Raw genomic sequence first — 57,671 nt, 5'->3', positions numbered from 1 at the left:
CATGTATCCACCCCTATTTCCTATGCCCAGGCATTGGTTGAGTTGGAAGAGTTGCGCATGAGCATGAATCCAAGTTTAACCTTGGCAGCTACCGGGAACAAAAATCATTTATTGATCCGAATTAAAAGAATCACCAAAATGGAAACTAATTATAAAAACGTAAGGCCGCAATTATTGGCTGTATTGCTTAGCGGTTTAGCTATACTAACCTTAGCGTTGGTTATCCCAACGAATGAGGCAAAGGCAGAGGAAATAAAGGATGATTGGAGTTGGACCGATCAATCGACTGATGTGATCATCGATACGGTAAAACCGCTAAGCCCGCAACCGGCACAGAAACCAGTTGTACCAGCCAAGGTAAAATCGGAGTTGGTCTATCAAGGGAACGTGATCCGGGACACCAATGAACTGCCTTTAGATGTCCGCAATACCATCAGGTCTGTACAGGAACAGGGCAAAAAGATCCAAGAATATTACAGTTCACCGGAATGGAAAGCCCAGGTAAAAAATATTGAAGAGCAAAGTAAAAAGGTAAGTGCCTATTTTGAAAGCCCAGAGTGGAAACAGCAGATGGCTAAAATTGAAAAGGAATCTGCCAAGGTAAAGGAACATTTCAATTCCCCAGAATGGAAGAGACAGATGGCCAATATCGAAAAGGAATCCAGCAAAGTGAATGAATATTTCAATTCTCCGGAGTGGAAAAAACAGATGGAAAGCATTCAAAAAGAGTCTGCCAATGTTTCGAAATACTTTGAAAGTGAGGATTGGAAGAGACAGATGGCCAACATAGAAAAGGAATCTGCCAAGTTGAAAGACCATTTCAATTCAGCTGAATGGAAAGGACAGATTCAAAAATTACAGGAGGACGGCAAAAAGATCCAAGAGTATTTCAACAGCCATGAATGGAAAGAAAAAACCAAACAGTGGAAAGAGCTGCAGGATTCAGAAGAATTCAAAGAGATCAACAAAAAATACCAGAAAGAACTCGAGGAGTTGAAAGCTAAAAAAGGACTTTCCAAAATTTAATATAGAAATCATTGTTTCGTTGTTTAGTTTAATAGGCCTCGCTCGAGGCCTTTTTTTATTTAATTTAGAGAATTTCATATTTTATGTATTATTGCAGACGGATGTAAACGGAATGGAATGGAATTGATTTATTACATTGATTTATTGGGGACCATGGTATTTGCCATTTCAGGTGCAATGGCCGCAAACCGATATGGGATCGATATTTTTGGTGCCACCTTTATGGGCTTTGTTACAGCAATTGGGGGCGGTTCGTTGCGCGATGTCTTCCTGAATATCCGGCCAGTCTGGGTAGAAGATGGAAATTATCTCATTGCCATCTTTGTAGGGGTCTTTATTTCCATTCTGTTCAACAAACATCTGGACAGTTTTGCCCGCACTTTGTTCCTATTTGACGCTTTAGGGATCGGTTTCTTTACGGTGGTAGGGGTTGAAAAATCTTTGGCCTATGAGAGCAGTGCGATGGCAGCGGTGATGCTGGGGATGTTTTCAGCCTGTATGGGCGGAGTGATCCGTGACGTGCTGATGAATGTCACCCCGCTGATATTGAGGAAGGAGATATATGCTTCGGCCTGCTTGGCGGGCGCCATAACCTATGTGCTGCTCACCTTTGTCCCGCTACACCAAAATTTGAACGCCTTTATCAGCGCAACGGTCGTGTTCGGCATCCGTTTCCTTTCGGTTCGTTACAATCTATCCTTACCAACGGTTCGGCCCATAAATTAATTTGTTAAGAAAAGCTATATTTTTAGTCCATTTATATTAAATCATTATTTATTCCGTTTAATTCAAATACCGAATAAATAATCATTCATGAACATAAAGAAACCATTGCTAGTTATCTTTTTGGGTTTAGGTCTATTGACTTCTTGCACAAAAGACGAAGGCTTTACGCCGGAACCTGATCAAGATTTTAGACAGGAGATGCGAAATTTTGTGATGGGGCTGAGTAAATATGCGAAACAATCGAGGCCTGAATTTTTGATCATACCGCAGAATGGAATTGAATTGGTCTCCCAAAGCGGAGAGCCTACTGGACCTGCGGCCAATGATTACCTTGCGGCGATTGACGGCAATGGACAAGAAGATCTATTCTTTGGTTATGACCAAGATGACCGGGCAACTGATCCGGCGGAAACCAATAGGCTGATCAAATATTTAAATATCTCAAAACAAGCTGGCAACAGCATTTTGGTCAGCGATTATTGCTCTACAGCTAAAAACATCAGCAATTCCTATTCTTGGAACCGGGAAAATGGCTTTATTTCCTTTGCGGCAACAGAACGGGAATTAAATATTATCCCAAAAATCGCTGTACAGGAGGAGAACAAACTGAACATCAAAAATCTTTCAGAAGCCAAAAACTTCCTCTATCTCATCAATCCGAATGGTTTTACTTCCAAGCAAGCGTTTATTCAGGCCGTAACGGCAACCAACTATGATGTACTGATCATGGATCTGTACTTTACGGATGGACAGAAATTCAATAATCAGGAAATTGCAGAGCTCAGGGAAAAGGCAAACGGCGGGAGTCGCTTATTGATCTCCTATATGTCCATTGGGGAAGCAGAAGATTACCGACCTTATTGGAATGCCTCTTGGCAAAAGAACCGGCCAAGTTGGATCGTTGCAGAAAACCCGGACTGGAAGGGGAATTTTAAGGTGAAATATTGGGATAAGGAATGGCAGTCCATCATCTATGGAAATGATAAGAGCTATCTGAGAAATATATTGGATGCTGGATTTGATGGGGCATACCTGGATATCATCGATGCCTTTCACTATTTTGAGGACCTGCAATAACCTATTAAAAGAAAAGCCAGATCTGGATCTGGCTTTTCTTTTATCTTTTCTTTTTCATTTGCGGAAAGGACATTTTGTAAGAAACTCTTATCTGTCCTTTTGAAATAGAATCTAATTTACCCTTTAACATGGCTTTTTTCAAAGGCCCCAGTTTGTCGATAAATAGTTTTCCTTCGATATGATCATATTCATGCTGAACAACACGGGCAGCCAAACCAGTCAACTCCTCTTCCTGTTCTTCAAAGTTTTCATCTAAATAATTGATGACAACGTCTTTCTTTCTCAATACTTCCTCATTGATATGCGGAATACTTAAACATCCTTCAGAGAATGGCCATTTCTCACCACTTTCTTCCACCAGGATGGGGTTGATGAAAACACGTTTAAAATCCTTTGCCGTTGGGTCACCCGGTCCGTCTTCATCATCTTCGCCAAAAGGAGTGGCATCAATGACAAACAATCGGATGGGCAAACCAATTTGCGGAGCTGCAAGGCCTACACCATTTGCTGCATACATGGTTTCAAACATATTATCTATCAATTGTTTTAATTCTGGATAATCCTCATCGATCTCTTCCGTTCTCTGACGCAAAACCGGATCTCCATATGCTACTATTGGTAATTTCATCTGTTATTGTTTACGGTACAAAGGTATTAATAATTTAGCACAGCTAGCATATTGAATGATTTGCCTTATTTTTGCAAGATGGAAAATCCAGCTACCAACAAGCTACTAGGCTATATTCAACAGGAGTTAGATCCTGATGCACATCAGGAAGAGCTGGAACATTATTCGAAACTCATCTGCCCTTCCCTATCCTTTGACATTTATGTCTACAAAAAGTTTATGGAAATACCGAGCACTTCGATGAAGAAATATATCCTGATTTCATTGGGACAGTTGGAGCAGGAGGATTCCAAAATACAGCACAGACTGAAAGTACTGGCCGGAAAGGCCAAAAAGCTACACGCACGGTCGACCGTGGTTGCGCGATTGGACAAAAACCAAAGTATGTCCTTTCTGGAGGAGCATCATTTGCAGGTGCCCTTGCCGGGCAAATATAGATACGGTCTTTTCTACGAAGGTGAGTTGGTTTCCATAGCGGTCTTTAGCGGCGGACGCCGGATGAAGGACAAACCAGAAGATTATCGTTCGTTTGAACTGTTACGTTTTTGCCATAAATCTGACCAGCTCATTATCGGGGGGCTCTCCAAATTGATCCAAGCCTTTATCAAGGATTTCCATCCAGGCGATATTATGACCTATGTGGACAAGGATTGGTCCCAGGACTCATCGCTCAAGACCATTGGATTCCAGGAAATGGGATCCCGAGAAGGTGCGAGATTTTGGATTGCCGAGCAGCAGCAGCATCTGATAGAAAGTGAGGAGCAGTTGTTGGAAATGGCTGAGAACCATCCCAATGGTTATCTATCCCAGAATTCAGGAAGCATTAAATTAGTATTGGCTGTTTAAAAACAGCTTTATTTTATTATATTTATTGCTTAATCAATCGAAATTTATTCCTTATGAAACGAAAACTTCGCATGGGCATGGTCGGTGGTGGAAACGATGCCTTTATAGGAGCTGTACACCGAATTGCTGCCTTTATGGATGGCAAAATAGAATTAGTATGTGGTACATTCAGTATAAATAGAGAGATTTCTTTACAATCGGGCGAGGACTTATTTGTTCCTGAAGAAAGAGTCTATTTGACGTACCAAGAAATGATCGAGAAGGAATCACAGCTTCCAGAAGGAGAGCGCATGGACTTCGTGACGATCGTAACACCGAACTTTTTGCACTTTGAACCAGCAAAGCTTGCTTTGGAAAATGGTTTTGATGTTGTAGTTGAAAAACCTATGACCTTAAACCTAGAAGAAGCATTGGAATTGCAGGCGATTGTGGAACGTACAGGCCGTACACTATGTTTGACGCATACTTATTCTGGCTACCCAATGGTAAAACAGGCTAAGGCTATGGTTAAAGATGGTCACTTTGGCAAGATCCGCAAAGTATTGGTTGAATACCCTCAAGGCTGGTTAAGCCGTTTGACGGAGCGCGAAGGAAATGCTGGCGCAGCATGGCGTACAGACCCGAAACGTTCTGGAAAATCTTTGGCCATGGGTGATATCGGTACACACGTAGCCCACTTGGCTGAATATGTGACTGGACTTAGGATCACGGAGGTTTGTGCTGATTTGACTTCATTTGTCGAAGGCCGCCAATTGGATGATGACGGTTCAGTATTGTTGCACTTCACCGAAGGTGCTAAAGGGGTGTTGACGGCTTCGCAGATCTGCGCTGGAGAGGAAAATGCAGTAAGAATGCGAATTTATGGCGAAAAAGGTGGTTTTGAATGGGCAAATGAAGACCCTAACAACCTGATCGTGAAAATGTTGGATCAGCCGAGACAGTATTACCGTACTGGAAATGCCTATGCAGCACCATTTACCTTGAGTTCATTTGCAACTCATAACACTAGAATTCCAGCGGGTCACCCTGAGGGATTATTGGAATCGTTTGCCAATATCTACCGTAATTTTGCCGCAACTGTAGCGGCTAAAAAGGACGGTAAAACCCCTACTCCGGAGCAATTGGATTTCCCGAATGTAAACGATGGAGTTCGCGGTATGGCATTTATTGATACCGTTGTAGCTAGCAACGCAAGTAATGAAAAATGGACCAAGTTCGTGATATAACCCATATTCAAGAACTTATTGAATCTATACATCAGGCGGAAGAGTTTCTTTCGCCTGATTTTCTTTTGATCATTTTAGGGCCTACGGCCTCCGGAAAGACCAAATTGGCAGTCAAACTAGCCCAAGCCATGAACGGAGAGATCATTTCTGCCGATTCCAGGCAAGTTTACAGGCAGTTGGACATCGGTACGGGAAAGGACCTGATCGAATACCAAGATATCCCCTACCATCTTATCGATATTGTTGATCCACATGAGCATTATAATGTGGATTTGTTCAGGGAGGCCTTTCAACAAGCATTTGTAGAAATCCGAAGTCGAAAAAAACTTCCCATCCTTTGTGGAGGTACCGGTTCATATATACAGAGTTTATTGCAAGAGCAGCCCTATAGTCAGATCCCTAAGGATAAGGACCTGCAAAATGAGCTTTCCTTATTGCCAAAAGAGACCCTCATAGCGAGGATAAAGGAATATAGCATTCCTGAAGATTTCAATATAGACTGGAACAGCCATAAGCGATTGGTCAGGGCCCTGGAAATATTGATCTACCTGAAAGACCATCCTAAGCCGGAAGTGGAAGTTAATACCGTTAAGGATTTTTTGATCCTAGGGCTATCGCCCGATCGAGAAACAAGGAGAGCAAGGATAGACCAACGCCTGGAAACCAGGATGGAGGAAGGTTTGTTGGCTGAAGTTGAAGGACTATTGGCCCAAGGGATCAGCCATGAACAATTGCAATGGTTTGGACTGGAGTATAAATATGCTTCTTTGCATTTGCAGGGCGAATTGACCATGGAGGAATTCAAGGAAAAGCTAAGGACAGAGATCCATCGGTTTGCGAAGCGGCAGATGACCTACTTTAGGAAAATGGAGAAAGATGGACTGAAGATCCATTGGATAGACCTGTTATAAAGTAAAAAAGCTGGTTGCGGAATGCAACCAGCTTTTTTTACAATTTTATTTCTTCGTCTTTGGAGTTAAAGAAGTGGAATTCGGTCAAATGATATGAGCTCATTTCCTTCACTTTAATCCATTTCCAATATTTTAGAAACCATTTCATTCTTCTGGAGATAAAACCAGATTTGATGTAGGCAGCGATATAAGGGTGTACACAAAGGGTAACCCCGACTTCGTTCTGTTCCTGAAGAATAAAACTCAAATTGTTTTCAATATCATCCAATAAAACGATACTGGATCTAATTTCGCCGGTTCCGTCACAAGCAGGACACTTTTCATTGGTCACAATGCTCATTTCAGGTCTGACTCTTTGCCTAGTGATCTGGACTAATCCGAATTTACTAGGAGGGAGAATGGTATGACGTGCTCTGTCGCTGGCCATACATTCCTTCAAGAAACCATACAGTTCTTTCCGGTTGGAGGCTTTGTGCATATCGATAAAATCGATGACGACGATGCCACCCATATCCCTCAGCCTAAGCTGACGGGCAATTTCTTTTGCTGCTTCCTTGTTTACAAGGAGCGCGTTATCTTCTTGATTTTCTTTGTTGGCAATCCTGTTTCCGCTATTGACGTCGATGACGTGGAGTGCTTCGGTGTGTTCAATCACCAGGTAGGCACCACCTTGCAGGTTTACAGTTTTGCCAAACGACGCCTTAATTTGCTTTTCTACTCCGAAATGGTCGAAGATAGGTTCTTTTCCTTTATAGAATTTGACTATCTTTTCCAGATCCGGAGAGATCTCTTGAATATATGATTTTACTTCCTCGTAGATTTCATTATCATTAACATAGATATGAGTAAATTCATCGGTGAGGATATCACGCAGGATGGTGGACGCTCTGTCCAACTCACCCAGTACTTTCTGAGGGGGTTCAGCTGTTTTAAGGCGTTTGGTAAACAATTCCCATTTGGAGATCAGGTCAAGAAGGTCTTTTTGGAGTTCATCAACTCCCTTACCTTCGGATACCGTACGGATAATGACGCCGAAATTTGCAGGTTTAATGCTCTCTACAATTTTCTTGAGTCTATTTCTCTCGGCACTGCCTTTGATCTTTTTGGAAATGGAAACCGAACTTGAAAATGGTACCAGGACGACGAATCGACCAGCGATGGATAAGTCGGAACTTAACCTTGGTCCTTTAGTCGAGATAGGTTCTTTCGCTATCTGTACTGGCAATAACATGTTACGGCTTAAAACATCAGATATTTTTCCAGCCTTGTCAATGTCCTTTTCAAGCTTCAAACTATTGAGCAGTTTCTCTTGATAACTGCCATTCTTTACTACCCTTGTTAATTTGATCAAGGATTGTACTTGAGGCCCTAAGTCGAGGTAATGCAGGAAAGCGTCTTTTTCGTAGCCTACATCTACGAATGCGGCATTCAGTCCGGGCATGATTTTCTTTACTCTCCCTAAGTAAATATCACCCACGGCATAATGATTGCCAGCTTGTTCCCTGTTTAGTTCAACTAGTTGTTTGTCCTGTAGTAAAGCAATAGTCACCCCCTTATCGGGGACTGAATCGATAATTAATTCCTTTACCAACAGCTACTTAATTAAGGACAGTTGTGGACTCGCTCCACAACGAATGTTGTCCGGTTAAACATAAAACCGTTTAATGAAAAAAAACAATCTATGATGATGGATAATCGATCATAGATTGTATCACATGATTTATAAGGCTAATGCCCTATAACTATTTTTTCTTGTGTCTATTTTTTCTTAAACGTTTTTTACGTTTGTGAGTAGCCATTTTGTGTCTTTTTCTTTTTTTTCCGCTTGGCATAGCTTTAATGTTTTTAAATGATTTTAAAAAAAATTGTTAATTACTTACTTAGTTCTTCAATCCTGCGATCGATGAACTGGGAGAGACTAGGATCGGCAGCCAGTTCTTTGCTCTTTTGGAAAGCAGCAATAGCTTCGTTCTTCATCCCTATATTTTCATAGCCTGTTGCCAAATAAAAATATGCTTCGGCATCAGGTTTTTGTTCAATTACAATTTTGAAACGATCGATTGCTCGGTCGAATTGACGAGACTGTAATGAGAACAAACCTAAGGTTTTGTTAGCCTCCAGGTTTTTTGGATCAGCTTGAACAACTTCTCTCAAGATAGCAATACCAGCCATCGGGTTGTTGGTTCCAGTAACCATTGCTGCCCCTAATCCTGTTTTTGCATCTAAGCTCGAGCCGTTTAAATTTACAGCTTTTTGATAAACTTCAATAGCTTTCTGGTTTAAGGCACTTGCTAGGACGGTATCTTGAAGATTAGTATATCCTTTACGGAAATTGTCTCCAGATTTCAAGTAGAACTCAAATTTAGGGTCAATCTTAGCCATTTCCTCATAGATATAAGCTTGAGGAGCAGGTTTTTCCACGTCGTTCCATTTATCAGCAAGTTGCTGGTAGATTTTCACGCGTTCGGAACCTTCTGCTTTATTGGCTTTTGCCTCTAGATCTGTGATTTCATTGACAATAGCTGGGTTCAATCCACGCTTAGCCGCTTCAGATACAGAACTCAGATTAAACTGAGATGCAGCAGCTTCAGCTTGAGAAGTTGTAGCTGCTGCATTTTTTTCTTCTTCATCTACCAAGCCCTTCACAGGTTTAAACAATAGGAATCCAATAACAAGGACTACTGCTGCTACAACGATGATCTGGATTTGCTTGGTGTTTTTCATGAAAATGAATTATTTCTTATTTCCGTTCTTAACTTTCTCTACAAATACTTTTGCAGGTTTGAAGCTAGGCACGTAGTGCTCAGGAATGATAATAGCTGTGTTTTTAGAAATGTTACGTGCTGTCTTTTCAGCTCTCTTTTTTACTACAAAACTTCCAAAACCTCTTACGTACACATTCTCACCGCCAATCATAGCGCTTTTAACTACTTTGAAGAATGCTTCAACGGTTTCTTGTACATCAACCTTCTCTAAACCAGTCTTGTTAGAGATCTCTGCAATAATTTCTGCTTTAGTCATATCTATTTTTACTCTAATTAATCTATACCCTAAGCCTATCAGCCCGTTTGGGGATGCAAAAGTATCTTTTTAAAATGAGTAATGGAAATATTTTTGTGATTTTTTAAAATCCAAACCACTATCATTCAATGATTTAGTACAACACTCCCCAATTTTACATTTCAAAAGGCTTGCAAAGCTACAATTATTTTATTGACTATCAAAGTATTAATGAACTTTCTGAACACAATATTTCTCCTATATGACGAATGTCAGCTTCTGAGTGTAAAGCAGATACAACAACCCGATTTAACAGGGGACTTGTCGCTAATGGATATGGAAAACTTGATATCACAATGTTTTTCTGCAACAGATGCTTGTAAAGTAACGGCTGGGTCGAGCTGAAAACCGGAAATTTCTCTATATGGTTCAATGAAGTTTCTCGGGTAATCGATGCCAACAAACTCGTATTGGATTGCATCCTTTCAAAAGCTTTTTCATAAAGATCTTGCCCATGAACCAGCGCATAGAGTGCTGCCGGTGCTGTCGGCGAAGCTCCATTGAAAATAGGATGTTTCTTGATTTTTTCTACAGTGCCCTTGTTTCCAAAAACAACTCCGGCATCAGTTCCAAGACCTTTTGCCAATGATGCTAAAACAACGATTTCGATATTGTCGAATTTCAAAGCTGATAGATCAGCTGAAACTTGGTTCTTCTTTAAAATGCCGATCCCATGGGAGTCATCCAAGATCAAGAGAACCTTTTTGTCTGGCTTTATTTCCCTGAAGATAGAAAAATCAAAATGTAAAGGGGTTAGGTTATCAATACAATTGGAAATTACCAGGACATCATCATGCTCGGCATCATTAATAAATTCAACCGTGGCCTTAGCCCACTCGTCAAAACTCCCATCCACTAGAGGAGTTTCATCTAGCCATAGTGCGGGGTGGCTTCCTGGCGCGTAAAGAACGGTCTTGCCTTTAGAGAGGGCACGAACCGCCACCTGCCCAGCAAGATAACCACTCGAAAGCAAGGCTGCCGCTTCAAAGCCAAAACGATCTGCCAAATGGCACTCAGCTTCCTGATAGATTCCTAGTTGGACATTGTTGGTCCTGGAGGTTCCATTATTGAGCCCAAGCAGGTCGATCCCTTTTTTGTAAAGTTCGATGTATTCTGGATTATCCAGTAATCCAAGATAAGCCGTACCACCAAAAAAGTGGTAATCCGTACCGTCTAGGCTAATAATTCTTCCTGTAGTTTGTTGAAGATTTCTAAAGGAGGTCATGGCAAATGTTATCAGAAAGCAAATGTACAAAAACCTTTCAAACTCCCATTTTTACGATTCATCCTTTATTTCCAACCGTTCAGCTATTTATTGTTTTCCTTTTGTTTGAATAGGCTTAAAATTGAAATAAAAACTGCTCATGAAACCATTAATAGCCCTAGTCCTGTTCATCCTTATTTCCACGAGTTCAAAGGCACAAATCATTAGCGGAAAAGTAATTAACACGAAAAGAAAGCCTATTTCTAATGTAAATGTTTTTATAGTCGGCAGTTATGACGGAGCATCAACAGACTCCCTTGGTGGATTTTCTTTCAAGACTGAAACAACAGGAAAACAAGTTTTGCAATTCAGTTCGGTTGATTACATAGGCAAATCTCTTGAAATTGAGATTGTAGACAATCTTTTTATCGAAGTCAGCATGGCTGCAGAGGACAATCAGATCGAGGCAGTGACGGTCAGGGCAGGGCAGTTGAGCGTTGGGAACCAGAACGGCGCAGTTCTTTCACCGTTGGATATCGTAACGACAGCGGGGAGCATGGGAAATATTGTGGCGGCCTTAGGAAAATTACCTGGAGCTCAGATTGCAGGGGAAAACGGCAGGCTAATGGTTCGGGGTGGCGATCCTAGCGAGACCCAGACTTACATCAATGGCATACTGGTCGGCCAGCCCTACACCGCATCAGCCAATGGCGTTCCGGTTCGTGGCCGCTTCTCCCCTTTCCTTTTCAAAGGGACCAACTTCTCCACAGGAGGTTATGGTGCGGAGTTTGGAAATGCTCTTTCAGGAATACTGAATCTGACAAGCTCCCAGGTTATTGAAGAGCCTAAAACTGAACTTTCCTTTTCTACAGTGGGTCTAGGGCTGAGCAATTCGCAGAAATGGGGAAACAGTTCCCTGAGCCTAAATGCCAGTTATACCAATCTCAAGCCATATAACAGCTTAATCAACCAGAACATTACTTGGCATAAACCTTATGAGCAAGCTTCTGGAGAGGCCATCTTCAGAAACAAGGGCAAACATCATTTTTTTAATCTCTATGCATCGTTTGCTGCTGAAGACTTCAGTTTTACGGATTATAGCGTTCAATATTCCCAGGATATCAAAACTGCGATCAAGTCCAACAACTATTATCTGAACAGCAATTTAGTGTATTATCTGCCTTCAAACTGGAAATTGGAAACAGGTTTAGGGATAAGCTATCTAGACCGCAGCTTGCATTTCCATGAATTCACCATACCAACAAAGGAAAAAGGGAGCCATGCTAAGGCCTTGTTCAAGAAGAATGCGAATCGATGGAATTTCATGTTTGGAGCAGAACATTTTTACAATGCGGTCGATGAAAAGTTCCAGCAAAACAAAGACAATCCCTTTTCTTACGGATTCAATCGGTCTAATGCAGCTGTATTCACGGAAGGACAATATAGGCTGTTTTCAAAAATGACCTTAGACCTTGGCTTGAGATATGTAGACAACTTCAAAAACCAGCGTTTTCTGGAGCCAAGGGCAGCATTGGCTTATATTCCATCAACAAACCACATGCTTTCTCTCTCCTATGGCAAATATCATCAGGATCCTAATCCGGACATTTTCAAGTTCGACACAGACCTGAAATGGCAATCAGCAGAACATTATATTTTCAACTACACCTTCAATCAAAAAGGGCAGATGCTGCGCTTAGAAGGCTTCCTAAAAAACTATCACGACCTAATTACCTATAACAGCTTAATTCCGCAATACAACTCAACCTTTGCCAACAATGGCTACGGAAAAGTAAAGGGAATCGACTTTTTCTGGAAGGATAGCAATACCATCCCGAACCTTCAATATTGGATATCTTACTCCTATACCGACCCCAAGAAACTCGAAAGGAACTACGAATATGCCGTGCAGCCAAGTTATTTGGCCAAGCATTACTTCTCCATCGTTGGTAAATATTGGGTATCCAGCTGGCGATCCCAGGTTGGCCTGACAAATACCTACATTTCAGGAAGACCATATAACAATCCCAACCTAAGCGGATTTATGCAATCGATGACCAAAGCTCAAAATGACCTATCTTTCAGTTGGTCATTTCTATTGACCCAGCAAAAAATCCTTTTTTTCTCTATCACCAATATCTTGGGAAACAAACCCATCTATGGTTATGAGTATAGCCCATCTCGCAACGCTACAGGACAGTTCGAAGGGCGTGCCATGATTCCAACCGCCAAAAGATTTGCATTTGTAGGCTTCTTTTGGACCATCAGCAAGAACAAAAAAGACAACCAATTGGATCAATTATAACCGTTCATCCAGTGAATTCAACAGTTCATCCCATTGGATTTTATGAGAAACCTCAAAAAACTGATTTTTATATAAACTAAAATATACACGACATGAAAACTTTAATCTGCACTTTATTGACATTAATTAGTTTTTCCGTATTTGCACAAGGCAATTATGAAAAAGCAATGGGTGAAGCCCTTCAGGCATGGAAAGATGGCAAGGTAAAGGAAGCAAGTGCTCAATTTGAGAGAATAGCACAAGTAGAAAAAGACAACTGGATTCCAAAATACTACCAGGCACTGACCTTGGTGACAAGCTCTTTTCATCTGCAAGATGAGACGGAAAAGGCTAACGCATTAAAGAAAATCGGTGAATTAATTCCGAAAGACGAGAAAGACCTCAATTCAGAATGGTTGGTTGTAAGGGCATTGGCTACCACCTCCGATATGATTACCGACCCTATGAGCAAAGCCGCTATCTTGAGCCCTTCTATCATGGCTGATTATGAAACTGCAATCAAGATGGATCCTAATAATCCACGTGCTATCATTGGATTAGCTGAATTCAGCATGCAATCAAAGAAATTTATGGGCGGCGACACCAAGGAGGAATGTGAAAGTATTCAAAAAGCATTACCTTTATTTGACACTAAAAAAACTGAGCCTGCCTTCTATCCTTCATGGGGAAAAGAAAGAGCAGAGGCACTCCTAAAAGAATGTAAATAAACACTAAATGAAGCAATTTCTAAGATCCATCATCTTGGCAGTAATCATCAGTTTGGCGATCTACAGCAGCATTGCCATCTATGTACTGTTCCATACAGGGAGCTTAGAAATGTCTTTTATCAAAGCTCCAGAATCCATTGCAGGCATTTCTTACGGCATCTTTCTGTTCTTATCCGGAAGCTCCTCAAGCCGCATATTAAACCATTTTATTCCCGATAAAACCAAAGTTTTCAATCGGGTTTTCGGTTTCATCATCCTTACCAGCATCCAAGCGCCAATCGTTATTTTCATCATCAACATGCTGATATCAAAACTGATGCTGAATAAAACTTTCAGTGAGTTTGTATCCGATGAAAATTGGTTTGCCTACATCCCTTTGACCATAATATCCATCCTGATTGGATTAGGATTCTATGCCTTCTACTATTTCAAACAATTCAAGAACAAACAGATTGCACAACAGAAAAAGATTGCTGGGGAGGCAACGGCTCAACTCGAATCGTTAAAAAACCAGATTGACCCCCACTTTCTTTTCAACAGCCTGAACGTGCTGATCGGCTTGATCGAGGAAGATCAAAAGAACGCTATTGCATACACCAAATCGCTCTCCAAGATCTATCGCTATATCCTTGAGCATAAGGACAATGAATATGTTAGCATCAAGCAGGAACTGGAATTTGCAAACAACTATATTTCCCTACTTCAAATCCGTTTTGAAGATGCCATAGAATACAAAATGGAAGTGCAAAACCTTCAGGAAAACGAGTTTACAATCCCCCTTGCCTTACAGCTCCTATTAGAAAACTGTATACAGCACAATAAGGCCACTGAACAAAATCCATTGAAGATTAAAATCTTTCAAGAAGGCGATTTACTGGTTGTAGAGAACAATCTTCAAGAAAAAGAAAACAAAAGCTCCTCTACCAAGGTTGGACTCAAAAACATCAGGGAGCGATATCTCCTGACAAGCAAGAAGGATATCCAAATCATCAAATCCGAAGAGAAATTCACCGTTAAATTGCCAATCCTAGTTTCATGAAAGATTACCGAACCCTAATTATTGAAGATGAAAAACCTGCAGCCAGGCTATTATCCAGGAAATTGAACAGCATAGGGATACAGGCCATCGAGATGCTGCACTCGGTTGAACAGGCAAGAAAATGGTTTATGGAAAATCAGGCTCCAGACCTCATCTTTCTGGATATCCAACTATCTGATGGCTTGTCTTTTGAGATTTTTGATGGATTGGAAATCAATAGCGCCATTATCTTTACTACTGCCTATGATGAATTTGCTATCCGTGCGTTTAAGTTGAACAGCGTCGATTATCTCTTGAAACCGATTGCCGAAGAAGAACTTGAAATTGCAATTGGTAAGTTTGAACGATTAAGGAATCAGCAGCCCAGCATCGATTTACAGCAAATAAAAAAGCTGATCAGTCCCGATAAAAATCAATATAAGACCAGATTTAGCATCAAGGTAGGCAATAACATCAAATTGATCCCCATTGAAGAAATCGAATGTTTCTTTTCAGAAAACAAGGGCACATACGCCTATTGCGACAATAACAGCCAATATCTATTGGACCAAACATTGGAACAGATCGAAACAGTTTTGGACCCTGATAAATTCTTCCGGATAAGCAGAGGAAACATCGTGAACATCAATTCCATTCAGAGCATATCGGTCCATTCGAGTTCCCGACTGCGGGTACAACTGAACAACTGCCCTTCACAGGAACTTATCGTAAGCCGAGAAAGAGTCAGCGACTTTAAAGAATGGTTGGAATAACCTTAGTACAGGTGGAATTTCAAGGGAATATTAAGGCCAACGCCAAAGGTAAACCCATCGATTGGCTTAAAATTTTCTTTGGTATTGATATCAAATCCATAGCCAGCTGAAAGTTCTAGAATAGAAAAAACGCTGATCCCTGCCTTAGCCGTAGCGGTATACGGGGTAATTTCCCCCTTGATGAATGGCCAAACCGCAACGTTATTGAGGTAATATGTAACGCCAAATTCAGGGATTACATTAGACTGATCCATCATCCAAGTAAAGTTGGCACCAGCATCAAACTTGATGTACTGAGATTGGTTCGGCGCAAATAACCCCCAAGCTGACGCTTTCAAGAAGTTACCGCTCTGATATTGGTAACCGATGGAAGGACCAAAAATCCAACCATCTGCTTTCCTGCTCTTTTCTTGCGAAAAGCCAGCTTGCTCCCCTAAAAACAACATGACAAGGACTATTAGGATTTTTCTCATATATCTTTAATCTATTTTAATTGTTAACAGAACAAATTTCATTGTTTTTTGTTATTTTTAAAAAGTATTATCAAAATCACACAAAACTATTTGCAATTGCTAGGAATAGTTGGCTAAACATTTGTTTTTCAATACTATTCCGCCACACACTTTCTGTAACCAAACTTATTTTAACAAATAACAATTAATTTAACATTACAGATTTCTTAACAGGGTATTAATATCAAAGAAGTAACTTTCGACAGGTTAAACCACTAGCATTCAAAGAGTTTAACCCAACATGTCGATACATCTTATTTTTATCTCCCTATAGAAGACAAAATAAAAACAAGGTTTGGCCGTTTATTTGAGTACTAGACCCTAAACCATTCTTTTCTGGGATGATGTTTAATTAATTAATTCACAAAACTATTTGAAACTATTGTATGAAAATTATTAGTTTAAAAACGACTGCTATGAGTCAATCTCACCCCTTATGTCCTCATTGTGGAGAAGCATATCTCTACTCTCGAGTTCGTAGACCGTGGTGGGTCAAGTCATTTTTGTTTTTCTTGCCGGTCAAGAGGTATTCGTGCAATCAATGCCATAAATCCTCTTATGTATTACGCGAAAGAGATTAATGAGTTATCACACTAGCGCTCGTTAAATCCTTACAATCAAACTTTCTATTATCTATTTATTGTCAGACCGATTCTCAGATTAATCCATCGCCTGGTGCTTGATCTTCAGATTAGTCTTCGATCAATACTCTAGAGTCCAATTTGCTGAATTCACTATCTCAGCTTTCAGCATAAAATCACCCAAAATGATGGGATTGGGGATAGTTTTGCCAAAGCTTATTTTGGTTGTTCCAACATCAATTCATCGATAGCTTCCTCCAACTTCTTATACGGATGTTTATGGATTATGAATTTGTGCTTCCCTTCTACCGATGGTTCCCAATAATTTGCCCCATCCTTTTCAGTCTTCATCGTCCCAGGTCCACTTACATAAAAGTACTTTTCAGGATTTTCAGCAGCAATAAGCACAGCTGTCTGATCCCATGAACTCCTTGCCTTTACCGCTTCCTTGGCATAGCTCGCTAAATTGATCTGATAACCAACAGAAACAGGACTGCTTTCCAGCTTTTTTCCTGCTATTAGGCCTCCCGTTTTGATCTTGTCCCCTATTTCAAACCCTGAGAACAAGATTGGTTTTGGAAAATGCTCGAAGGCATAAACCCCAGATTCAGCATCCTTGTGGACATTAAACTCCTTGCCTTGCGGAAAGCCCCCTGCCATCGCCACCCAATTCTTCACTTTTTTCTTCACCAACTCCATCCCATTTAGATTGGAATATTTATCTGCTTTTGACTGCAAAAGATCACTGATATTCGTTATAAACCCAACGGTGACTATCGTGACGCTATTATCCGGCTGTTCTGCCAATACCTTTCTATAAATCGAAACTGAAGGTTCATACTTCTTAGTCAAGAGCTCTGGAGCGAACTTTTTGATGATCTGTTCATTCCAATTGTTTGCCGCCGTAAAATTGGGAGCCAAGGGGCTATAAGTCTGTCCAACGGGAATATCCCCACGTTTAAAATATCTGTTGTAAACCTCGATGGTCCCGGGAATGTCCTTATGGGCATCGGAAGAAACCGTAGCCAAAATTTCTACCTTGCCTTGATTGGCAAAAGCATGTAACAGTGCAATGGCTCCGATATCATCATAATCCGGCCCCATATCCGTATCAAATATGATCTTAACTTTAGCAGAATCTGTTGGAAATGGTTTGGAAAGCACAGTATATTGTGCAATAAAAATGAACAAGAAGGAAATAAGGAATGTTTTTAAATTAAAGATAGTTGTAATTCTCATGGTATAGGTTTTAGAAGGACAATTCAGATTTTCATAAGCATTTGCTCATTTAAGTTAATGAAATTATCACAAAATCCAGATTCAAAACATTTTAACAAATAACGTAGCGGAATGAAAATAATAGTCGTTTCTTAAAAACGAGATTATCCTCGGACCAATAAACACGTAATTATGAAAAACCTACTCACCTTAATTTCTATGATGTTGCTGTTATTTTCCTGCAGCAAAGATGATTCCTTGTCCATTGACCACGAATCAGCCTATAAAAAGAGTCTAAAAAAATGGGAAAACTTCAAGTCTGAAAGCAATAACAGCTATACTTATGTCATTGAAACTTATCGATTTTTTTCCTCACCACCCTCTAGGATCACTCTAACAGTAGAAAATGGAATATTAACGAATAGGAGCGGATATAAAATGGATCTATTTGCGGTCCAACGGCCAGAGTCAGGCTGGACCAAAGAAAATATACGAGAAGCGTTGATTTCTACCAACATGGACAATGCACGAATCGAGGAGATGCTTACAGCCGATTTTATTGCCAATATGGATTGGGAAGAGGATCAAAATAATTTAGGAAAATATGACCCCAAGGATCTTGCGATGACCATCGACCAAATCTATCAAAAAGCAAAAGACACCTGGTTGGTTCCAACCAAAGATAGCGAAGCCATCTTTGAAACGGACAATAAGGGAATAATCTCCTTGGTAGGGATAAAATTAAAACCTTATGAAGACGTTCCTTTCAATGGAGTCAGGATCGTATCGGTTACAGCATTAAAATAAAAAAGCCATCAAACGGCCTTCTGGCTTCCCTTTCTATTCAATTTATATAATTTAAACAGCAATTCAACGCTATTGCTCCTCATTATATATAATTCCACAAACCCTTTATTTGATAGGCGTGGATCTTTCCTTCATCTTTGGTTTAGCGAGTACAATGGAGGAGAAATACAATGAGAAAAATAAATCACAGAAAAGGATTGAATGTTTTTATTTTGATGGGTTCATTTCTTTTGACGGCATCGCAGGCACAATCCTTTAACTTTCAGAGCAGCCTAGAACGCATGGGTTCCAAAACCTTGATCTATTTTCAGGCTATAGGTGAACGGACCAACCAATCACAGCATGAAAATGCAATGGAACAAAACCCAACGGAAAGGACTAGAAAAGTAAATTCATCTTTCGGATGGGAAATCACGAACTGTTTATAAGTTAATTCATAAAAACAAAGGCCCCCAACTTTGGAGGCCTTTGTCTATTACCGTTTATGCTTATTTCTTTCCGCCACCTCTCAACAAGGCAACCAATAGCAAAATAAAGACAGCCCCTCCAACTACCCATACCCAAGGCTTTGAAAACATACCTTCATCTCCTTTGTCGATATCCACATTGATATCTAACCCTTTGTCCTGTGCCCAAGTTTGAAGAGACACAAACAACAGCATTAAAACTGCCATTGGACGAAACTTAATGATCCAATTTCCTTTCATATTTGATGTTTTAAAAGTTTATAATTTGTGTAATAACAGTTTGTGACAACAAATGTTTTTATTTAAAATAAACTACCTAAACGATAGACAACTATAGCCAAAAGTCAGCTATTTCACGATTTCCGACAAAATTTAAACTTCGGTTAATTTTATCCTGCGCCCGATGTAGTAAAAAATCGACATTTCTAAGTTTAGTATAGCTATATCACAATCGGAAGAAATAATATTATCGAACTTTACATTATCAAATCATTATTAACTTAATTGGCTAACCGCCTTTATTACAATTACTACGATGAATCCTTATCTTAATTCCCACAATCAAGATCTTATGGATTATGCTAGGAAGCATAAGGCCAAGTACAAGAATGCTAACCCATTCCCTTCTATTTCATTTGACAATTTCTTCAATCCAGATTTTTTAACTGAGGTATTAGAAGAATTCCCAGACCTTTCCAAAGGCAACAATATTGTCTATAATGATCCATTACAGAAAAAATTAGCAGGAAACGGAGAAGAACTTTTTGGTCCCAAAACCAAACTGTTGATGCATTTCTTGAATTCAGAACCTTTTTTGAATTTTGTTAAGGAAGTAACCAGTATTGATGAAACCCTATTTGGAGACCCTTATTTCTCTGGAGCGGGTCTTCATGAAACCAAGCGTGGTGGTTTGTTAAAGGTACATGCCGATTTCAACAAGCACCCTATCAATGGTCTTGACCGTCGTGTAAACTTAATTGTTTACTTAAATAAAGATTGGAAAGATGAATATGGGGGTCATTTTGAACTTTGGGATGAAGAGATGAACGGTTGTGTGGATAAGTTTGCTCCGAATTTCAATTCCATTGCCATGTTTTCTACCACTTCGGTATCTTACCATGGCCTACCAAATCCTTTGAATTGCCCTGAGCACATGAGCCGGAAATCATTGGCTTTATATTTTTATTCTTATGGAAGACCTGAGGCTGAAGCTGTCGCTTTCAAAGATGGCCACAATTCAATCTTCGTCAAAAGAAAAAATTCAAGCGAAGACTCTATGGCTTGGGATAATTATGATGAATCTAAAAGGAAAAAACCGATTCTAAAAAGAATCTATAATAAGATAGTAGCGCGATTATTGTAATTAAACAATGGAGCTGATCAAGTCCTATCCTGATCAGCTCCGTTGTTTTGAACCTCCCCTCTTTATTTTCCCTATTGCATTTTCTAAAAGACACATCCCTTAGCGAGAACCAATCATTCTTGTCCAACAATTGCTGTCTTTGATAGTCCCATCAAAAACAGCATGTATATCTCCTTTCGCTTAACAGGCGATAAACAGTAAAATAGCCTTCATTTTATTGTCCGTTATTGCTCCCGGCATTCAAATAAACAGCAATTCCCTTTAACATTTATTTTATATCAGCGTAAAACTACTTCCCCAATACCCCTAAAAATTAAATGAATTGGAATAAAAAACATTTTTCACAGTTATTGATTTATTAATTGTTAACCATGGCGTAACATTACGTTAACATAGCCTAATTAATTTTGACCATCCGAGGAAGAACCCATGATTCCTCGACATCTAACATCGAAAAAAATATGAAAAAAGTATTTACTCCTTTTCATCGAAGTTCTAAACGAACCTCATGTACTTTCTTACTCCTACTCGGACTTGGTTTTTCACCAGCAATGTCCTATTCCTTCCATTCAACAGCAACAACAGCTGAATGGAACAAACAACAGAAAATTTCAGTTTCAGGTATCATCTATGATCAGAGCAGCAATACAGCGATCAGTGGTGTAACCATTATTGCTGATGGGAAAGCAATAGGAACCAGTAATCAAAATGGAGAATTTTCCATTCAGGTGGATGCAGGAAAACCGGTCAGCTTCCAAAGCTTAGGTTTCCAGACGCATAGCCAACAATGGAACAGCGATTCAAAATCAGTTCGAATCAACATGACTCCTTCTGATGAATCCATCCAAGAAGTGGTAGTAACTGCTTTAGGGATAAAGAGAGAGGAAAAATCCTTGGGTTATGCAGTCAGTAAGGTAACTGCTGAGCAAATGACCGAAGCTACCCCAAGCAACTGGGTAGACGCAATGAAAGGAAAGGTTGCCGGATTGAACATCACACAAGCGAGTTCAGGCCCTTTAAATACTGCAAGAATTAATTTAAGAGGAGACCGTTCCTTAGATCCGGGCAAAAACGAAGCCTTGATCGTGGTGGATGGTATACCGATGGTGACTGGCCGCTTCAGTTCGGGTGTAACAGATGCTTACGGCGCAGGCTCCAGTGGCGCAGATAAAGATATTCCTATCGACTTTGGAAATGGCCTGGGCGATATCAACCCCGATGACATCGAATCCATCTCGGTATTGAAGGGTGCTGCCGCTACCGCATTGTACGGTAGCCGTGCCGGTAACGGGGCATTGATCATAACCACCAAATCAGGAAGAAATAGCAAAAAAGGAATCGGTATTTCCATTAACTCCAATACCAGCTTCCAATCAGTCCTGAAATGGCCTGCATTCCAATATGAATATGGACAAGGAAACTTGGAGCGTAATGCTGCAGGTGAACAATACTATTCATACGGATTGACAGAAGACGGAAAGAACACGGGATCAACCTCCAGTGCCTTCGGACCAAAATTCGACGGTCAGGAATATTTTCAATATGACCCAAGCACCGAAATGGGCGGCACCAGCAGAACGCCATGGGTTCCATATAAAGGCGGTGTAAAAGATTTCTTCAACGTCGGAGAAACCTACATGAACAGTGTTTCATTCGATGGCGGAAATGAAAACTTCACCACAAGAGCTTCATTGACCCATACCAAAAACTCATGGATCATGCCTAATACCGGTTTTGAGAGATTGGTGGCCTCTATCAATTCAGCTGCAAAACTAAGTGATAAGCTGAAGATCAACATGAAAGCCAATTATACAAACAAAGGCAGTGATAACCTTCCAGGAACAGGTTATAACAACCAATCCATTGGCTATTTCATGATTTTCCAAAATCCTAGCATCAGCCTAGATTGGTACAGACCTATGTGGAAAAAGGACAGAGAGGATATCGAACAGATCCATCCATTCAGCTCCTATATAGAAAATCCATTTGTCATTGCCTATGAAATGACAAATAGCTTAAAGAGCCATGGAATCGATGGTATGTTACAGGGGGTTTATACCTTCAACCCAAAATGGGAAATCATGCTCCGTTCGGGTCTTTCCATGCGTTCGGATATCAGGGAACAGCGTCGTCCATGGGATACCGCCAATTTTCCGAAAGGATTTTATAAACAACAGGATCTGTTCTACATGGAATCCAATACCGACGCATTGCTTTCATATAATGATCAGATCAATGAAGATTTCAATATCCGTGCATCCCTTGGTGGTAACATCATGAAACGTGACATCAAGGAAGATATAGGTGTGGCCAGAGGATTGACTTCCCCCGGGGTGTACAAATTAGCGAATGCCTTGACGACTCCTGTTGCTGAAAATACAGCGACGCAGAAAGAGATCCAGAGTGTGTTCGGAATGGTAAACCTAGGCTGGCGAGACATGATCTTTGTCGATGTGACAGCTAGAAATGACTGGTCTTCTACCCTGCCAAACAGCAGCCGTTCTTACTTCTACCCATCAGTGAGCAGTAGTTTTGTACTGAGTGAGATGATGGAAATGCCAAGCCAGATCTCCTTTGCCAAACTTCGCCTATCTTGGGCCCAGGTTGGTAATGACGCCGATCCATACCAGACGATAAAGTATTTCAACAATTCCATTTTCCCTGGTTCTGCAGAAGCTCCTTCCCTTTTGCATAATGCAGACCTTAAACCAGAGATTTCAACCTCTACAGAAGCGGGGGTGAATGTTGCCTTCTTTAACAATCGCTTGACTGCCGATGTTAACTATTATTTCAACCGCTCCAGAAACCAAATCCTCATTGTTCCGCGTGACGTCACTACAGGCTTCAGCTCTGAAGTTATCAATGGTGGTCTGATCCAGAACAAAGGCTGGGAAGTCAGCTTGACCGGAACGCCAGTGAGAAACGAAAACTTCCAATGGAACGTTACGGCAAACTGGGCAAAGAACAACAATGAGATCCTAGAGTTAAGTGAAGGTGTGGAAACACCGCAACAAGTCATTGCATCGAGCGGATCGGGTGCAGCGGAAATCATCGCGACAGTCGGTGGTTCTACAGGTGACCTTTGGGGTTACGGATTGGTACGCAACGATCAAGGTCAGGTAATCTATGACGCAAAAACAGGCTTGCCGGTTCGCCCTGCTGATAAAGTGAAAATTGGAAATGCCTATGCCGATTGGAGAGGTGGATTCCACAATGAAATCAGATACAAGAACTTTACCTTAAGTGCATTGATCGATGGGCAGTATGGTGGTATCGTTTATTCACAGACACACCACAAAATGTCTGAACAAGGTAAGTTGGAGCACACCCTTCGAGGCCGTGAAACCGGAAAGATCGTAGGTGATGGGGTAATCCAAAATGCAGATGGTTCTTTCAGTCCCAATACCAAAGAAGTAGCAATCAACACTTATTATGGTGATTACTACAGAAGAGCAAACGTAGAAACCAATAGCTTCGATGCTTCTTACCTAAAGCTTCGTGAAGTGAGGTTTGAATATGCCTTGCCGAAATCTTTGGTTTCAAAATGGAAAATGAACAATGCTTCTATCGCATTCTTTGGACGTGATCTTTTCATGATCACCGACTTCCCAATGTACGATCCAGAAACCGCAGCATTAAATGGTGCCACCATTATGCCAGGTGTAGAGATGGGCCAAATGCCAAGTACTAGAACCTTTGGAATGAATTTGAAAGTAAACTTCTAAGCTGAAAAACAATGAAAATCAACTATAAAAATATCCTTATCGCTCTTGTTCTTTCTGCAGGATTGACAGGATGTACGAAAGACTTTGACGAGACCAACAATAATCCCAATAAATTGGAATTTGTTGCTCCCGGCACCTTGGTAACTCCAACAGTATATGGAATGGCCACTTATTTTACCGTTCGAAGCAATGACTTCACTTGGGAAATCATGCAGGATGGCCTTGCAAATCCCAGCGCTGCCAATGGTATCCACCGCTATTATTTTACGGAACAATCTGGTGATGGAACTTGGAACAATTGCTACAGGTACCTAAGGAATATCCGTGAAATGGAAAGTGCAGCCATCAATGGAAACACCAAGCTTCCGGTATACGAGGCAGTTGCAACTACATTGAAAGCCTATATCGCAGGCATCTTGACCGATAGTTTTGGTGATGTCCCTCTTTCTGAGGCCATGAAAGCGGAAGATGGTGTGGATCAACCTGTTTTTGACACACAGGAAAAGATCTACACGGACATGATTGCTGCCCTAGAAAAAGCCAATCTACAGTATACCGACCCTTCAGAAATGAATGGGAACGACCTGTTGTACAATAACAAAAAAGATAAGTGGCGTAAATTCAACAACTCCATGTTATTGCGCTATATCTTAAGAACCTCAAAACGTTCGAATGTATATGCTAAGATCAAGACCATTTTAGATGATCCCGAAAAATACCCTATCTTCACTTCCAATGATGATGCAGCGATTTTGAGTATCACCGGTCTTTCACCTTACGACTATGCATGGGGTAGACGCCAAGATTATGTAAACTTTACTGCGATGGCTTCTTTCTTTGTTGATAACTTGAACAGCTTAGAAGATCCTAGAAGACCGTTTATCATGACCCAAGCAACGGAATTGGTTGACGGTAAAATTGTCCCTATCGGATATAAAGGTATCCCTGCCGGTCACTCTGGCGATCTTTCAGGCATCAGCTATAGCCCAAGTACACCAAATGGCGATTTGATGTATCCGGAAGTGGTTGGCACCCCGATCAAGGAATTGATCATGACCTATGCCGAAGTAGAATTCATCAAAGCAGAAACCTATAATGCCTTGGGGTTGACCGCAGAGGCGAAAGCAGCTTATGAAAAAGGGGTGAAAGCTTCTATCGAGCAGTATGGCGGTGTGATGCCGGCAAATTATTTCGACAATCCAGCGGCAGCATTCAATGGTACGCTCGAAAGGATTATGCTCCAAAAATACCTTTCCCTGTTTATGGTCGATTATCAACAATGGTTTGAATACCGCAGAACTGGATTCCCAAAACTGCCAAAAACAGAATTTATGTTGCATGATGCTGTCATGCCAACCCGCTTTATGTATAAAAATGAAGTCCGCCGATTTAATCCGGACAACTATGCAAAAGCTGTTCAGCAAATGGGCGGTGATACCTTCCATACCAAAGTATGGTGGGAAAAATAACATGAAGCACATAAGCTAAAAAAGAGAGGCTGTCCCTGAAAGGCAGCCTCTCTTTGCTAAAAGGAAAAAGCAATAGGCTAAATCTCCAAAAAGGGCCCCTATCGCTCAAAAACAGCATTTTTGACCTGCCAACCGTCCGATTGTATTCAAAATGATACAATTTGAATATTAATAAGGACAGCCTTTTAGGAGTGGTGTAACATTAATTTAACACTACAATAATAGTGGATTAAATTATTTGTTAAACGCATAACCGCTATAATTCAATGTTTTAACAACTTTCTAAAAAATAGTTTAATGATTAAATATCGATAAGTGGTAAGGTCTTGAGCACTGGCATTGATATCGATAGCCTAGGTTGATTCTGTATGACAATAACACATGCGGGATCAATCATTAAAAACAATTATTGATAACAAAAAAAAGATCTATGAAAAAGTTATTATTGGGATTATCGTTCCTATTGGCCATTGCAGTATTTGCAGTTTCTTGTAGCAAAGATGACAATGTAAATGAAGTAGTATTACCGAGCAAAGCAAACACTTTTTTGTCAGCCAGGTTCAAAGGTGCTAGCATCGTAAAACTATCCAAGGTGAATGATAACCAAACCAAGAAAGAATTCGAAGTTATTCTGGACAATGGAATCAAAGTAGAATTTGACAAAGATGGCAATTGGGTAGAAATTGAAGCCGTAAAAGACGATGGAACCATCCCAAATGAATTTGTTCCTGCAAAGATCCTTGCTTATGTGACCCTAAATTACCCCAACTTAGGTGTAAACAGCATCGAAATTGAAGATGATGGCTATGAAATCGAATTGACAGATGGTACGGACCTTGATTTCGATCTGGATGGAAACTTCATTAAGATTGATAAATAAGAGATCAGAACAAAATCAATACATCTCTCAAAATAGTTGGACTGCCTCATGAGGCAGTCCTTTTTTGTTCCTATATGGTTAAAATCTTCTCTATTGAGAGCCATATTCCGGCTGTCTACAACCATAATTTTCAGAAGATCTCTTGAATATTAGTTTACCCATATTCGAGACACGTTCGGAAAATTCGGAATATGTCTCGAATGAGGTCAATATAATATCTAATCTACGTCCAGAAGTGTTTTCCAAATTCGAATAAATATTACCAATAGATTATCCAGCTTTTTGAAATTTTCCGTAGCTTAATTTGCTGAAATGATCAAAATTCACTTGAAATAACAATGATATATAAAATATTACCATTTTTGCTATTGCTTTCTACCTTTATTTCCTGCCAGAACCAAACAGGACAGAACACAGATAATAAAGAAGAACAATCAGAATCCAGTTCAGCAGAGCTCTATGCAAAAAAGACCTATACCCTACCCACAGAATTAAATGAAATATCAGGCTTGACATTTCTTCCAAACAGCCAAGACATTGCTTATGTGCTGCAAGATGAAGAAGGAATTGTCTTCACCTACGACCTCAAAAACGGCAACATCAGTTCCCAATTTGAATTCGGTCCCGCAGGCGATTACGAGGAAATCACGACGGATGGAAATTATTTCTATGTGCTGGAAAGCAATGGCGATATCCATAGTTTCCCAGTCAGCATGGATGTTGACCAAGGAAAGGTCAGTACTTTCAGAGGTCAGTTAGAAAAAGGGGAATATGAGTCCATGGCTTATGACCAGAAGAACAACAGTCTTATTGTTTTCTGCAAATCCTGCAAAGCCGATAAAGGAAACGCAAGGCTAACAGGATATGTGCTAAACGTTCTGGACCAAGGTGACCTAAGCCTTAATAAACAGTTTAACATCGACCTGAACAGCATTGCGAACATTGACCCTAAAATAAAAGACTCCCTGAAACCTTCAGGTTTAAGCAAGCGAAACTCTTCGGATGAGTGGTTTCTCCTCTCCTCGGTTGACCGACTTATACTGATCTTCGATGAGAGCTTCCAAGCCAAGGAAGTTCATCACTTTAAAAAGAAACAGTTTGAACAACCTGAAGGCATCAGCTTCAACAATCAAGATCAAATGTTTATCAGCAGCGAAAAAGGAAAAGCAGACAATGCATTTATTTATCAGATCAACATGAAATAATCATGAGAAAAATACTTTTTATTGTCTTTCTGTTCTTTATCCAATTTGCTATCGCCCAGCAAGTTGAGCAACGATTGATCATTTTTGGGGATGCCGGAGAAATCAACAACAAACAGAGTTTTCTGATCAAGAATGCCAATGGACTTCAAATCCCAACCAAGACCAAGGCCTTTTTTATTGGGGACAATATCTACCCTACAGGGATGGCCCTCAGCGGCAAGAAAAAAGAAGAAACACAGGAAATCCTAAAATCACAATTTGAAGGCTTTAGGGAACTTCAGGTTCCCGTTTATTTCTTAGCTGGAAACCATGATTGGGATAGATCTGGAAAAGAAGGTCTGGAAAAAATTAAGGCCCAAGCTGATTTTCTGAATAATTATGGCGACCCTGGTCTAAAATACTTACCGGAAGCTGGAAAAATCGGTCCAACGGTACTTACGCTAAATCCCAAAACCATAGCCGTTTTATATGACAGTGAATTCTGGCTCTTTCCTCATCATAACCGTGATGTAACAGCGGAAAAAGATCAGTTCATTGCCGATATCAAGAAGATATTAAAGGAGAACAGGAACAAAACGGTCCTCATGATTTCGCATCACCCCATGGTATCCTTTGGTGACCATAGCTTAATATATAATTGGAAAGACCATATCTTCCCGTTAACTGATGTGAAGTCCTCTCTCTATATCCCTTTACCCGGTATTGGCTCTCTGTACCCCTTATTACGGACGCATGTAGTCAAATTTGCAGAAGACCTCAAACACCCTATCTATCAAGATTTGATCAAAAGGGTGACAGATGCCACTGCGGAACATCCAAAAGTGCTGTTTGTCGCAGGTCATGACCATGGTCTACAATATATCGAACAGGACAAAATTCGACAGGTGGTCAGTGGTTCTGGGTCGAAACAATCGGATATCCATCAAAGGGAACCCTTGAAATATGGCTATAATAAACAAGGTTTTTCGGTGATTGATTTGCTGGATAACGATAAGGTCAGGCTGACTTTTTATATCGATAGTCCTAAGGACTCCTTGATGAAGTCGTATGAGGTATTGGTTGAGTTTTAGATTAAAGAATGTTAACCATTAAAAACTCTCATCTAAGCCTTTAGACACACAGCCAAAGAACAACTCTTAAATTAAATTTTAATTCTTCAGAAGATACTCAGAACAAAGGTATTGCTTTTTACTAAATTTTATTTACTTTAGAATACAAATCTAGTTGCAATATGCCAGTATCCCCATTTCATCAGGACAGCTATAACAAACATGCGGACTGGTACAAAAACACCTTTCCATCTCCGGAAAAGAAACACGAAGTATTGAACAGGTTTATCAAATACAGTGGTAGTATTAATCATTGGTTACAGTCTATATTTTTTGACAGCCTAACACCCCTTCTTATTGATAAGGAAAAAATTTGGATGACTTTAGGCGACGCATATGGACATGACGCCGCTTTCTTGCTGAATAGCGGAGTGAAGCAAGTGATTGCGACAGACCTTTCGACTGACTTATTGGAAATATCTAAAAAGCTTGGTTTGATTACAGAATATAAATCAGAGAATGCAGAAAGTATATTGATGGAAGATAATAGCGTGGATTATATCCTTTGCAAGGAAAGTTATCATCATTTCCCAAGACCATATGCTGCCTTGTACGAAATGATCAGGGTAGCCAACCATGGTTTTATTGTAATTGAGCCCCAAGATCCTATTTCTAGAATGTCACCATTATTATTCATCACGAATATATTGGAAAAATTAAGCCCAGGCATGATCAATAAAATATGGAAAAACCGATTTTCATACGAACCTGTTGGCAATTATGTCTATAAAGTTTCTGAGCGAGAATTTGAAAAATATGCAGCAGCACTCAACCTCCCATGTATTGCTGTAAAACAGTTAAATCCTAATTTTTGGTTTCTTGGCTGCGAAAAAATACAAGCTAAGAATACAAATCATAAATTTATGGCTATCCAAATAAAAAAGATTTTCCGGGATATGTTGACCAAGTTTGGCTTGGCTCCTAGCCAAACCCTTTGTATCGCAGTTTTTAAAACCGCTCCTTCCCCCGAGTTGAGAAGAGCATTAAAGAAAGATGGGTATAAATTAACAGATATTCCTCATAACCCTTATTTGTGATGGAAAACTAGTGCCCCAACATTATTTCATTCCCATCAACATTCCCATTCCAAAAATGATTATTTTTAATCATCAAAAATCACCAATTATAAATCCCATGCAGCTTAAATCTTTTGTATCGCTCCTGACTTTTCTATTCCATGCAGCCTATCTCTTGGCTCAAAAACCAGATTTAGTAAAATACGTCAATACCTTACAAGGGACACATTCAGAATATGCCCTTTCTTATGGAAACACTTACCCGACCATAGGACTACCCTTTGCGGTACATTTCTTTTCTGCGCAGACCGGAAAAAATGGCGATGGCTGGAAGTATCAGTACCAAGCAGATAAAATCAGGGGCTTCCTGCAGGTGCATCAATGTTCACCCTGGATGAATGACTATGCGGTGTTTTCATTGATGCCGGGAATTGGGGAATTGACCGTCAATGAAGATCAGCGTGCGTTAAAATTTTCACATGCAAATGAGGTAGCCAAACCTCATTACTATTCTGTAAAATTTGACAACGGCATACAGACAGAAATCAGTCCGGTGGAACGGGGGGCACACATGCGCTTCAGTTTTCCAAAAAATGGAAAAGCAAACTTGGTGTTTGATGGTTATACCAAAGACTGTGAAATCAAGATCATACCAGAAGAAAGGAAAATAATTGGCTATGTAAACAATGGAAGGATAGTACCGGAAAACTTTAAGAGTTATTTTGTCCTTGAGTTCAATCAAGATTTTAAATCTTACGGCACTTGGGAAAACGAGAAAGGGACGATTAAAGCCAATAATAAGCAGGACCTAGGTAAAGGCGTAGGAGCGTTTTTGGAGTTTAAGCCGGGTTCCAAGGTAGAAGTCAAGATGGCGTCTTCTTATATCAGTCCGGACCAGGCAGAACTCAATTTAACACAGGAATTAGCTGACCATAAAAATTTAGAGGTAACCAAGAAAAAGGGATTTGAGATTTGGAATGAGCTTTTGAATCGGGTTTTGGTGGAAGGTGGTTCCGAGGAGGACAAGGCCACATTCTATTCCTGCCTGTTTCGGGCAAACTTATTCTCCAGGAAGTTCTATGAAATAGATGCCAAGGGCGATCCCTTTTATTACAGTCCTTATGACGGCAAAATCCACACTGGATACATGTATACGGACAATGGATTTTGGGATACCTTTAGGGCTCAATTTCCATTGAGCAACATTCTACATCAGCAAATGCAAGGAAGGTATATGCAATCTTTATTGGATGCCCAGCAGCAAGCAGGTTTTTACCCGACTTGGTCCAATCCGGGCATGTCCGGTGTCATGATTGGAAACCATGCCATCTCTTTACTGACCGACGCCTGGGTGAAAGGAATCCGGACCTTTGATCCTGATTCAGCTCTGAGAGCCTATTACCATGAAACCACCAACAAAGGATTTTATGGAGGATCAAACGGAAGAGAAGGCTGGAAAGAGTATTATACCCTAGGATATATTCCTTACGGTGACATCCATGAGAGCACTGCAAAAACATTGGAATATGCATACGATGATTTTTGTGCCTATCAATTGGCGAAGTTGACCGGTAACACCTTTTTCGAAAATGTGTTTGGAAGACAGATGTACAATTATCGAAATGTATTTGATCCTCAGGTCAATTTTGTCAGAGGGAGATTAGCGAATGGGGAATGGAGGCCAGATTTTGATCCTGTTGAATGGGGAGGTCCATTTACAGAGGCAAATGCTTGGCAATATACCTGGTCGGTCTTGCACAATATTGAGGATTTAATCGGCATGATAGGTGGCGAAGAGAGATTTAATGCCAAATTGGATTCCTTTTTCACGATGGATCAAAGCATAAAATACGGCAGCTATAAGCAGGAGATCCATGAAATGCGAGAAATGCTATTGGCCAAGATGGGGCAATATGCACATGGCAACCAACCTACCCAGCATGTCCCTTACCTTTACAACTTTAGTGGAGAGCCCTGGAAAGCACAAAAACAGGTGCGTATGGTTTGCAAGCAATTGTACAATGCCACGGAAAAAGGCTATCCAGGCGATGAAGATCAAGGACAGATGTCATCATGGTATGTCCTTAGTGCCTTAGGAATCTATAGTGTATGCCCAGGAACGGACCAATATGTGATCGGGAGCCCCGTATTTGAAAAGGCAACTATCAGTTTAGAGAATGGAAAAACTTTTGTTATCCAGGCAAAGAACAACAATCCAGAGAATGTCTATATTCAATCGGCCGAACTGAACGGCAAACCCTTGGACAGGAACTATATTACTTTTGATGACATCAATAAAGGCGGTGAAATGGTCTTTGAGATGAGCGGTACTCCAAATAAAAGCCGAGGAACCAGTAAAGAGGCAAGACCATTTTCATTGCAGCAACCGGTAAAGAATTAGTCTTTTTTCATGGCCGCAGCCTTAAGGTCATCCGGCATTTTCTCAATGGCATAGCGCAGGGCAGTCCTTGGCATCCTTGCCTTGTGCCTCATTACATAGTCGAAAACCTCTTTTTCATAGGCTTTGCTGGTTTCTTTCAACATCCAGCCATAGCCTTTCTGCACCATATCATCAGGATCCATCATGAGGATATCAGCAATCTGAAAAACATCAGCCAAGTAATAGCCTCTCTTACCAGGAACCACTAAACTAACCGCTGCGGCACGCTTGGTCCAGCGATTTTTGGACTTTGCCCAGGTCTTCAGCATTTTTACATTTTCTGGAAATTGAATCAGATTATAGCCAATGGTCGTACAGCAAAGCGTATCACAATCCGACCAATTGTTGACATATAGATTGACCCAGTTTTCATAGACCTTCATGTCTTCCGCCTCATAATGTTTACGAATGGATTTAGTGATGATACATGCAATATAGGCTTCTTCAAAGATCTTGGATTTCCAAAGTTCATCACATAAGGTAAAGATCTCCTGTTTTGGCTTCTTTTTGATATCCTGATAAACCTCCTTGCCTATCTTTCGAACAATTTCAATGGGCACGCCATAGCGCGTTGCACCTTCTCCTTCTTTAAAAAAACGAGCCATGGAGTCAGAAGTGGTTTTATCGACATTGTCCATTAGGGTTTGCCGGATATCAAGCAAAAGATCATTCATGGAGTCAAATTTAGAAAAATAGATAAAAGAAATTATTCAAAATACTTATGAAACCAGATGCTGAGGTCGATTTAGTTTGGCAGGTATGTCTGCCAGTCTAGGAAACTTGGATGAGCTACTGGAGGAATTGCAGAGCAAAAGACCTAACCTAAATCACTAATAACCAAACATAAGGAAATGTTTTTTGTTGTAATTTTGTATAATCAACTTACCACAAAAACCTATGAAAAGAAGAACCTTTATCAACTCCTTAGGTATTGGCTTTGCCTCTTCCCTACTCTTAAATTCCAATGGATATGGTAGTCCTTTGGCGGATCTATTCGAATTGGCAGCAGACGAAAGGGAACTTGCCGAACATAAAATAGATAGTATAGTATTTTCAAAAGTAAAACTAAACTATCCTAGACTGGTTGGAAAAAATGCCAGGCTAGACCTTCATGGCCATGGACCTGAGCTGGACATCTGTTGTTTAAGAACGGATCAAGGTGCAATGGGTTGGGCGTCCCTCCGAGGATCAAAAAAAGATGCCGAACAGTTGATCCCTGAGTTAGTTGGTAAAAAAATATCGGATCTCTTTACCCCAAAAGCTGGGACACTTTCTGAAAAACATATCGTTTTTGACATGGCCTTACATGATTTGGCAGGTGTCATCCTTCAAAAGCCAGTATATGCTCTATTAGGCAAAAAGGACCCCTTTATTACCAAGTATTATAGCGGCATGATCTATTTTGACGATCTAGAACCTAAGGATCAGCCCGCCGGAATTGATAAAATTCTGGAGGAGTGCCGATTTGATTACGGAGTGGGTTACAGACAGTTTAAATTAAAAATAGGTCGTGGTCATAAATGGATGCCGAAAGCCGATGGTATGCAAAGGGATATTGAAGTTACAAAGGCCGTTGCTACTGCATTTCCAGATTGTGAGATCTTGGTGGATGGAAACAATGGATTTACAAGTGATGAGTTTATCCAATATTTAAAAGGGATTGCTGGGATTAAGCTTTTCTGGATTGAAGAGCCTTTCCATGAAACAGTAGAAGACTATAAAAAGCTTCGGGAATTTGTCCAACAGGAAAAGTTGGACACTTTGTTGGCCGATGGTGAAGCGGATCCAGACCAAGTGTTCCTCAAGAAACTCTTTGAACAGAAGCTCTTGGACGTGCAATTAACTGATATCGAAGGTCTGGGCTTTACTAATTGGAGAAGGATGATGCCTGAACTGGTCAAGACCGGCACCCTCGCCTCTCCGCATGCTTGGGGCTCATTACTGAAAACGAATTATACGGCGCATTTGGCTGGTGGCCTGGGAAATACCGTCACTATTGAAGGAGTAACAAGCAGTTCAGACGATATGGACCTCACAGCCTACGCGGTAAAAGATGGAAAATTAATTCCGCCTGACCTACCGGGTTTTGGAATGCAGTTATTGAAGACCATATAGCATTTAGAAAGTGTTAGGTGTTCGGAAATTCTAAGATCTTTGGAGTAGACATCGATATCGATGTCTACATATGTTACTTAAGGCTAGAGTACTTGAATTTGTTTCTCCCATAGGTTACATTACGGTTTAGATTAAAAATAGTATTTAATATCATTATACCAAAGCAAGACAGATAAACAATCCTAAATCCGCCTAGTTCAAAATAACGCCTTAAAACACTAAATAAACCACAAGTCATTCATTTAACGCAATAAGAAAATTTAATTTATCCTAACAGGCTTAATTTAAATGTTTTCATTACGTTTTTTACTTTGTTGATATATTTAGCGGTAAAAATTACTATTAATTAAAAAATAAATTTGCAAGAATAAAATAGTGCTTCTATATTTGAATGTAACCAATGCAGAGCTGACCCATAATATTAGGAAACATTCATAATAATAAAGGCAAAGAAATAGGTTATAAAGGAGATAATCATCAGACCCGGTTAATTAAAGAATCAACCCAAATCTCCTACCGAATAAAAAAGAATCAAGTGAACAGAGTCCTAACAATTATTATTAACCATTTTCTCGTTGCTGATTTCCATTAACGATTTGCAAGGACAAAAAAACAAAAATAAGGGAGGCCATCCTACATACTGTTACCCAAGGGCCCATTGGTTCCGTAAAGGTGCAGGTGGTTGGAACAAACAATAAGACCAGTCGCTCAATCAATATCCCTTTATTATTGTAAGTTCTGTTCCCAATAATAGCATCGATGATGTAAATCCAAACGATGCAGAAAGTATAAGCGTATTAAGAGATGCAGCCTCTGCGGCCAAATATGGGTCAAGAGCAGCCGCAGGGGTCATCTCACTCAACAAAATAATAAAAAAACAGAATCTATTTGGCCTTAAAGTGTTCGCATTTTCCCTGTTTTTAATCGCACTATTGCTCTTTGCCTTAGTCTTTATCTCCAGTAAAGCTGACTTATGGTAGCTGCCATTGCAACCGTAGTATTATGCCTCGTGGGCATTCCGCTCTATGCTATTAAAAGGGCTTCGAAAGATCTTTGATATAAATATTCCTGAAATCTACCGGCTGTCCTTCACTCTGCAAAGCAATAAAACCACTGCTCAATAGTTTGCCGTCAATCTTAATTTTCGGATCATAACCATTTGCAGTACCACCCCCGATCTGCGGTTTAGAATATTGCAGCACAGTATCGCCTTCAATAATATGCTGGATCAGTGAGTCTCCATAAACGATCAATTCTCCTTTGACCCACTGGTGTTTATCATAGGTCTTAGACGTCGAATTCAAACAGTGTGATTCGGCAATCTTACCTTGGTAAACCACATTGGTCCCTGGAGAACACATATTACCCGTCGGTCTAGGTTTGCCGTCACCAAGTCCGGCAAGTAATTGCATTTCGACGGAAATAGGCCAATCCTGTTCTTTTAGCATCCCACGAGGATCTTGAGAATGGAACATTATGCCAGAGTTTAATAAGGTATATTCCGGTGCCCCACGTTGAAGTTCACCAGCAAACTTATATTCAAATTTCAGGTGATAATAGGAAAACGGGGTCTTATAATACAGGTGGCCAAACTGATCGTTGAAATCGCCGTATTGATCATACCTGATCTTGATGATACCATCTTCCACACGAAAGGTATTTCCAAAATTCTCACCTACCTCATGATGATGGATCTTGACAAACCAATCATCGATATCCTTCCCATTAAACAAGGGTTTCCAATCAGCATTTCCCTTTTGGGATAAATTGCTCTTACAGCCAGAAAACAATAAACATGCAAACAGAATAGGAATAACAACTTTTTTCATTTTGGTTTTAGGAATGATTTGCCTGCAATATACAGGATAATCCCTTGTGGATATAATAATTTAATAAACTTTCCCAGTCCTATATTTTCATGCAAAGTATTAGAATCGCCATGTTCGACATATAAACAAAAGATTAGATATCCATTTACAAATACAATAGTTTGGGCGTACTTATCCCTAATCCTGAATGTTTTATAGTACATTTACAGCATCACAGTAACCAAACTAATTATTAAATGAACATCCTTCATAAGCTATTGAACAAGATAGATTGGAAACTCAATGTTTCCAGGTCCAGCAAAGAACTTCAGAACAACAAACTGCAGGTACTGACCTTTGATGAAAGCCTTGACTATTTGATTGATTCCAAATGTTCATTATCCAGATTTGGGGATGGAGAATTTACCTTGATGCTGAATGGAGAGTTCCTGTGTCCAAGGAACGTCTCATTAAAACATCAGGAAGCAGACCCTAATCTCAAAAAGAGGTTGCTGGAAATTCTGAAGGATAGAAGGACCGATCAATACAATTTAAAAATTGCAGTTCCTCGAACCTTAGTAGACCTAGATAACAACAAGTTGACAGATTCTTCAATAGGGTTTTGGCAACATTATTTACACGAGTTATTCTACAAAATATCATCGTTTCTGAGGAAGGATTACACTTACCTCAATGCGCAGATCAGTAGGTTCTATCTTGATGACAGAAACAAGGATCAAGAGGACATTGAAAAAAGGATAACGCATTGGAAAAGACTTTGGGAAGATCAGGATTTATTAATAATCGAGGGCAAAGGCAGCAATCTAGGCAAGGGACAAGGCTTTTATGACAATGCTAAAAGCATAGAAAGGATTGAATGCCCGAATAGCAACAGCTTTAAGCATTATAATGAAATCTTATCGGCAGCAAAAAAATACGGATCCAATAAATTAATCATTCTCGCCCTAGGACCAACCTCGGCGGTATTAGGATACGACCTGGCAAAGGAAGGGTTCAGAGCACTTGACTTGGGCTATCTAGAACTGGAATACCACTTCTTTCTAACGAAGGCTACAGAAGATAGCTCAATAGCAGGCATTAAAATCGGGACTGTAGAGAGTATCCAAAACGATCCTTTCCCGGCTACTCAAGAGGATTACGAGGAAAGCGCTGTTGTTTTTAGGATCTAAAAAAGATCCCTATTCCTTATACAACAAGTACTTTTTGCGCATCTTCTTATATTTCTCAATACCGGGCTCCCAAGTTTTACGGATCTGGTCTTCCGTCATACCGGCACGGATCTGATCCTTAAAAACTGACACCCCAACGAGATAGTCGATATTACCGATCTGTGGATGAAACCTTTCAAAAAAGGCAGGTTTATCTGGGCTTTTAGCATAAAGCTCAATCATCCATTTCAGATTAATCTTCTTGGATTTGACCAACTCCTCGAAATCTGTCCCACGCAAGTCCAGACCATAGCAAACCTGGTCCTGATACAATGGATTTTCTGCACGTCCAGGCATAGAAACCGGCGTATAACTGAATTCATAGATTCCCTTGAACATTGGCGCACCTACAACGGTGAATGGAAAATCAGTACCACGTCCATGGTTTAGTGAAACCCCTTCAAAAAGGCAGGTTGTCGGATATAATAGAATACTCTCAGGAGTGTTGAGGTTCGGTGAAGGATTAACCGGCAACTTATACATTAGGCTGTGATTATAGTTGGCATTTTCAACGACTCTTAACTTACATTTCAGGCCATTACCCAACCAGCCCTCTCCATTTGCCATAAGTGCAAATTCGGCAACCGTAAGTCCATGAACTATGGGAATTGGAAACTGCCCGATTCCAGATTTGTTCTTCATATCCAAAATAGGCCCATCAATGAAGTATGCATTAGGGTTAGGTCGGTCCAGGATAAGCATTTCCTTTCCATTTTCTGCCGCTGCCTGCATCACATCCCGTAAGACATTTATGTTGGTATAGAAGCGGCAGCCCACATCCTGTATATCATAGAGCAGTACATCCACATCAGCAAGGTCCTCCTTTGAAGGCTTCTTCTTTTTCCCATAAAGCGAGATGATCTTGACCCCTGTATTCGGATCTACCTCATCGCCCACAGACGTTCCATTGCTGGCATTCCCCCGGAAGCCATGTTCTGGACCAAAGACCTTGACAATCTCTATCCCAGCATTCACGAGGCTATCCAATAGATGTTTATCCCCTATTATGGAAGTTTGATTGGCAATCAGGGCAACTCTTTTACCCTGTAGCTGTGGCATGTACTTTTCTGTGCGTTCAGCGCCGGTCCGAATGATATCATTGGAATAATGAACCTGCGCAATTAGGCAATTCACGGCTAATAGCAATGTCCATACTAGGAAAACTACCTTTTTCATAGAACTAAATATAGCATTTTATCAAAAGATTAAAGACCAACTAGCTGCAAATTAAAGCCCTAATGCTACTGAAATCTCTTCTTGCTTTTCAGTATATTTACGAAAATGTCGTAACATGATCCGATTCTACCTATTTCTTGCGTCTATTTTCTTTGCCCATCCCCTATTGGCCCAACATAGCATCCAAGGGAAAATCATCAATGCAGATGACCGCAGCCCTATGGCCGGTGCTTCAATCTATATCAATAATTCTTCATTGGGAACCAGCTCGAATAAGGAAGGACTGTTTACCCTCCATTCGCCGAACAGGAATGTTGAACTGGTGGTGAGCAATATGGGCTTTGAAAAAAGGGTCTTGGAAATACAGCTCCCCCTGCAGCACGAGCTGGTCATCGCGATCAAGGAAAAGTCCACAGCTATAGAAGAAGTGGTGGTTACCAATTACCTAAAAGATGGCTGGAAGGAATGGGGCGACTTTTTTATTGAGAATTTAATAGGACAAGGAGACTTTGCCGAGGAATGCAAAATCCTTAACCATGAGGTCGTAAAATTCCGATTTGACAAAAAGGCTAATGTCTTGACGGCAATCTGTACCGAGCCCCTTAAGATTCGTAATGATGCCCTGGGTTATGAGCTGACCTACGACCTAGGGGGATTTAGAATGGACTTTGCAAGCAGGATGTTTCTTTTCGAGGGTTATGCTTTTTTTAAGGATATAGGCAAGGGACGGTCTAAATATAAAAAGAACCGAAATGTGTCCTACCTATTGTCCTTGAACAGGTTTGTGCGGAGTACCTATAACAAACAATGGGAACAGGACGGTTATATCGTCAGGAAATTGGTTAAGGAAGACAATGCAGTTCGCCTGGAGGCCAGACAAAAATATAATGCCATATTAGACAGCGTTCAGAAGAAATATCGAGGAAACTGGAACCTATTCTATGTCTCTCAAAAGGACTACACGGAAGACAAGGTAAATACCATACGAAAGCAGATGACTCAACCTGAGAAAATCAGCTATTTGATGGGGATTATGCGTCCCACTGAAATTATCGCAGCAGAGGATAAAGAGAAGGGCCTCATGAAAATTAATTACGCTGATTACCTCTATATCATCTACCCTGCTGATTTTTCAAAATCCAAGAACAAGATCTTACAGAAAGCCGCCAGCGAGGTTTCCGAACTGTCCATCGTCGAGACCGATGGAATCATCATTGAGCCACAAGGCTCCTATTTTCCAACGGCTAACTGGATATTGAGCGGCTATGCCGTTGGCTATTCTAAACTAGCCTATATGTTGCCCTTGGATTATGTACCAAGTGATTAAGCTTAAATTATAGGGCAATTCCGCTTCCACCGATAACCTTTATTTCATCTTCGAATTCTTTCCAAAAACGGATATATCGAAACTGGGCTTCAAAAGGTTCTCCGGAATAACTTCCCATTAACCTCATTCTTAAGGTGATTATGGCAACGTCATCAATGATATTTAGGTTTTCAACATCTGGGCTGAGATCAATGATTTTAAGAACTCCAGAACGATAGGTTTCTAAATCCTTCTCTTTGCCAATAATCTCTCCGCTTGGGATAATAAACAGCAAATCCTTATGCAATAGCTTATCCAACATTTCGAGGTTGGCCGATTTCATGGCATCATAAAGTTGGTTTTCAAGGGTCAGGATATCTTGCTTTTTCATCATGGCATTCGATTTATGATCAGGTTATTTATTCCTATAGTAACGACAATTCAAACGTTTCATTATTCATATTAGCTACAACAAGGAACTATGTCAGCCTAAATCCAAAGACATTAAAAAAGGGGAATAAACCTTGAAGCTTATTCCCCTTTTCTATTATTTCGTCACTTTCATGACCCCGTTCATTATTCGCCAATGCCCTGGGAAAGTACAGGCAAATGGATAATCTCCCGGCTCCGAAGGCACTTTAATGTTCAATTCATAAGAACCTTCCGGATCAATCAAGGAGGTACTGAATAAGACATCAGGTGTATTTGGAATATACTGAAGCTCGGCTGCATTGCTTTGAGTGGCCAACTTATCAGCGGCCTGTCCAACACGGTCCAGACTACCCGGTTTCAGGATCAGTAGATTATGCTGCATATGGTCAGGGTTTTCAAAAATGATCTTCAGATTTGATCCCGCCTTCGCAGAAAAATTAGTGATATCATACTTCATTTCCCCAACGATAGCCTTAATTTTTAAGACCTTATCCGCCTCTACGGTACTGCCTTCAGCCACTACCGTTTTGTTCATAGCCACCAATCGCCCATCCTCTAGGTTTCCATTAAAGTCAAAATCCTTAGCAAAATCTCCTGGGCTATCATTTGGCCCTTGTTCAGCATCCTTGGATGCACTGGCTTTCCCAACCAATAGGAAACCATCTTGTTTTTCAGGGAATAGACCTAATGTCTTGCCTTCTGCTACCTTCGCATCATCAATGAACACTAGCATCTTGCCATCAGACAATAAGGAAGTCCTCAGCTTAAATGTAGGTTTTGTTAGTACCTCAGATTGAATGACAGCTTTATTTCCTTTTTGGTTGACCCTAAATTCCAGTCTACCATCTTTGAAAGAAACTGCAAATCCATCCTTCTTGTTGCCATAGGAAAGCAAGGCTCCATTTAGGGGCTTCTTATCTTTCTGACTTACTGTACCCACAAAATGGATCTCCCTATTCATCAGATCAGGAATTTGCCTTGGCCCAATCACTCCGTTCCTTGCCGTATTCAGCGCAAGGACGTTCATGTTATTTCCGGCAATGATCCTTTCTGCTAAGGAACCATTGGCGTTTGAAAAGTCAGGGTGTCCAAACTTCGTATGATATTCATGCATAAAATCTTTCTGGTGAATACCACCGGCAATCATCAAGGCATGGAATAACCATTTGTCTTTTTCATTTTCAGGGTTCTGTACCGCATCAAAGATCACCTTAGCAACTTTTGGACTTGGCGGCGCTTCAGATAAAGCCAATATGGCCGCTAAGCGAACTCTCAAGTCCTTATCCTGCACGACACCTGCGGAAATCAACTCATCGATCACCTTCGCGTTTTTAGGCAAGGTCTGAATAGCTGCCCTTCTCACCCCTGCGGCTGGGTGCTTAAGAGCCTTAAGAACCGCATCAAAGCTGGCGTTCTCCCCATCAGACAGTAAACCCAAACCATGCAAAGTCCAGATTGCGTGAATGGCACCCCCATTGATGTTGACCTCATCCACCGACTTATCACTGATCAGTTTGTTAAGGTCATTGGCAACAGACTTATCCGCGCCTTCGACCAATAGACGTTGAGCGGTCGTACGCCAGAACATATTATCGCTCGTCAATGCGTCGACTAATTCACGTCCTTTCTTGCCATCCAATTTAAACTTCCTTTGCTTGGCCGCATCTTCATGCACCAACCGGTAAATACGACCTTTAGAACTATCCCTCAATGGGTCTATATAGGCATTTCCAGGTCCGTTGTCAAAGCCTTGAGGAGTTGGATTATGTTGGATGATAAAGTTATACCAGTCCAAGAACCACAACGCACCATCAGGACCTACTTTGGCCTCCACAGGTCCAAACCAGTTATCAGAACTAGCGACCATGTTCCAGCCATCGTCCTTTTCCTTGAATCCAGATCCCGAAGGTTCCAAGATATGTTTATGGATCAGGCGTCCGGTCGGTTCAGCAATAAAAGCTACCCTATTCCAATATTCTTGAGGAAAGGCACGTGCCGTATAGAGATTATGGCCAGCTGCAGCGGTAAATCCGCCAAATACATCCACCTGGCGCAGTTCTTTAGTTAATTCATGTATTTTGTAGTGAGCATCAATCTTCTCGATCCCCCGCTCATTCAGGTTAGCTTTTTCATAGTAGCGAGCAGGAATAGCCATAAAGTTACTGTGCTCGTTATTGGCCGTGGACAGGAATACATCAAAATCCTCCGAGAATCCCAATCCCCAAGTGTTATTGGTCGTGGTCCCAAGGAATTCAAAATCTTGAGCTTTTGGATTAAAACGATATGCTCCCGAGCCAAATTTATAAGGTTTGCCCGCAATATTACCTTCAAATCCAGAATAACCAACGGTTCCCCAGATTTTGTTATCCATTCCATATTTCAGGTTAGATGGACCAGCATGCGTATCAAAGGTTCCCCAACCATCAATCAATACCTTGCGAACATCTGCTTTGCCATCACCATCGGTATCTTTTAAGAACAGAAAGTGAGGGGCCTGAGCGACGATAATCCCGCCATCAGAAAACACAAAAGAAGTCGGGATATTAAGGCCTTCAGCAAATACAGTGAACTTATCCGCCTTGCCATCATTATCCGTATCCTCACAGATGGTGATTCGATCATCACCTTCCCCTTTGTCATTTCTTACGGTATTCGGATAGTCGACCGTCTCTATCACCCATAGCCTTCCCTGTTCATCCCAGTCCATTGCAATCGGCTTTTTAATGTCCGGTTCACTGGCAAACAGCTCCAGGCGAAACCCTACAGGCACCTGTATCAGGGTCTGCGATTGTTCCGGCGTTAATGGGTGCTGATAGCGCGGTGCCGGATCTTTGCGTTCATAATTAGGCATGCGCGCTTCCTCATATTGAGGCTTCGCAATCTCATACTTCTTCATGCGCTCCACAGCCTTATCACCGACAGCCCAAAGGATACCGTTCTTTATCAATTGTAAAAATCCAGGGTTACGGAAAGTTCGCTCATCATGGCCAAATGCCGTATAGAACACCCGGCCCTTACCATGCTCTTTTACCCAGGTATAAGGCTCTCTATGCGTGCTATCCACACGTTCCATCAACACTTCGATATCTTTAGCCAATAGATGATGCACATAGGTTTCATCCCATTCGGTGACAAATGGCGAAAGACCTTTCATCACCGGATGGTCAGGCTTGATGATCTCAGCACCAAAAGAACCACCTCCATGGCTCTTGAATTGGCCACCGATCAAGGCAACGACATCATCCGAGTTCCTAAAGCAGTAGGATGCAGAGTGGATATTAATATAGCCTTTACCGGAGGCTACATAATCCAACAAGGCCTTCTCCTGCGCCGGACTGATCGTATCATGGTTCGCATATAAGATCAAACCATCGTATTTCTTGAGATCTGGACGCGTCAAATCGTCGGGATCGATGGAATAGGTAATATTTATTCCATCAGCGAAATACTCTTTTGACAAGATGTCGGCCAATAGTTCCGAGTCATGGTGTTTACTATCATGCCCCAGAAAAAACAGTTCCAGTCTTCTAGGTTTGTTATCATCGGCACATCCCAGTACCGACAGAACAACACAGAACAGAACGCAAAATTTTAAAATCTTATTCATCTTAATATTATTGAGATAAAGGTTCCTCAGGAAGCAAAACCATTAATTGGTTTCCCAAGTAAAATCAGGTAAAGGAATGATCTCTCCACCTTTCAGGGCAGACTCATGCGCCAAAATACCCACACAGGTTATATTTGCAGATTGCCTAGCATTCGGAAATGGCTGTCTGCCCTCTACCAATGCACTGATAAATTCATGTACTAAATGCGGATGCGAACCCCCATGCCCACTTCCTTGCAGGAAAGAAAGGTGTTGGTTTTCGCCTTCATCATAAACTCCGGCCCTTGTAAAATGCTGAATCGGTTCCGGTAGCAAATGAGCATAATCTGGACAGTCCACTTCTTCAGGAATTTCAGGCTCCGGACGTTTGGCCACATGCAAGACCAATGGCTTGCCTTCAATCAATGGCCATTCCACGGACTGCTTGGATCCATATACCTCAAAGCTCTCGCGGTATTGCCTAGCCGTATCAAATAGCGACCGGTACACTTGAGCACTTAGGTCAGAGTTCCTGAATTTTATATGTGCAGATTCAATGGCAAATGGAGAATTGTAATGCCCAACCAGATCCTCGCGGATGGTACCAGAGCCAAAGCAGGACACATACTCCGCTTCATTACGCGTTAAGCCTAAAACCGGCCCTACACAGTGCGTAGCATAATGCATCGGCGGCAGACCCGGCCAATAGTTCGGCCAACCATCCATATCCTGCTGATGGCTCGCTTTAAGGAATTGGATCTTGCCCAGCTCACCCTTCTCGTATAGTTCCTTCATAAATAGGAATTCACGCGCATACAGCACGGTTTCCATCATCATATAGGTTAGACCAGTTTCCTCCACCGCTTCCACGATCTGTCTACATTCATCAACTGTAGTAGCCATCGGAACTGTACAGGCCACGTGCTTGCCGGCACGCAATGCCTTGATCGATTGCTCCGCATGGTTTGGAATAGGTGTGTTGATATGTACGGCATCAATATTTTCATCTTTCAGCAGCTCATCATAATCGGTATAGCGCTTTTCTATCGAAAAGGCATCTCCAATTTCGTTCAGGCTCGCTTCATTACGTTGACAGATAGCATATAGGTTTGCATGAGGGTGCTGTTGGTAAATAGGAATAAACTCCGCTCCAAATCCTAACCCGATAATAGCTACATTAATTTTTTCTTTCTTCATCATTTCGTTCATTGATTATGTTAGTCTAATTTATTGGCCGCCCATTTCTGCAAAAACGCATGCCCATCACGCGCAAATGCATCTTGATCCTCGGCTAGATTGCGCCAAATGCAAACTGCCGCTGCCAACTCTTTATTTTCTGGTGTAAAACTTTCAATCGATACGGCACCCTTATAGCCGATTGCCAAAAGTGCCTCATAGAAGGCGCCCCAACTGGCATTTCCTGTGCCCGGAGTACCACGATAATTCTCCGATACCTGCACATGGATCAACTTATCTCCAGCTTTTCGGATTGCCAATCCTGGATCCGGTTCCTCGATGTTCATATGGAACATATCCAGACAGATCTTGGCCGCAGGGTGATTGAGGTCATGGATCAATCGCAAAACATCATCTACATTATTGATCAGATCCGACTCAAAGCGATTTAAAGGTTCCAATCCTAATTCCAAACCTCTGGAAGCCGCCATCTCACAGACCTTCCCTAAATTATCAACCGCCCTGTTCCATTCAATTTGGCGCTGTGCATCCGGAACCATCCGAGCTTTGCCCACTGCAGAATACATAGGACCAGCGAAAAAACTGGCTCCCAATTCATTGGAAATATTTAGGCAATCCTCGATATACTGAAGACCGGTCTTTTGCAAGGACTCATCATCACTGGTCAAATCCCTAGTCGGTCCAAACGCACCGCATACCAGTGCTTGCAAACCATTCCTTTCAAGCTCCTTAGCAATCTTTTGGGTATCGATCAACAAAGGGTCTTCCACCGCTATCTCCACAACTTCGTATCCCAAGCTTGCTATTTTCTCAAACAGGCCAGCAGCATCCTCCGTACGGAAAGGAGAAGTCCATAGCCAGGTGCTAATGCCTAATTTTACAGGTAATTGCATATAATTATTTTAATAAATTGATGATTCTTAAAGGTTTATAGGCCATACACTTTAGCATTGTCCCTGATCAAATGAAATAGAGCTTGCCCATAACATTATTCAAGGTTGGTTTAAAATGGTTAATCCTAGAACCCTAAATTAAGATTCATGAAGAATTTTACATACCTATTAAATACCCAATGATGACTGTATTTTACCACAGTTTACAGACAAACAGCAGAACATTGGACAACAATCAGACATTTACCCGCTGCAAACCTTGCGAATTGCCCCTTAAACCCTTACTTTTGATATGAGCCCCATCAGACCTGGGGACGACCATTTATATTCCATCCATGGATATCAACTTCAAAAAAACCGCCGTCCAGAAAACAAGGATACCTTCCTCGCGCATATTCTTTGTGCGAAAGCTTTCCGACAAACATTTTGATACCACTTGGCATGCCCATTCCGAGTATCAACTTTTCCTTGTCGTAGAGGGTTCCGGAACCAGGTTTATCGGCAATACCATGAAATCCTTTGTAAAAGGGGACCTTTCTTTTATTGGACCCAATATCCCCCACCTATGGCGAAGTGATGATATTTACTTTGATCCCCAATCCAAAAAAAGCAGCGAAGGCTTGGTCATTTATATCAATGGTTCAGAATTAGAGAAATTCACTGAAAAAGAGGAGTTTAATCAATTAAAGGTCCTGTTGGAAAAAGTGAGACATGGCATGGAGATTCAGGGTGCCACTGCCATGGAAATCATCGCATTGATGCATGAACTCCTCAACCTGCATGGCATGGAAAGCATCATTCATCTTTTCAAGATCTTGAATGTACTGGCTAAGGGGAAGGATTATGCGCTTTTGCACTATGATGAATTCCAGTATCAGTCCAAAGATGTGGAAACAAACCGCATCAATATCGTCTATAATTATGCCCTGAACCATTTCAGGAATAAAATAACCTTGGAAGAAGTAGCCGCTCTGCTCAATATGAAACCCACTTCCTTTTGCCGTTATTTTACAGCCAAGACTTCCAAGACCTTTTCCTATTTTATCACCGAGCTGCGCATTAAGCATGCCTGCAAGCTCCTATCCGTTGCCGAATCCAAGAGCGTTGCCCAGATATGCTATGATTCAGGATTTAATACCCTGTCCAATTTCAATAAACAATTCAAGACTTTTATCGGAATGACCCCCATGGAGTATAGATTGAAGTTTATGATGCTTTAAAATACCGTTGGTTAATCCTTAGCCATCTCAACTAATTCCCTTACAAAAGGCTTTGCCTGATAGTTTCGGTCAAACAGCAATGGATAGTCTGTCCTTCCTCTCACTGGCCAATTATTTTTCCAGGAATCAGCATCCGTTACCCCCCACAAAGTAACACGGTCAATTTTATCACGATGCTTTAAAAACAGTGCAAAAAAATCCTTATAGCGATTGGCCAATTTACTTTCCACTGCTGCTGACAATCCCTCCGCATAAGGGTTTAGGACTTGATCATATTGGTAATTGGTACTGACTTCCGCCCCTTGTGAAGGACCTGGCATCGGCAACACAGAGATATCAAGCTCCGTAATCATTACTTGTACCCCTAAACTGGAAAACGCCAAGATGCTCGCTTCAAAGTCAGCAAGGGAGGGGTAATCTAGGCTTAAATGCCCTTGCATACCTATTCCATTCATTCGAACCCCATTATCCTTGAGTTTGCGGACCATGCTAACCACAGCTTCCCTTTTCCCTTTTTGGGACATGGAAAAATCATTGTAATACAGTTCTGCATCCGGATCTGCCTCATGTGCAAATTGAAAGGCCAAATTAATAAAATCTTCCCCAATGATCTGATAAAACTTGCTTTGCCGCCAGTCCCCATTATCCAGTATGGCCTCATTGACTACATCCCAGCCCTTTATCCTGCCCTTGTACCTCGATACTACGGTTTGTATATGCTTGCGCATCCGTTCGATCAATATTTCCCTAGAAACCTCTTTGCCATCCTTGCCAATAAAGAACCAATCTGGAGCTTGGGAATGCCAGATCAAGGTGTGCCCAATAAGTTGCATACGGTACTTCTCACCCAGTTCAACAAATCGGTCAGCATCCTTAAAATTAAATTCCCCTTCCTTAGGCTGAAGGTACATCGCCTTCATACAGTTCTCCGCCGTAATGGAATTGAATTGTGCTTTAATCAAGGCAGCAGCCTTTTCATCCCGCTCATAGATCTGCCTCAGGTTTAATGCAGCCCCAATCTCAAACTTCCCAGAAAAAGCCTCCTTTAAGGACAATTCCTTTGGTCCTTTTTGCGCCCATGAATGATTAGCAAGGAAAAGAAGCGTAATGACAAGAAGTAAAACAGACCTAGGCTTGTTCATAGATGGATTCGTATTAGGTGATTTTGTAATGGCTTAGGTTAAATATAGACAATCCATTTGAAACAGGATGACAGGATAATATCCTGACCCATTGAAATTATGTAGCAGCACTCAGATAGGATATATAATAATTCATGCAATGCAACATGGTCATTAGCAGTAAATCTCTATTCCTTAATTGATCAAAGCTTGCAGACGTTTCTATATCATAGTTAAAGTTGAGGGTTAGCCATTTGAAATCTGTACTCGCTACCGATAATTCTTGATCAGACTCGTCTATTAGAATAAACTTACTATTAATAAAACCTTGCAACTTTAACAGATACTGCCTTTCTTGATTATCAAAATAGGTCTTGATCACGATTCCCTTCCAACCCATCTTAAAGTCCAATAAGGTCTGAGATCCATCAATTAATTCAACTTTCGAATCCCAAAAACCTTTTGTGATAAGCTGATAATTCTTGCCATCAGACATAATTAAATCAGCATCAAAGGAATACCATTTCTTGATTAGCAATTCGCCTATTTCTTGGTTTTCAAGAGTCACCTTAAAATTGCGGGAATTTGTAGAGTTTGCCTTGTAGAGTGCCATGGGTGTTGGATGAGTGTTTATAGATTACTATAAACAATTTACAAATTTACCCCAAATTCAAGAAATCTGAATGTTCTTATGTTTTCAGTAATTGATTAAAGGTGCTAATAAGGTAATCAATGATTACTTGGCGTAAATCGTACTGAATAGGGCTACTATGTCTTTAGCAAGCAACATGCGAATTCGAGCTACGTTTATAATCAGAATCGCTATTTTTACAATGGAAAAAACTCCAAGAGGGGTTACAAGAGGACCACATGCGTTTGGTGGTACCTATATTCAAGAAGGAAAGTATTCTTATGCAATTAGGTTATATGACCAAGAGGTCGGACGTTCTAATTGTTAGCCTCTTAGTATTTTTTATTGAATGGACGGGGCAGGAAACGCAGACCCTTCGTGAAGAATCATAAAGTCTAGTACAAATCAGAGGCTTTATTTTAACAGCAAACGTGTTTCTAATTATAAGAGATAGGGCAGAAAAATTTCACCTTTCACATAATAAAAAGTATTGAATATGATTAAAACGTTTCTTTTTGTAATACTGGTAGTGTTCTTTAATTTTTATACAACATTCGGACAGACCAGTGTTATCTCTAAGGTCTCTTCAAAAATCACAGAGAAACAATTGAGAAAAAAAATAATAGAGAAAAAAAATGGCATATCTTTTTATGAGAATATTCGTAACAAGGTTATTGCTAAGGATAGCTTGAATTTTATCGGCTCATGCGATACCATTTTTTTTCTTGAAACATACGCCATAGAAACTGGTATTTCCTACGGTAGGATTTGGAGTAGCAGAAAGGCTATTTCATATGAGTACTTTAAGGATGAGTTAACTTTTAGGGAAATCTCTTTTTTTGATGTTGAGACATTAAAGTTAGTACAAACATGGGATATCAATAGCATACGTAAGTACGAGTCTAAATATTCTACAATGATATCCCCACTTACTATTTACGCATCAAGAGTTATATTGAATAAAGGGAAGATCGGTGTCGAATGTGTAAAATTTGACGAGATTTTTATACGTTAATATTACAATAAACTGAATCGATAAACTATTTGGCCAAATCTTTTACTGGATTGGGCTTTTTTTATTACGCATAAGCTTATCCAGGCTTGCATTGTTGATATTGGAAAGGAAAAGAAAAAGCTGGTTGAAACGCGAGCATGGAAAGCATGAGATCCTTAATTTTAAATTCCTTTTCCTTTCACTTTGGTGCTTACGTTTGCCATAATCATTTCAGCACCAAGCAAACCTTTGTGCCGTATTTGTGACGGTTTTCCGTGAAGTTCAACAATAAACTATGAAAACACACCGTTTTAAGGGTTTACAAAACGGGAAAAGAGGAAGTTCCAAACCGCCCTAAGAAAAGCAAAAAAGCCGTTTTACGCAAAGTAAAAACGGCTTTTTTGAAAGTGACCCCGCTGAGGCTCGAACTCAGGACCCACAGATTAAGAGTCTAAAGGTCTACGATCGACAACAAGGTTAAAATTGTTCATTTCCTGCTTGCTAGAGCAATATATGAACATTTTTCCAATATTCAAAAATAAGGGCTGTGACGTATTTGTGACGGTTTTATATCTTACCACAGTTGCAATTCTCCTCCCCCCATACTTCGTCTGGCACTCATAATCTAAACTTCTTAGCATACTAATCCCTACAAGAAAGATTTAGATTTTTATTTTAAAGTTTTCAGGAAAAAGCTGTATCGGTTGAATACTAAACTTTTATAAAGATAATCAAAAAAGTCAGGTAGCGATTTGGTAACGGTGCTTATTGCTTTGCTTTTCAACGTGTTTCCGTTAGCTCATAGCAAATATGATAAAAATGAGTGAGAAATTTTATTCAGCTTTTATAAAACCGAATTATGTTTGCTTATTTTAAAAAAGACGGCGTTAAATGCTAGTCATGGTCGGAAGATTTTCTTCCGGCTTTTTTGTTTTTTACATGTGTAAAAATATTTTTATAATTATTTGATAATCAAATAATTAGTTTTTTTTATCGTTTAAATTATGTATATATACTGATAATCAAACATTTATGTCAGTATTCAAAGACCACAAAGTTTCCCTTAGTCAGGTTCTGGATTTCATTCCTGAGGCGCTTTTAAGCCATCTTTCAGCGACCACCAATGTTGACCATTATACCATTCTTTATCTACGAATGTTCTTGCCGGTATTGCGGAGAAGAATTTTTGTAATTCTTTCAGTTTTACTTTCACTTTGATGTAAAGCGAATTAGGTTTTAACATAATTTTCCTTTTTTAATTATCCAGGTTAAAACATAAAATAACCTCTCCCATTCAACTTCATCGGCAAACCAATCTTCAATAAAATATTCCTGCATAAGCAAACTCCCCAATGGAAAAGTATAAGCACATCGTTGGTGTATCTCGGATAATACAATGGCTGTAATCTATCGCAGATACTGTACACCGGTGGATTGGTTCTTTCTGTGGGAGAAAAGGCTTTTGTGTTGCCATTAATATTGCACCCCACTAAAAGTTTGTACATAATACTTTCTTTATCACTTCATGATAGAATGATTTATTTAACAATAGACTCTCATTAATTCCCATCGGATTTTAATTTTTTCGAATTAATGAAATTCATCACGCCCTATACCAAAAGTGAAATTCCAATGATGAGTACGATTGTGAGTTGTTGTTGCCATTTATGTTATTTTAAAAAAACCAGGATATGCACATAAAATCGGCAATATCGCCGTCATATTATATGGCACCGTGGTTCAGCCACATTTCGGTTTCGTTGGTATATTTTATCTTGAACAAAATTCCTCAATTTCTTTAGAACTGACAATCTAATTCACTTAACAAACCGTCTACAGCTTATTTAACAGATAGATACAAAGTATCTACAAGGGGTTTAAATTGCTTGATTTCAGAAAATTCCGATCAAGAGTCCTCCATTTATTGGTTTCTTTAAAAGAGTATATTTCGTGGTGGGATTAATTTCGTTACTTCACCTGCTGATTTAGCTGATATTATGCTTATCAAAGTAGTAGATACACATCGCTGGACTACCTTTTCTTTTCGAAAAGACTTAAAGTTCTGAGTTTGGAAATGCGTATAAGCCAAACAAAAAGACATCTTCTCGGTTAGACTATTCAATGCCTTAATCCAATAATGTTTTTGCTTTTTCATTAGGGTTTCTATGGAATCTTTTTCATATATGATAAACAATTTATAGGTATCATTGTGTCATATATGAAAAAGAAAGAACCAAAACAAAATCAAAAGGGTATTTCAATAAAATCTCGAATTAGGGAACCCAACAAATCATTCCTCAACCACCTTCAGGTACAGGCAAATAAAATGTGTGAGCTCCTAGGAGAAAAACAAGGAGAACAGTTTATAAAGGATTCTTTAAAAGAATGGCCACATCTAATAAAAAGAGAATTGGAAATTTTCAAAAACCCCTAAGTCAGTTATGGATAATACTCAAATATTAAGTTTGAACCTCAAAATTTTTTCTTACTCTTTTTTTCTTTTTGAAGCTCTAGTATAGAACGTCTATAAATATCATTTCTAATTCTCAAAGACAATTATGCAATCTGACGGCCGATGACCATGTTTATGGCTTCTTTTACAATGTACAACTTATCGAAATACAGCCTAAATCTATTGAACCCAATGAATGAAATATACATCAATACCAGCCATCCGTCTTTACTCACTTGGGATACTGCCAAAAAAATGAAAAGAAAAATGCGCTGGAGAAGAAATAATTCTTTAATAACGATACTCTGGTCAGCAAAGGAGGAGGGCAAAACCATTATGCTACAGTTTCTCAGGAGAGGGTGTTATTGGAGGCTACAAACTTGTTAATGAATATCAAAAGGTCATTGAAAAGTTCCGCGATTTGGAGTACTATTCTCGTGATCTACCTGTTTCGGCATGCGAACTAATTGCCGAAGGAAGCCCGTTTACTTATCGGACATTTACGATCTTGGCCCTTAAAAATTCGAGCATTTCCTAATCAGTTCACCGACAAACAATGTCTGGATCGAGCCGTGCAATTGCCTCAGCGCTAAACCGGTCGACCAAACGTCCCGCCTGAAAGAAGCCATGAAGCCTAGCTAACAGGAACTAAACCATTTTACAGAAATGGAAACAGTTGTTATTTTATAATGCCTATTAAATGTGATTGTATATTAAAATTTAACTCTAAATGCCAGAATTCCCGATTAATAATATTCATTACCAGTATATAATAAACATTTTTGAGGTTAAAAAAACTACTACATAAATCAATGACTTTAAGTTGAGACTTAGGTCTGATTATATTGCATCTTTTACACAACGAATAGGATTAAGTTCAAGTTTCCACCATCCTCCTAAACTGGAATATCCCTGCCTAACATGAAGTGAATTGTAGTTTTCGTTTGAGTCAGCTGTGATTGACCAATAATTAGCACCATCCACCATGTCTCGGCTGATATTTCCATTCCTAAAAGTTCCAGTATACGGAAGAAATAAATATTTTTTCTGTTCAGAAATATCGGAAGGAATTACCACAAGACTGGATGGTCCATAGTACCTACCTTTAGTAGATGACGCTCCATAGGTTCCAGGGATACCAGGATTACCGTTAAACTTTGCCCCTGAAAATAGTTTTTGAAAATCACCCTTGGTAGGAGTCCTCCACTCTGGGGAAACTTTTGAGCAAGGATCACCAGAGGGGTAATCATTATATCTAGAAATCGGAGAGTTCATATTAGTAAAGCTTCTTCCGGGAATAACTTTTCCCGCCATCCAATAATCTCCTGACTTTTCGTCCTTTGAATATTGATCTTGATCTGAAAGAAATGAATATGCCCAGGAGGTTCCATTATATAACGACACTAAATTCCCAGGAGCCCAAATAAGGTCTCCTATTTGTATTCCATCGCTAGAAAACTCCTTTATGTTCAATGTAATCTCATATCGGGTTCCTGGAGTAATATTCACCGGTACTTCCAAATTGTTTTTTGTCACACCTCCAATAGATAGAGATCCGATCTTTAGAACAGCACCTGTCGTTCCAGATGGAATTGCTACTTTAACAGGAAGTGAATTGGTTGAAATAATTTCCCTAGAATTGACAGTTGCTGGAAAATCAAATCCTTTCTGAATCAAATTTGACGAAAAGCTTAGACTTCCATCAGCTATTTTAGCATTGCCCTCACCATACGAGTCCAAATACACATTCCTAATAGCATTGAAGTTCCCAGAAATTTTTTCTGAATTTATATTCAATTTAAGAGTTTTAATCTCAGCTATTTTATTGTCCAGTATTACGTCAACTCTATTCTCTGTTTCTCCAGAAAAGGTGATGTTGCCTTTGAAAAAGTACAAAAACTTCGTATCTGACTCAAGTGGTATAGAAGCTTCGCTAAGTTTTTGAGATGCATTTATCTGAGTTATTGAAGTATTACCAAATGAATAAGCAACTATACTGTAACCTGAGCCAGCATCAAGACCGGTAAATGGGGTATTAGTTCCGTTTTGAGAGAATGTTTTTTGTTGCACTAGATTATCACCTTTATAAATTGCAACATGGTATTTTATATTGCTTCCCAGAGGCTGCTGTATAGAAGTTGAGTTATTAGATGCCCTCAATTCTTTATTGCTCTCTCCCTGAAATTCATTGACAAAATTTATTTCTTCAACTGGATTTAATATTACTTCCATCACATGATCTTTATCAAACTTTATTTGATAGCCCTTTTCATCCGCCACTTTTTGTCTGCCATTGTGAGAAGCTTTAATAATTTTTTGGTTATTATTTCCAGGAGAGGTTGCTTTACTATTTTTGATCGATTCTCCAATTAAGTTAACGCTGAGGCTCGCCTTTCCATTAACAGAAAAATCCTGTTTTTCAGAACATGAAAAAAGAAAAAAAAGGCTGAAGCTCAAAATTGACGCAAAAACTTTTTGCTTTGATATAAACTCGTTCATTTTAATTTTTATTGTATATTTAATTTACCAACTTACGTCCTGGGTAAAATTATCTTCAGTCCATTTTTCATCCACTTGGTAATCTCCATTGTTTCCCATAGGGATAACCTTAGCAGAACCGGCTGCAATAGACTCTTCTAACTCCACTTCACAAATTGTAATCTTTGGGGAAATATAAATTTTAGATTTACCAATTTTGCTATATTTTGACATTTTTAAAAACTTAGTATTTGACTATTTGAGTCGGTTTTTAATAAAACCACGCAAATTTAATTGATTTCAGCCTGCTTTTAAGTGTTGTGGGAAAAGTGAAATTCATTCTGTAGTTTTTATGCTACAGCAGTAATGGTTATTACTGATGTTCTTGAAGAATAATAAATTCTCATGATCAGACCATTTTATTTTTATTATTGTCTACATCGGAGATTGTCCCATACTTAAAATCCTGGATTGTCGGTTATATACTGTTCTTCATTTATACCTGCTCCCATAATGATTCATACGGGAATGCTCTTGTTCAAAAGTTTGTTCCCGCCCATTAACTTAGGTAGGATTATCCTTTATCGTTTGTAGGACAGATTGAGGACCTTTAGGGTGAGACAGGACGTTAACGAATGGCAGGTTAAATGTAATAGCACCATAGAATGATCGGGGCCTCCGTAAACTATCCCTTTTGACATCGAATTATTCAATTTTGTATTGAATTGAATAGTTCCCTTTTTCCCGATGCATTTGTAAAGCTGCTGGTCAATATAATGTTCAAGATCCATGTTAAACGAAATTGTTTCCATGTATTTATCGCAACTCGTTAGTCTTACTAAAAAATTAATCTTCTATTAAACAGACATCTCGCATCCAGCAATAAAATCAATAAAAAAAACTTTCTTTAAAACAAAAAAAACATTCTACAGCATGTTCAAAATAAAAAAGAGTCAAATTAAAGCCTTTTTTAACCAATAAAATTTATAAATTCAATCAGAACAATGTATTCTATACATTAAAAATACAACTAACAGGATTTTATAGACATAAACGTGCGTTTTGTTTTCACAAAACAACTCATTAATCAAAATAATATATGATTTTTTAATAATTTCTTGATAAAAATCAATAAAAATCCAAATCATCACAACATTAATCGCAACATAACACAATTTATTTATCAAAAAGTACAGTATCAATTAAAAAAATGAGTACTTTTACGTGAAATACATTAATAACGTTATTTTTTACTAAAATTGCCCTCTCATAACAAACATAGGTTTATAATTGGTTGATTAATGGTCCCCTTCTCCAGGGGACCTTAATCTATTTAAGTTTTGTTATAAAAATTTCACTTTGAAATTCTCCATCTAATTGGAAATGCTAGCTGTTATTTTTTTGTCAATAACTATACGCTAATGCCATATATAGCCCTAATAAAAAAGATATTTTCTTTCCCCCGTTTTTGGTCTGATGCAGATAACTGTTGCCAAATAGTAGAATATTAATTACCTCCTTCCAATTCAAGTTCGCTCCACTCCCCTTGGGATAAGGTAAATCCTATATCCGTAGTTTCCTTCCAAATATGAAAGGTTCTTTCTGGAATAGGAACAAGATACTGTGGTTTTTAAACAACCGCCCTAAGGCTATCTGTTCAACGGTCATTCCTCTTGTTCGTCTGAATTTATTCAGTTCATTTAATGATTTTAAGGTTTTCCTTTTTTGCTCCGGATAAATAGTGGAAAAATATGACTATTATCATTCTGTTTTATCCGAACACCAACCCTTATTAAGTGATTTGAACGGCAAACTTTTAGAGGTTTCTTTTGTCAATTTTTCTGAAAAACTGTTTTTCAGAACTTGAGAATCAGCTTTTAAGTTTGACCTCACTTGAGTTGTAACTGACAGCTAAAATACTACGAAAGCTAATTTTGGGAGGTGGGCTGAAAAAGGTACTTTCATCGAATATTACAACCTGATTGATACGACAGATTTCTATTCCAGTAATTCATGAAGTTTCTTCAATTGGGCTTCCCTTAATGTTGTTCATAAGGAAGGGGCAAGGCTACCGAAGAATTGTCCGATAATGGTTAACCACGATATAATGTCGGGACCTCTACAGCCCTCATATGATGGATTGTCCCTTTAATACCACCACCACCAAACCAGCCCAAAACTTTTTGGGCACCGTGGGGAAACATAATAACCCCAAGGACAACTCTCAGTAGTGTTATTGCCGGGTCGTCCGTCGTACTAAATATTGAAAGTATATCCATTAGAAATCCCCCCTTTTTATTTGGTCAAATATCTTTTCATACCCAAGGTCGAAATACAGTACCTCCAGGTAATGGCCGTACTCTTTTACAGTATCTAAATAGGTGAATTTGGTACTGTCGCCAACCTCACCCGCCTGTGCTATTTTTAGTCCCTGATCTGTGAGTCTTTTCATAGTAGCATCGTAATCGAACACTTTTACCGCCATATGATGAATGCCCATCCATTCATACTTTTTAAGGAACTCATCATAGGTACTGTGTCCGCGAATCGGTTCGATGATTTCTATGTTTGTATTTCCCATTTGACCAAATGCAAGATTTACATCTATATCTAAGGGTTCACCATACAAAGTCTGGTTTCTTATTTCAGGCTTTTCCAGTTTCAAAAATTTAGGAACGCCCATAGTCTTCTCGAAAAATGAGATAGACCTGTCCATGTCTGAGGTCACAAAACC

The 57,671-nt window shown here is 39.9% G+C and carries 49 protein-coding genes (2 of these 49 cut by a window edge); 27 read left to right on the top strand and 22 right to left on the bottom strand.

The genetic code is table 11. From position 1 onward, the window contains the following. The 3 genes from NLF99_RS04730 to NLF99_RS04720 all read left to right on the top strand — a co-directional run. Nucleotides 1–1,026, top strand: the 3' portion of a protein-coding gene (locus tag NLF99_RS04730) for a M56 family metallopeptidase (RefSeq protein WP_254526924.1). It extends 756 nt beyond the left edge of the window; the window shows 1,026 of its 1,782 coding nt (coding positions 757–1,782); the start codon falls outside the window, past its left edge; it ends in the stop codon at nt 1,024–1,026. A gap of 117 nt (nt 1,027–1,143) precedes the next feature. Beyond that, complete coding sequence (locus NLF99_RS04725; protein ID WP_185212657.1) at nt 1,144–1,752, top strand: trimeric intracellular cation channel family protein; 609 nt, start codon at nt 1,144–1,146, stop codon at nt 1,750–1,752. An 87-nt stretch (nt 1,753–1,839) separates the two neighbouring features. Next, the gene (locus NLF99_RS04720) at nt 1,840–2,829 is read left to right on the top strand and encodes an endo alpha-1,4 polygalactosaminidase (RefSeq protein ID WP_254526923.1); all 990 of its coding nucleotides are present in this window, start codon (nt 1,840–1,842) and stop codon (nt 2,827–2,829) included. Nucleotides 2,830–2,869: 40 nt separating this feature from the next. On the opposite strand, the gene def is transcribed toward NLF99_RS04720, so the two are convergent. Next, nucleotides 2,870–3,457, bottom strand: a complete 588-nt coding sequence (gene def, locus NLF99_RS04715; RefSeq protein ID WP_185212659.1) for a peptide deformylase — start codon at nt 3,455–3,457, stop codon at nt 2,870–2,872. A gap of 78 nt (nt 3,458–3,535) precedes the next feature. Between def and NLF99_RS04710 the strand changes: the two genes are divergently transcribed. Genes NLF99_RS04710 through miaA form a run of 3 tightly spaced genes read left to right on the top strand, consistent with a single transcriptional unit; the run spans nt 3,536 to nt 6,440 of the window. Further along, the gene (locus tag NLF99_RS04710) at nt 3,536–4,303 is read left to right on the top strand and encodes a hypothetical protein (RefSeq protein ID WP_254526922.1); all 768 of its coding nucleotides are present in this window, start codon (nt 3,536–3,538) and stop codon (nt 4,301–4,303) included. Between the two features lie 53 nt (nt 4,304–4,356). Beyond that, entirely contained in the window at nt 4,357–5,529 is a 1,173-nt protein-coding gene (locus NLF99_RS04705) for a Gfo/Idh/MocA family protein (RefSeq protein WP_254526921.1), read from the top strand. Continuing rightward, nucleotides 5,508–6,440, top strand: a complete 933-nt coding sequence (miaA, locus tag NLF99_RS04700; RefSeq protein WP_254526920.1) for a tRNA (adenosine(37)-N6)-dimethylallyltransferase MiaA — start codon at nt 5,508–5,510, stop codon at nt 6,438–6,440. Before NLF99_RS04705 ends, miaA begins: the two co-directional genes overlap by 22 nt. Before the next feature lie 37 nt (nt 6,441–6,477). Here miaA and NLF99_RS04695 read toward each other — a convergent pair whose 3' ends face one another. The 4 genes from NLF99_RS04695 to NLF99_RS04675 form a co-directional block, all read right to left on the bottom strand. Beyond that, nucleotides 6,478–8,031, bottom strand: coding sequence for an Rne/Rng family ribonuclease (locus tag NLF99_RS04695; protein ID WP_185212663.1), 1,554 nt, complete (start codon nt 8,029–8,031; stop codon nt 6,478–6,480). A 281-nt stretch (nt 8,032–8,312) separates the two neighbouring features. Then, a complete protein-coding gene (locus tag NLF99_RS04685; protein ID WP_254526919.1) occupies nt 8,313–9,164 on the bottom strand; it encodes a tetratricopeptide repeat protein in 852 nt (283 codons plus the stop codon). A gap of 9 nt (nt 9,165–9,173) precedes the next feature. Next, a complete protein-coding gene (locus NLF99_RS04680) occupies nt 9,174–9,461 on the bottom strand; it encodes an HU family DNA-binding protein (RefSeq protein ID WP_093099732.1) in 288 nt (95 codons plus the stop codon). Nucleotides 9,462–9,660: 199 nt separating this feature from the next. After that, nucleotides 9,661–10,725: an 8-amino-7-oxononanoate synthase gene (locus NLF99_RS04675; RefSeq protein WP_185212665.1), complete on the bottom strand. Its 1,065-nt coding sequence runs from the start codon at nt 10,723–10,725 to the stop codon at nt 9,661–9,663. 139 nt (nt 10,726–10,864) lie between these two features. Between NLF99_RS04675 and NLF99_RS04670 the strand changes: the two genes are divergently transcribed. From NLF99_RS04670 to NLF99_RS04655, 4 genes are all read left to right on the top strand, one after another. Then, the gene (locus NLF99_RS04670; protein WP_254526918.1) at nt 10,865–13,009 is read left to right on the top strand and encodes a TonB-dependent receptor; all 2,145 of its coding nucleotides are present in this window, start codon (nt 10,865–10,867) and stop codon (nt 13,007–13,009) included. 92 nt (nt 13,010–13,101) lie between these two features. After that, on the top strand, nt 13,102–13,716 hold the full coding sequence (locus tag NLF99_RS04665; protein WP_185212667.1) for a hypothetical protein: 615 nt from the start codon (nt 13,102–13,104) through the stop codon (nt 13,714–13,716). Between the two features lie 7 nt (nt 13,717–13,723). Further along, nucleotides 13,724–14,755, top strand: a complete 1,032-nt coding sequence (locus tag NLF99_RS04660) for a sensor histidine kinase (RefSeq protein ID WP_254526917.1) — start codon at nt 13,724–13,726, stop codon at nt 14,753–14,755. Next, nucleotides 14,752–15,507 (top strand): LytTR family DNA-binding domain-containing protein, encoded by a 756-nt coding sequence (locus tag NLF99_RS04655; RefSeq protein WP_254526916.1) that lies wholly within the window; start codon nt 14,752–14,754, stop codon nt 15,505–15,507. Before NLF99_RS04660 ends, NLF99_RS04655 begins: the two co-directional genes overlap by 4 nt. Before the next feature lie 2 nt (nt 15,508–15,509). Here the strand turns inward: NLF99_RS04655 and NLF99_RS04650 are convergent, their stop codons facing one another. Both NLF99_RS04650 and NLF99_RS04645 read right to left on the bottom strand, forming a co-directional pair. Continuing rightward, entirely contained in the window at nt 15,510–15,980 is a 471-nt protein-coding gene (locus NLF99_RS04650) for a hypothetical protein (RefSeq protein ID WP_254526915.1), read from the bottom strand. 836 nt (nt 15,981–16,816) lie between these two features. After that, nucleotides 16,817–17,839, bottom strand: a complete 1,023-nt coding sequence (locus NLF99_RS04645) for a nucleoside hydrolase (RefSeq protein WP_254526914.1) — start codon at nt 17,837–17,839, stop codon at nt 16,817–16,819. A 171-nt stretch (nt 17,840–18,010) separates the two neighbouring features. Between NLF99_RS04645 and NLF99_RS04640 the strand changes: the two genes are divergently transcribed. Both NLF99_RS04640 and NLF99_RS04635 read left to right on the top strand, forming a co-directional pair. Continuing rightward, nucleotides 18,011–18,625: a hypothetical protein gene (locus NLF99_RS04640; protein ID WP_254526913.1), complete on the top strand. Its 615-nt coding sequence runs from the start codon at nt 18,011–18,013 to the stop codon at nt 18,623–18,625. A gap of 170 nt (nt 18,626–18,795) precedes the next feature. Then, entirely contained in the window at nt 18,796–19,053 is a 258-nt protein-coding gene (locus NLF99_RS04635; protein WP_185212673.1) for a hypothetical protein, read from the top strand. A 60-nt stretch (nt 19,054–19,113) separates the two neighbouring features. Here the strand turns inward: NLF99_RS04635 and NLF99_RS04630 are convergent, their stop codons facing one another. Continuing rightward, nucleotides 19,114–19,332, bottom strand: a complete 219-nt coding sequence (locus NLF99_RS04630; RefSeq protein WP_185212674.1) for a hypothetical protein — start codon at nt 19,330–19,332, stop codon at nt 19,114–19,116. 331 nt (nt 19,333–19,663) lie between these two features. Here NLF99_RS04630 and NLF99_RS04625 point away from each other — a divergent pair, with 331 nt between their 5' ends. The 8 genes from NLF99_RS04625 to NLF99_RS04590 all read left to right on the top strand — a co-directional run bounded on the left by NLF99_RS04625 (nt 19,664) and on the right by NLF99_RS04590 (nt 32,260). Next, the gene (locus NLF99_RS04625; protein ID WP_185212675.1) at nt 19,664–20,455 is read left to right on the top strand and encodes a 2OG-Fe(II) oxygenase; all 792 of its coding nucleotides are present in this window, start codon (nt 19,664–19,666) and stop codon (nt 20,453–20,455) included. A gap of 461 nt (nt 20,456–20,916) precedes the next feature. Next, nucleotides 20,917–24,180, top strand: coding sequence for a SusC/RagA family TonB-linked outer membrane protein (locus tag NLF99_RS04620; RefSeq protein ID WP_254526912.1), 3,264 nt, complete (start codon nt 20,917–20,919; stop codon nt 24,178–24,180). Between the two features lie 11 nt (nt 24,181–24,191). Continuing rightward, the gene (locus NLF99_RS04615; protein WP_185212676.1) at nt 24,192–25,649 is read left to right on the top strand and encodes a SusD/RagB family nutrient-binding outer membrane lipoprotein; all 1,458 of its coding nucleotides are present in this window, start codon (nt 24,192–24,194) and stop codon (nt 25,647–25,649) included. Between the two features lie 430 nt (nt 25,650–26,079). Further along, complete coding sequence (locus NLF99_RS04610) at nt 26,080–26,529, top strand: PepSY-like domain-containing protein (protein ID WP_185212677.1); 450 nt, start codon at nt 26,080–26,082, stop codon at nt 26,527–26,529. 338 nt (nt 26,530–26,867) lie between these two features. Further along, nucleotides 26,868–27,734: an SdiA-regulated domain-containing protein gene (locus NLF99_RS04605; RefSeq protein ID WP_254526911.1), complete on the top strand. Its 867-nt coding sequence runs from the start codon at nt 26,868–26,870 to the stop codon at nt 27,732–27,734. Nucleotides 27,735–27,736: 2 nt separating this feature from the next. Then, entirely contained in the window at nt 27,737–28,804 is a 1,068-nt protein-coding gene (locus NLF99_RS04600; RefSeq protein WP_254526910.1) for a metallophosphoesterase, read from the top strand. Between the two features lie 254 nt (nt 28,805–29,058). Beyond that, entirely contained in the window at nt 29,059–29,880 is an 822-nt protein-coding gene (locus NLF99_RS04595; RefSeq protein WP_254526909.1) for a class I SAM-dependent methyltransferase, read from the top strand. A gap of 97 nt (nt 29,881–29,977) precedes the next feature. Further along, nucleotides 29,978–32,260 (top strand): GH92 family glycosyl hydrolase, encoded by a 2,283-nt coding sequence (locus NLF99_RS04590; protein ID WP_254526908.1) that lies wholly within the window; start codon nt 29,978–29,980, stop codon nt 32,258–32,260. Here NLF99_RS04590 and NLF99_RS04585 read toward each other — a convergent pair. Beyond that, a complete protein-coding gene (locus NLF99_RS04585; protein ID WP_254526907.1) occupies nt 32,257–32,973 on the bottom strand; it encodes a DNA alkylation repair protein in 717 nt (238 codons plus the stop codon). The two genes, NLF99_RS04590 and NLF99_RS04585, sit on opposite strands and share 4 nt — an antisense overlap. Before the next feature lie 223 nt (nt 32,974–33,196). Between NLF99_RS04585 and NLF99_RS04580 the strand changes: the two genes are divergently transcribed. Together NLF99_RS04580 and NLF99_RS04575 are read left to right on the top strand one after the other, a co-directional pair. Beyond that, nucleotides 33,197–34,414 carry an enolase C-terminal domain-like protein gene (locus NLF99_RS04580; protein WP_254526906.1) on the top strand — a complete coding sequence of 406 codons (1,218 nt, stop codon included), beginning with the start codon at nt 33,197–33,199 and terminating at the stop codon, nt 34,412–34,414. Between the two features lie 725 nt (nt 34,415–35,139). Continuing rightward, entirely contained in the window at nt 35,140–35,394 is a 255-nt protein-coding gene (locus tag NLF99_RS04575; protein ID WP_308214527.1) for a TonB-dependent receptor plug domain-containing protein, read from the top strand. Nucleotides 35,395–35,445: 51 nt separating this feature from the next. On the opposite strand, the gene NLF99_RS04570 is transcribed toward NLF99_RS04575, so the two are convergent. Then, the gene (locus tag NLF99_RS04570; protein ID WP_254526905.1) at nt 35,446–36,243 is read right to left on the bottom strand and encodes a DUF1080 domain-containing protein; all 798 of its coding nucleotides are present in this window, start codon (nt 36,241–36,243) and stop codon (nt 35,446–35,448) included. Nucleotides 36,244–36,479: 236 nt separating this feature from the next. Here NLF99_RS04570 and NLF99_RS04565 point away from each other — a divergent pair, with 236 nt between their 5' ends. Continuing rightward, nucleotides 36,480–37,412, top strand: a complete 933-nt coding sequence (locus NLF99_RS04565) for a GT-D fold domain-containing glycosyltransferase (RefSeq protein WP_254526904.1) — start codon at nt 36,480–36,482, stop codon at nt 37,410–37,412. 9 nt (nt 37,413–37,421) lie between these two features. Here the strand turns inward: NLF99_RS04565 and NLF99_RS04560 are convergent, their stop codons facing one another. After that, nucleotides 37,422–38,627 (bottom strand): exo-beta-N-acetylmuramidase NamZ domain-containing protein, encoded by a 1,206-nt coding sequence (locus tag NLF99_RS04560; protein WP_254526903.1) that lies wholly within the window; start codon nt 38,625–38,627, stop codon nt 37,422–37,424. Between the two features lie 115 nt (nt 38,628–38,742). On the opposite strand from NLF99_RS04560, the gene NLF99_RS04555 reads away from it, so the two are divergent. After that, nucleotides 38,743–39,954, top strand: a complete 1,212-nt coding sequence (locus tag NLF99_RS04555; RefSeq protein ID WP_254526902.1) for a carboxypeptidase-like regulatory domain-containing protein — start codon at nt 38,743–38,745, stop codon at nt 39,952–39,954. A 7-nt stretch (nt 39,955–39,961) separates the two neighbouring features. Here NLF99_RS04555 and NLF99_RS04550 read toward each other — a convergent pair whose 3' ends face one another. The 4 genes from NLF99_RS04550 to NLF99_RS04535 all read right to left on the bottom strand — a co-directional run bounded on the left by NLF99_RS04550 (nt 39,962) and on the right by NLF99_RS04535 (nt 46,041). Then, nucleotides 39,962–40,327, bottom strand: coding sequence for a nuclear transport factor 2 family protein (locus NLF99_RS04550; protein WP_254526901.1), 366 nt, complete (start codon nt 40,325–40,327; stop codon nt 39,962–39,964). A gap of 153 nt (nt 40,328–40,480) precedes the next feature. Then, the gene (locus NLF99_RS04545; RefSeq protein WP_254526900.1) at nt 40,481–43,972 is read right to left on the bottom strand and encodes a PVC-type heme-binding CxxCH protein; all 3,492 of its coding nucleotides are present in this window, start codon (nt 43,970–43,972) and stop codon (nt 40,481–40,483) included. A gap of 42 nt (nt 43,973–44,014) precedes the next feature. Then, nucleotides 44,015–45,151 carry a Gfo/Idh/MocA family oxidoreductase gene (locus tag NLF99_RS04540; RefSeq protein ID WP_254526899.1) on the bottom strand — a complete coding sequence of 379 codons (1,137 nt, stop codon included), beginning with the start codon at nt 45,149–45,151 and terminating at the stop codon, nt 44,015–44,017. A gap of 17 nt (nt 45,152–45,168) precedes the next feature. Further along, complete coding sequence (locus NLF99_RS04535) at nt 45,169–46,041, bottom strand: sugar phosphate isomerase/epimerase (protein ID WP_254526898.1); 873 nt, start codon at nt 46,039–46,041, stop codon at nt 45,169–45,171. A gap of 335 nt (nt 46,042–46,376) precedes the next feature. Here NLF99_RS04535 and NLF99_RS04530 point away from each other — a divergent pair, with 335 nt between their 5' ends. Then, nucleotides 46,377–47,261, top strand: a complete 885-nt coding sequence (locus tag NLF99_RS04530; protein ID WP_254526897.1) for an AraC family transcriptional regulator — start codon at nt 46,377–46,379, stop codon at nt 47,259–47,261. 11 nt (nt 47,262–47,272) lie between these two features. Here NLF99_RS04530 and NLF99_RS04525 read toward each other — a convergent pair whose 3' ends face one another. Further along, on the bottom strand, nt 47,273–48,403 hold the full coding sequence (locus NLF99_RS04525) for an endo-1,4-beta-xylanase (RefSeq protein ID WP_254526896.1): 1,131 nt from the start codon (nt 48,401–48,403) through the stop codon (nt 47,273–47,275). A 97-nt stretch (nt 48,404–48,500) separates the two neighbouring features. After that, entirely contained in the window at nt 48,501–48,995 is a 495-nt protein-coding gene (locus tag NLF99_RS04520) for a hypothetical protein (protein WP_254526895.1), read from the bottom strand. A 514-nt stretch (nt 48,996–49,509) separates the two neighbouring features. On the opposite strand from NLF99_RS04520, the gene NLF99_RS04515 reads away from it, so the two are divergent. Further along, entirely contained in the window at nt 49,510–50,028 is a 519-nt protein-coding gene (locus tag NLF99_RS04515) for a hypothetical protein (RefSeq protein WP_254526894.1), read from the top strand. Between the two features lie 1,060 nt (nt 50,029–51,088). Here NLF99_RS04515 and NLF99_RS04510 read toward each other — a convergent pair. Next, on the bottom strand, nt 51,089–51,250 hold the full coding sequence (locus tag NLF99_RS04510) for a hypothetical protein (protein ID WP_254526893.1): 162 nt from the start codon (nt 51,248–51,250) through the stop codon (nt 51,089–51,091). A 975-nt stretch (nt 51,251–52,225) separates the two neighbouring features. On the opposite strand from NLF99_RS04510, the gene NLF99_RS04505 reads away from it, so the two are divergent. Beyond that, nucleotides 52,226–52,441, top strand: a complete 216-nt coding sequence (locus NLF99_RS04505) for a hypothetical protein (RefSeq protein WP_254526892.1) — start codon at nt 52,226–52,228, stop codon at nt 52,439–52,441. 858 nt (nt 52,442–53,299) lie between these two features. Here the strand turns inward: NLF99_RS04505 and NLF99_RS04500 are convergent. The 4 genes from NLF99_RS04500 to NLF99_RS04490 form a co-directional block, all read right to left on the bottom strand. Continuing rightward, nucleotides 53,300–54,958, bottom strand: a complete 1,659-nt coding sequence (locus tag NLF99_RS04500; protein WP_254526891.1) for a hypothetical protein — start codon at nt 54,956–54,958, stop codon at nt 53,300–53,302. 24 nt (nt 54,959–54,982) lie between these two features. Further along, the gene (locus tag NLF99_RS04495; RefSeq protein ID WP_254526890.1) at nt 54,983–55,171 is read right to left on the bottom strand and encodes a hypothetical protein; all 189 of its coding nucleotides are present in this window, start codon (nt 55,169–55,171) and stop codon (nt 54,983–54,985) included. A 1,859-nt stretch (nt 55,172–57,030) separates the two neighbouring features. Next, entirely contained in the window at nt 57,031–57,216 is a 186-nt protein-coding gene (locus NLF99_RS19780) for a DoxX family membrane protein (protein ID WP_368041465.1), read from the bottom strand. Continuing rightward, nucleotides 57,216–57,671 carry the 3' portion of a VOC family protein gene (locus NLF99_RS04490; protein WP_254526889.1) on the bottom strand. Its footprint extends 48 nt past the window's final position, so only the last 456 of its 504 coding nucleotides appear in the window; its start codon lies off the right edge, out of view; it ends in the stop codon at nt 57,216–57,218. Before NLF99_RS04490 ends, NLF99_RS19780 begins: the two co-directional genes overlap by 1 nt.

Source organism: Sphingobacterium sp. LZ11T8 (assembly GCF_024261425.1).
Lineage (GTDB): Bacteria > Bacteroidota > Bacteroidia > Sphingobacteriales > Sphingobacteriaceae > Sphingobacterium.
The sequence above is the reverse complement of the archived record's forward strand: the minus strand, read 5'-3'. Positions and strand labels throughout refer to the sequence as shown.

What these genes read in the sequence shown, in the direction of transcription:
- NLF99_RS04725 (WP_185212657.1), top strand. Translation starts at nt 1,144, where the DNA reads ATGGAATTGATTTATTACATTGATTTATTGGGGACCATGGTATTTGCC.
- NLF99_RS04550 (WP_254526901.1), bottom strand. Translation starts at nt 40,327, where the DNA reads ATGATGAAAAAGCAAGATATCCTGACCCTTGAAAACCAACTTTATGAT.
- NLF99_RS04635 (WP_185212673.1), top strand. Translation starts at nt 18,796, where the DNA reads ATGAGAAAAATAAATCACAGAAAAGGATTGAATGTTTTTATTTTGATG.
- NLF99_RS04625 (WP_185212675.1), top strand. Translation starts at nt 19,664, where the DNA reads ATGGATTATGCTAGGAAGCATAAGGCCAAGTACAAGAATGCTAACCCA.
- NLF99_RS04495 (WP_254526890.1), bottom strand. Translation starts at nt 55,171, where the DNA reads ATGTCAAAATATAGCAAAATTGGTAAATCTAAAATTTATATTTCCCCA.
- miaA (WP_254526920.1), top strand. Translation starts at nt 5,508, where the DNA reads ATGGACCAAGTTCGTGATATAACCCATATTCAAGAACTTATTGAATCT.
- NLF99_RS04525 (WP_254526896.1), bottom strand. Translation starts at nt 48,403, where the DNA reads ATGAACAAGCCTAGGTCTGTTTTACTTCTTGTCATTACGCTTCTTTTC.
- NLF99_RS04665 (WP_185212667.1), top strand. Translation starts at nt 13,102, where the DNA reads ATGAAAACTTTAATCTGCACTTTATTGACATTAATTAGTTTTTCCGTA.
- NLF99_RS04540 (WP_254526899.1), bottom strand. Translation starts at nt 45,151, where the DNA reads ATGATGAAGAAAGAAAAAATTAATGTAGCTATTATCGGGTTAGGATTT.
- NLF99_RS04565 (WP_254526904.1), top strand. Translation starts at nt 36,480, where the DNA reads ATGAACATCCTTCATAAGCTATTGAACAAGATAGATTGGAAACTCAAT.
- NLF99_RS04515 (WP_254526894.1), top strand. Translation starts at nt 49,510, where the DNA reads ATGATTAAAACGTTTCTTTTTGTAATACTGGTAGTGTTCTTTAATTTT.
- NLF99_RS04720 (WP_254526923.1), top strand. Translation starts at nt 1,840, where the DNA reads ATGAACATAAAGAAACCATTGCTAGTTATCTTTTTGGGTTTAGGTCTA.
- NLF99_RS04615 (WP_185212676.1), top strand. Translation starts at nt 24,192, where the DNA reads ATGAAAATCAACTATAAAAATATCCTTATCGCTCTTGTTCTTTCTGCA.
- NLF99_RS04520 (WP_254526895.1), bottom strand. Translation starts at nt 48,995, where the DNA reads ATGGCACTCTACAAGGCAAACTCTACAAATTCCCGCAATTTTAAGGTG.
- NLF99_RS04630 (WP_185212674.1), bottom strand. Translation starts at nt 19,332, where the DNA reads ATGAAAGGAAATTGGATCATTAAGTTTCGTCCAATGGCAGTTTTAATG.
- NLF99_RS04545 (WP_254526900.1), bottom strand. Translation starts at nt 43,972, where the DNA reads ATGAATAAGATTTTAAAATTTTGCGTTCTGTTCTGTGTTGTTCTGTCG.
- NLF99_RS04605 (WP_254526911.1), top strand. Translation starts at nt 26,868, where the DNA reads ATGATATATAAAATATTACCATTTTTGCTATTGCTTTCTACCTTTATT.
- NLF99_RS04675 (WP_185212665.1), bottom strand. Translation starts at nt 10,725, where the DNA reads ATGACCTCCTTTAGAAATCTTCAACAAACTACAGGAAGAATTATTAGC.
- NLF99_RS04555 (WP_254526902.1), top strand. Translation starts at nt 38,743, where the DNA reads ATGATCCGATTCTACCTATTTCTTGCGTCTATTTTCTTTGCCCATCCC.
- NLF99_RS04570 (WP_254526905.1), bottom strand. Translation starts at nt 36,243, where the DNA reads ATGAAAAAAGTTGTTATTCCTATTCTGTTTGCATGTTTATTGTTTTCT.
- NLF99_RS04580 (WP_254526906.1), top strand. Translation starts at nt 33,197, where the DNA reads ATGAAAAGAAGAACCTTTATCAACTCCTTAGGTATTGGCTTTGCCTCT.
- NLF99_RS04680 (WP_093099732.1), bottom strand. Translation starts at nt 9,461, where the DNA reads ATGACTAAAGCAGAAATTATTGCAGAGATCTCTAACAAGACTGGTTTA.
- NLF99_RS04585 (WP_254526907.1), bottom strand. Translation starts at nt 32,973, where the DNA reads ATGAATGATCTTTTGCTTGATATCCGGCAAACCCTAATGGACAATGTC.
- NLF99_RS04670 (WP_254526918.1), top strand. Translation starts at nt 10,865, where the DNA reads ATGAAACCATTAATAGCCCTAGTCCTGTTCATCCTTATTTCCACGAGT.
- NLF99_RS04610 (WP_185212677.1), top strand. Translation starts at nt 26,080, where the DNA reads ATGAAAAAGTTATTATTGGGATTATCGTTCCTATTGGCCATTGCAGTA.
- NLF99_RS04600 (WP_254526910.1), top strand. Translation starts at nt 27,737, where the DNA reads ATGAGAAAAATACTTTTTATTGTCTTTCTGTTCTTTATCCAATTTGCT.
- def (WP_185212659.1), bottom strand. Translation starts at nt 3,457, where the DNA reads ATGAAATTACCAATAGTAGCATATGGAGATCCGGTTTTGCGTCAGAGA.
- NLF99_RS04505 (WP_254526892.1), top strand. Translation starts at nt 52,226, where the DNA reads ATGAAAAAGAAAGAACCAAAACAAAATCAAAAGGGTATTTCAATAAAA.
- NLF99_RS04640 (WP_254526913.1), top strand. Translation starts at nt 18,011, where the DNA reads ATGAAAAACCTACTCACCTTAATTTCTATGATGTTGCTGTTATTTTCC.
- NLF99_RS04660 (WP_254526917.1), top strand. Translation starts at nt 13,724, where the DNA reads ATGAAGCAATTTCTAAGATCCATCATCTTGGCAGTAATCATCAGTTTG.
- NLF99_RS04710 (WP_254526922.1), top strand. Translation starts at nt 3,536, where the DNA reads ATGGAAAATCCAGCTACCAACAAGCTACTAGGCTATATTCAACAGGAG.
- NLF99_RS04705 (WP_254526921.1), top strand. Translation starts at nt 4,357, where the DNA reads ATGAAACGAAAACTTCGCATGGGCATGGTCGGTGGTGGAAACGATGCC.
- NLF99_RS04655 (WP_254526916.1), top strand. Translation starts at nt 14,752, where the DNA reads ATGAAAGATTACCGAACCCTAATTATTGAAGATGAAAAACCTGCAGCC.
- NLF99_RS04535 (WP_254526898.1), bottom strand. Translation starts at nt 46,041, where the DNA reads ATGCAATTACCTGTAAAATTAGGCATTAGCACCTGGCTATGGACTTCT.
- NLF99_RS04620 (WP_254526912.1), top strand. Translation starts at nt 20,917, where the DNA reads ATGAAAAAAGTATTTACTCCTTTTCATCGAAGTTCTAAACGAACCTCA.
- NLF99_RS04650 (WP_254526915.1), bottom strand. Translation starts at nt 15,980, where the DNA reads ATGAGAAAAATCCTAATAGTCCTTGTCATGTTGTTTTTAGGGGAGCAA.
- NLF99_RS04645 (WP_254526914.1), bottom strand. Translation starts at nt 17,839, where the DNA reads ATGAGAATTACAACTATCTTTAATTTAAAAACATTCCTTATTTCCTTC.
- NLF99_RS04685 (WP_254526919.1), bottom strand. Translation starts at nt 9,164, where the DNA reads ATGAAAAACACCAAGCAAATCCAGATCATCGTTGTAGCAGCAGTAGTC.
- NLF99_RS04590 (WP_254526908.1), top strand. Translation starts at nt 29,978, where the DNA reads ATGCAGCTTAAATCTTTTGTATCGCTCCTGACTTTTCTATTCCATGCA.
- NLF99_RS04560 (WP_254526903.1), bottom strand. Translation starts at nt 38,627, where the DNA reads ATGAAAAAGGTAGTTTTCCTAGTATGGACATTGCTATTAGCCGTGAAT.
- NLF99_RS19780 (WP_368041465.1), bottom strand. Translation starts at nt 57,216, where the DNA reads ATGGATATACTTTCAATATTTAGTACGACGGACGACCCGGCAATAACA.
- NLF99_RS04510 (WP_254526893.1), bottom strand. Translation starts at nt 51,250, where the DNA reads ATGTTAAAACCTAATTCGCTTTACATCAAAGTGAAAGTAAAACTGAAA.
- NLF99_RS04530 (WP_254526897.1), top strand. Translation starts at nt 46,377, where the DNA reads ATGGATATCAACTTCAAAAAAACCGCCGTCCAGAAAACAAGGATACCT.
- NLF99_RS04500 (WP_254526891.1), bottom strand. Translation starts at nt 54,958, where the DNA reads ATGAACGAGTTTATATCAAAGCAAAAAGTTTTTGCGTCAATTTTGAGC.